Raw genomic sequence first — 57,671 nt, forward strand, 5'->3', positions numbered from 1 at the left:
AAGAAATATCCTGAATTAATGCCCCATCACGCAGCAGATAAGTGAAGTACTCAGGCCCACCCATAGCAATTTCACCCCAGGATACTAGTCTGTCATCCTCGACTATTCTGTTTTGACTGACCATGTCCGGATTGAAATCAGAGACTAAACGCCGGGTCGTATGGTTTAGTGATAACGCTTCCTTTATTTCAGGCAGCGCATAGAGCTTTTGCAGTAATAACGATGTACCCACTGCCGCAATCAGAGAAAGAATTATGCCAACAAAAGAAAAGCAAAAGAGGATGCCACATAATGCTACGATAAATGGTAGCCAGTTTAAGTATCGATAACGTTTCGCCACCATTTTACTCATCCATTTAGACATAATTACTCATCCGTTTATTCTGACGCTATATGTCAACATATGGCTTACTGACGTCTGGACAAACTACCAGACCACCTCAGTACCCTATTTACTCCGAGAATCAATAAAAACACATTAACCTGCGCGATATTATCATTTCCCCTCTTCCTCATCACCAGAGCAATGATATGATAGGCATCGGTCTTATTTGTACCACGGTTTATCTCGGCAGTATGATTAACAATGCAGGTGACTAAACCAACTCACAAGCCGCTCTGACCTCTGATTAGGCTCAGGTATTAGTTGATGATGCCATCATCAAAGCGGTATATGGATAATAAATTGAATTTAAAAGGTTTACCGTGAAAAAAATGACTCTGCCACAGCGTATTCTGTTTCCATTAATAGCGCTATTTATTCTGGCCGGCTGTGCTCGTCCGGATACTACATTGAATATCAACCCAACCATGAACCTTCCTCAGCAAGATCCATCGCTGATGGGAGCTACCATTAGTATCACCAGTGCAGATCAGCGTCAGGATAGTGCTTTAGCTAAAGTGAATCGTGAAGGTCAACTGTTAACCTTAACGCCTTCAAGAGATATGCGTTTTCTGCTGCAGGAAGCATTAGAGAAGCAACTGCGCGCCCGTGGCTATATGGTAGGTCCGGAAGGTAGCGTTAATGTACAGATCATTATCAATAATCTGTACGCCGACGTGCAGGAAGGTGACTTACGCTATAACATCGTCACCAAAGTGGATATCTCAATCGTTAGCCAGGCAAAAAATGGCCAACAACAGACTAAAAACTTCCGCACTACCCACAACACCAAGGGTGCCTTTACCGCCAGCAATAAAAACATCGAGAATGTTATTAATGAGGCGTTAACCGATATGATCAATGAAATGGCGCAGGATACCAGCATCAGCGACTTTATCCGTCAAAATGCGCGCAGTTAATCCAGTACCAACCCCTGCTCAAATCGACAGGGGTTTCTGATTCTATGACTAATTACTATTTTAAAGCGTTTACTCAACGTAATACCGCGGTATTGCTACTGCTTGGTTTTGCATCTGGCCTGCCGTTGGCCTTAACCTCAGGCACCCTGCAAGCCTGGATGACGGTGGCAGGTCTGGATTTAACCACCATTGGTTTCTTCTCTTTAGTTGGGCAGGCCTACGTTTTTAAGTTCCTATGGTCACCGTTAATGGACCGCTACAGCTTGCCATTTCTTGGCCGTCGTCGTGGCTGGATGCTGCTAACTCAGGTGGCGCTGGTTATTCTGATTTTTGCCATTGGCTGTCTGGACCCTCAGCACGATTTATGGTTAATGGCAGCGCTGGCGGTAATGATTGCCTTTTTCTCCGCCTCTCAGGACATTGTGTTTGATGCCTACAAAACCGACGTACTGCCGGCAGATCAGCGGGGAAACGGTGCGGCTATTTCGGTATTAGGCTATCGTTTAGCCATGTTAGTTTCTGGTGGGCTGGCGCTGTGGATTGCCCATTATTATCTGGGCTGGCGCGCAACCTATTGGCTAATGGCGTTGCTAATGGTTATTGGTATTATTGCCACCCTGTGGGCAAAAGAGCCTGAGACCATAGCCTCAACCCCTAAAACCATTGAGCAGGCAGTGGTTGAGCCACTAAAAGATTTCTTTGGACGTAATAATGCCTGGCTGATTCTGCTGCTAATCGTGCTGTATAAGATGGGTGACGCTTTTGCCGGTAGTTTAAGTACCACGTTCCTGATTCGCGGCGTAGGCTTTAACGCCGGTGAAGTCGGTCTGGTCAATAAAACACTGGGCCTGTTTGCCACTATCATTGGTGTGCTGATTGGCGGCATTCTGATGCAGAGATTAACGCTGTTTCGCTCGCTGATGCTGTTCGGTATTTTGCAGGCGGTATCCAATTTTGGTTACTGGATTCTGGCGGTAACTGATAAGAATATTATCACCATGGGCAGCGCGATTTTCTTTGAGAATCTGTGTGGAGGAATGGGTACCGCAGCCTTTGTTGCTCTGCTAATGACCCTGTGTAATAAATCATTCTCCGCCACTCAGTTTGCCCTGCTCTCGGCGTTGTCCGCTGTTGGTCGGGTTTATGTTGGCCCGGTTGCCGGTTGGTTTGTTGAGCATTACAACTGGCCGCTGTTCTATCTGTTTACCATTGTAATGGCAGTTCCCGGATTGCTACTGCTGGCGGTATGCCGTCAAACGCTGGAACATACCCAGCAAACAGATAGCTTTATGCCCAGAATACATTTTTCCCGTCAGTATCAGTTGGCTATCCGATTAGTTATCGCCGGTGCAATTATGCTGTGGGCATGGCTGATATTGCTGTTCCGGTCCGCGACTGAATTCAGTTCTCTCTATTATATAAAAGAAGCGCTGTTAAATATTGGCGGCCTGTTGTGTCTGATGGGGATATTGATAGGTTGTTGGTTGGATTATAAATCCATCAGGAAAGAACCATCAGAAGTGACTAAAAGCATAGAGTAACTTTAGAGCACCTGAATTACAGGTGCTCTAAAACCGATAATAAAAACATTTATTATCATATTGATAAGAAATTTCAGAATGCTCACGGTTACCCCCAATCTTTTCATCATCGTCCTGACAATTTTGAGATTGGTTTGACTATTCTACCACTTGATCCCCAATCGTTTTTTGAGAAATCAATACTTTTTGAGCACAGTAAATAGCCTTTTTATCTGTTACCTCTATTGAATTCTCTTTTATGAAGACCTCAAGAGCACAAACTCCTTTTGAATCGTTAATGTAAGCCATGATACTCCCGCCATTCCCTGATTGAGAACCGATCTTCCATTTTGAAAATAACTCAGAATCTTCAAAATAAGAGATTGAAACAGGCAGTGATAATTGTTCATTTGGCCTAATAACGTTGATTCGTTTTAATTGTTGTAACTCTTCTAATGTTGGTTCCATACTGCCTGTATGCTGCATCGTATAGATATATAAATCATTATTAGTATTATTATGTAAATAAATCGTCGGAGCCAATCGACTGAAATAGAAAATAATCAGCAATGCGATACTCAAGATAACTAAAAATTTTTTATTCAATTTCATAATGACTTCACTATTTTTAATGGGCTTGCAATATGCCAGCACCAGCGTGACAGAAAAACAGAATAGCGACAGCTGATAACATTATCAGTAATAATAGATTTGCCAGTAATATCAATAGAATTATTGAGTTAGATTATTTCAGGATTGGTAATAAGTAACCTAATCGCATCAGAAGACTATATAAAATAAATTCCTTAATAAGATTAAAGATAAACAGATGGGAAGCACCCAAACGATAAGTGGGTGCTTCAGGACATGGTTATTTTTACTGCCCGTAATAAGCATTCTTACCATGCTTACGTAGATAGTGTTTATCCAACAACTCCTGCTGCATTTCACCTAAATCTGGCGTTAGCTGGCGGGTAAACAGATTCATATAGGCGATCTCTTCCAGCACTACCGCGTTATGCACAGCATTGTCCGGATCGGTTCCCCAGGCAAAAGGACCGTGAGAATTAACCAACACAGCCGGAACATCTTTAGCGTTGATCCCCAGAACTTTAAACGTTTCGATAATCACATTACCGGTTTCCAGCTCATACTCCCCTGCTATTTCTGCCGGCGTCATTCTTCTGGTACAAGGAATTGGACCATAGAAATAATCTGCGTGGGTGGTTCCCCATGCAGGTAAATCACGTCCAGCCTGCGCCCAAATCGTGGCATGACGAGAGTGAGTATGTACAATTCCACCAATTTCAGGAAATGCCCGATACAACGCCAAGTGGGTTTCGGTATCCGATGAAGGCTTTTTGCTGCCTTCTACAACTTTCCCGGTTTCCAGACTCACTACCACCATATCGTCAGCGGTCATATGTTCATACTCAACACCTGACGGCTTAATCACGATCACACCGCGTTCACGATCGACTCCACTGACGTTTCCCCAGGTAAAGGTCACTAAATGATGACGGGGTAAAGCCAGATTAGCCTCTAAAACCTGTTTCTTCAGTTGCTGATACATATTCGTTTGCCTTTTAATCTTTTCTTTCTAAATTAGCAGTTAAATTCAGCTCACTATTGAAAGAGAATTGCCCCCGGACAGTGATGCCTGAGGGCCAGCTTGATTACTCTTTCAATTCAAACATCAATCGTTATCAATATGATGTTTGGTTTATTACCCGATATCACTTAGCGACACAGCTTGTAATAAACCTCATTCCAGCGGATCTCATTCTTAAATGCCGGAATTTCTGTGTCCTGACCGATCACCAGCATCTCAATGCCGCACATTTCAGCATAGATACGCAGATGCTCAACATCCAGCGCCTGAGTGAATACCGTATGGTGCGCACCGCCAGCCAGAATCCAGGCTTCAACCGCGACATCCAGCGATGGATGGGTTTTCCATACTGCGTGAGCAACCGGAAGCTTAGGCAGGTCATGTGGTGGCTTAACGGTATCAACCGTATTCACCAGCAGGCGGAAACGATCACCCATATCAATCAGACTGGCGTTCAGCGCCGGGCCTGCCGGAGCAGAGAAGATCAAACGAGCCGGATCGTCTTTACCACCAATCCCCAGATGCTGAACATCCAGCAGTGGTTTCTCTTCGCTGGCGATAGACGGGCAAACTTCCAGCATGTGAGAACCTAATACCAGGTCATTACCCGCCGCAAAGTTATAGGTGTAGTCTTCCATAAAGGAAGTCCCGCCCTTCATTCCACTTGCCATAACCTTCATAATGCGCAGCAGCGCAGCGGTTTTCCAGTCGCCTTCGGCACCAAAGCCATAGCCCTGTTGCATTAAGCGCTGTACTGATAATCCCGGCAGCTGTTTTAATCCGTACAGGTTTTCAAATGTAGTGGTGAAAGCACCAAACTTACCCTGCTCCAGGAATTTTTTCAGACCCAGTTCAATACGGGCGGCATCCAGCAGATTACTGCGTTTAGCACCATTGACTTTAACCACATCAGTCAGACGATAAGTGGCTTCATACTCTTCCACCAATGCATCGATCTCACCTTTAGAAACGGCATCCACTACCGATACCAGATCCCCTAAGCCATAACCGTTTACCGCATAACCAAATTTGATCTGTGCAGAAACCTTGTTACCTTCCGTTACCGCAACTTCACGCATATTGTCGCCAAAGCGTGCAACCTTCAGGTTTTTGCTTTCATAAATACCGGCAGCAACACGCATCCAGCGATCCAGCTTGTGGTGTACTTCTTTATCTTTCCACGAGCCCACTACCGCGGTGTACTCATTACGCATACGTGCACCAATGAAACCGAACTCACGACCGCCGTGGGCGGTTTGGTTCAGGTTCATAAAGTCCATATCAATGGTGCCCCATGGAATTTCATTACTGTATTGGGTGTGGAGCTGTAATAACGGCTTTTCCAGCAGGCTTAAACCGGCAATCCACATTCTGGCCGGAGAGAATGTGTGCAACCAGGTGACGATACCTACACAACTTTGGGCGTAGTTCGCTTCCCGGCACAGGTTTACAATCTCATCCGGCGTGGTCGCCAGCGGTTTGATCACTAACTTGATCGGTAATCTAGCTTGTTTATTTAAACCATCAACCACTTCCTGAGCCTGTTGACTCACTTGTTGCAGCGTTTTTGGCCCATACAGATGTTGACTACCGATAACAAACCAAACTTCTAACTGATTAAAGACGTTCATATAAACTCCTATAAAGAGCCTGCTTTTTCAGCAGGCTAAATCAAAATTCAGTACAGCATTATTCTGCTTTGGCCGCATAACAAGGCTCTGCAACTTTGCCCCACTGCTGATAACGCTGATAAAGTTTTTCATACTGCGCTGCACGCTGTGGATCCGGTGTCAACGTGCGTTCAATTGGGCTCGCCATATGCTGTTGAGCATCCTGTATCGACGCGTGAACACCGGCAGCTACCGCTGCAAAAATGGCGGCACCGAGAGCGCAACACTGATCGGATTCAACAATTTGCAATGGGCGATTCATTACATCAGTACAAACCTGCATGATCACCGGAGATTTACGGGCAATACCACCTAATGCCAGTACGTTCTCCACGGGAATATCCTGCTCGACAAAACACTCCATGATGGCGCGGGCACCAAAGGCTGTAGAAGCAATAAACCCGCCAAACAGAGTTGGTGCGTCGGTACCTAAGTTTAGATCTGTAATAACACCTTTCAGACGCTGGTTAGCAAACGGCGTTCTGCGACCATTAAACCAGTCGAGCACTACAGGCAGTTTTTCCAGTGAGGTCTGTTGAGCCCAGGCTTCCGTTAAGGCTGGTAATAAATTAGATTCGATTTGCTTCAGCGCAGGGGCTAATTCAGGGTTTTGAGTTGCCGCATGATTAAGTGGCCATGACAGCAAACGGCTAAACCAGGCATACATATCACCAAATGCGGACTGCCCGGCTTCCATACCAATAAGACCCGGAATCACGCTACCATCGACCTGACCACAAATACCTGCAACGGCACGGTCACCCACCAACTGATAATCCGCCAACAGAATGTCGCAGGTAGAGGTACCAATCACTTTCACCAGCGTATAGGGTTGAGCACCCGCACCCACGGCGCCCATATGACAGTCAAACTCACCCCCGGAGATCATGACATTTTCTGGCAAGCCTAAACGTGTAGCCCACTCTTTAGTGATCTGCCCTACTGGTTTCTCAGCGGTGTGAGTTTCAGTAAACATTGGATAAGTCAGGTCATTAACCAAAATAGGATCTAATGCCTGTAAAAAATCACGCGGCGGCAAACCATTCCAGTCCATATGCCACAATGCTTTATGACCCGCAGCACAGCGGCTACGTTTCAGATTAGTTGGCGCCTGCGTGCCGCTTAATAATGCAGGAACCCAGTCACACAGTTCAACCCATGACGTTGCTGCATTACGTACCGCAGCATCCGCGCGGGAAACGTGCAGAATTTTGGCCCAAAACCATTCCGATGAATAAACGCCACCAATATAGCGGGTGTAATCATCGAACTTTCCGCTATGGCATAAGCGGTTAATCTCTTCCGCTTCTTCAATCGAGGTGTGGTCTTTCCATAACACAAACATCGCATTCGGGTTATCAGCAAACTCAGGACGCAGGGCAAGCACTCGCCCTTCATTATCGATAGGCGCCGGCGTTGAACCGGTGGTATCGACACCAATACCCACAATACTTTTACGCTGCTCCGGCGTTAGCATGGCAACCACGGCTTTAATTGCCTGCTCCATGGACTCGATATAGTCCTGAGGATGGTGGCGAAACTGATTATCAGAGGGTTTACAAAATAGTCCCTGCTTCCAGCGAGGATAATAGACGACTTCAGTTGCAATCTCGGAGCCTTCTATGCAGTCAACAGCCAAAGCGCGAACAGAGTCACTACCGAAGTCAAGCCCAAGAGCAATAGCGCCTTTTGACATAAAAACCTCATATACGAATTAATGGTGATTTTTGTTTGGGGATACCATAAAAAAATCCCATCAAATCGGCGAGGATGCATTAGCTAGAAATATGCACAATCTTGCTTTCTTAAGGTGGAGTGTGATCTACCTCAAAATCAAAATGCATCACTTTTCCACTGAATATATGAACAATCTTGCTGTAATTCCCAATTGTGATGGCGCTCTAAAAAATCATATCGAATAAACGTTAAAACTTACGCCACTTTGTTATGGATTACATACAAACACGTTTAAAACAGGCGTGTTAAATAGAAATCCGTTGTTATAACAATAGTAAATCTCGCTGAGTCAATATCATAAATACAGCCAATTAGGCTATATAGACCAAGTACAGGAGAGATAGAACATATGCATAAATTTACTAAGGCCCTTGCTGTTGTAGGATTGTCGGCGATTATGTCACATTCAGCTATCGCTGAAACGATGAAGCTCGGCTTTCTGGTTAAACAACCTGAAGAACCTTGGTTCCAAACTGAGTGGGCATTTGCGGATAAAGCAGGTAAAGATCTCGGTTTTGACGTAATCAAAATCGCCGTTCCGGACGGTGAAAAAACCCTGAATGCTATCGATAGCCTGGCGGCTAACGGAGCGAAAGGATTTGTTATTTGTACCCCAGACCCAAAATTAGGGCCGGCAATTATTGCTAAAGCCAAAAGCTACAACCTGAAAGTTATTACCGTTGATGACCAGTTCGTTAACGCTAAGGGTAAACCGATGGACACGGTTCCTCTGGTCATGATGGCCGCCACAAAAATTGGTGAGCGTCAGGGCGAAGAGTTATGGAAAGAGATGACCAAACGTAAGTGGAACATTGCTGAAACAGGCGTAATGGCGATTACCTCTAACGAACTGGATACCGCTCGCCGTCGCACCTCTGGTTCTATGGATGCGTTGAAGGCCGCTGGCTTCCCTGAGAAACAAATTTATCAGGTACCCAGCAAATCAAACGACATCCCAGGTTCCTTTGATGCAGCTAACTCCATGTTAGTACAACATCCGGAAGTGAAAAACTGGCTGATCGTTGGCTTTAACGACAACACCATTCTGGGTGGCGTACGTGCAACAGAAGGTCAGAATTTCAAACCTGAAAACGTTATCGGTATTGGTATCAACGGTGTGGATGCGGTAAACGAGCTGTCAAAAGCTAACGCTACCGGCTTCTACGGTTCACTGTTACCAAGCCCGGACGTACACGGCTATAAGAGTATTGAAATGCTCTACAACTGGGAAACCAAAGGTGTTGAGCCAGCGAAATTCACTGAAGTTACCGACGTAGTACTGCTTACTCGCGAAAACTTCAAAGTTGAGCTGCAAAAGAAAGGGCTGTAATTGTCCATGGGGCAGATGGTTAACCATCTGCCCACTTTATACGACACCGTATTATCGAAAAATATACTTATTCCGTCAGTCGCTTCTTTTGGGCCGTTTACAATTAAAAGCCCCCTGCGGATAAGTGGTACGAGCATTAAGGAACTTATTATGCCTACGCTGCAATCACCTTATCTCGAGTTTTGTCAAATCAGTAAAACGTTTCCAGGCGTAAAAGCGCTGCAAAACATTAGCTTTGACTGTCATCCAGGTCAGGTTCATGCGCTGATGGGAGAGAATGGAGCAGGAAAATCAACGCTGCTTAAAATACTCAGCGGCAACTATATCCCTACCACGGGTGAAATTAAGGTTAAGGGGCAACCGGTAAAATTTAATAACACCATGGATGCCCTGAATTCCGGTATTGCCATTATTTATCAGGAACTGCATTTGATTCCTGAAATGACCGTCGCTGAAAACATCTATTTAGGGCAATTGCCAACCAAAGGCGGCGTGGTTAATAAAAAAATCCTCAACTATGAGGCAAGTATTCAACTTGAGCATCTGGGGCTGGATATTGACCCCAATACGCCACTTAAGTATCTCTCCATCGGCCAATGGCAAATGGTAGAAATAGCCAAGGCACTGGCACGTAACGCCAAGATCATTGCCTTTGATGAGCCAACCAGCTCACTGTCTGCCAGAGAGATCGAACAACTATTCCGCGTTATTCGTGAACTCCGTGCAGAAGGTCGCGTCATTCTGTATGTGTCCCACCGTATGGAAGAGATCTTTGCCCTTAGCGATGCCATTACCGTATTTAAAGATGGCTGCTATATGAAAACCTTCACCGATATTCCTAACCTGACCCATGACGAACTGGTTCAAACCATGGTTGGTCGTGATATTGGTGACATCTATGGCTACAGCCCTCGTCCTTTAGGGGATGTGCGCTTTGAACTGAAAAGCGTTAAAGCACCGGGCGTTAAGCACCCCATTAGTTTTCAGGTACGTCAGGGCGAAATCGTCGGTTTATTCGGTCTGGTCGGTGCTGGCCGCAGTGAATTATTAAAATCACTCTTTGGCGCGACCCGTATCACCGGTGGTAGCGTCGAGCTGGATGGCAAAACGCTGAGTATCAGCTCCCCTATCGAAGGTATCAGTCAGGGCATCATGTTATGTCCGGAAGACCGTAAAGCCGAGGGCATCATTCCGGTTCACTCAGTAAAAGACAATATCAATATCAGCGCACGTCGCAAAACCCTTAGTGCAGGCTGCCTGATCAATAACAGTTGGGAAAACAGCAACGCCGACAGGCGTATTCGTGAGCTCAACATCAAAACCCCATCGGCAGAACAGCTGATTATGAATCTTTCTGGTGGTAATCAGCAAAAAGCCATTCTTGGCCGCTGGTTATCAGAAGAGATGAAAGTGATTTTGTTAGATGAACCAACGCGCGGTATTGACGTTGGTGCTAAACACGAAATCTATAACGTTATTTATGAACTCGCAAAACAGGGTATTGCCGTTGTCTTTGCCTCCAGTGACTTACCGGAAGTTCTCGGCCTTGCCGATCGCATTCTGGTGATGCGCGAAGGTGCGCTGTCAGGGGAATTAACCCATGACGATGCTACCGAAGGAAAAGCCCTGAGTTTAGCCATGTTAAATACCACCGCTGATGCGGTTGCCTAAGAGAAGGAAAATCTTCATGTCGATAACAACTACAACCCCATCCCCGGCAAAAACATCGGCTAGCGATAAAGGCAATAGCCTGAGCCGTATCTGGGATAGCTACGGTATGCTGGTAGTGTTCGCCGTACTGTTTATTGCCTGTATGGTCTTTGTACCTAACTTTGCCTCCTGGATTAATATGCGTGGTCTGGGTCTGGCTATCTCCATGTCCGGTATGGTGGCCTGTGGCATGCTGTTTTGTCTGGCATCCGGTGACTTTGACCTGTCAGTTGCTTCTGTCATTGCCTGTGCCGGTGTAACGACGGCAGTCGTCATCAACCATACAGAAAGTCTGGCTATCGGCATCGGTGCTGGTTTATTACTGGGTCTGGCATTTGGCTTACTCAACGGCTTCGTCATCGCGCGTTTGAAAATTAACGCCCTGATTACTACCCTTGCCACGATGCAAATTGCCCGTGGTTTAGCCTATATCATCTCTGATGGTAAAGCGGTAGGTATCGAAGATGAGCGTTTCTTTGAGTTAGGTAACACCAGTTGGTTTAGCATTCCGGTTCCAATCTGGATCACCCTGTTCTGCTTTATTCTGTTTGGCTTTCTGTTAAATAAAACCACCTTTGGTCGTAATACTCTGGCCGTTGGTGGTAATGAAGAAGCTGCGCGTCTGGCTGGTGTACCGGTAATTCGTACTAAGATCATCATTTTCGCTCTGACAGGTTTAATTTCTGCGGCGGCAGGTATCATCTTAGCCTCGCGGATGACCAGCGGACAGCCAATGACCTCTATGGGTTATGAGTTAATCGTTATCTCTGCTTGTGTGTTGGGTGGGGTTTCACTGAAGGGCGGTATTGGTAAAATATCTTATGTTATTGCTGGTGTTCTGATTCTGGGCACGGTAGAAAACGCGATGAACCTGTTAAATATTTCGCCATTCTATCAATATGTAGTACGCGGCCTGATCCTGCTGGCAGCGGTTATCTTTGACCGTTATAAGCAACTGGCAAAACAGAAAGTATAATTACTCCATCACCATATCGGGTTAAGCCCGGTATGGTATGTTACACCATCTAATGTCAGCCTTAGGAGGAAAGATTGTACCAGCGCATTGTCTCTGATTCACAACCTAACCCACTGTTACCCGGATACTCCTTTAACGCCTATCTGGTGGCCGGGCTGACCCCCATCGTCATTGATGGCCCTCTCGACTTCTTTATTGACCGCCCTAACGGCATGAAGGGCTATATCCTGAATCTTACGATTAAAGGTCAGGGACAGATTTTTGACGGTGAAAATGCATTTTACTGCAATCCCGGCGATATGCTGTTATTTCAACCAAAAGAGGCTCACTACTATGGCCGTTCGCCTAACAGTGATTGCTGGTATCACCGTTGGATCTACTTTCGTCCACGCGCTTACTGGGCCGACTGGCTGGAGTGGTATAGCCAGACTAATCGCGTTGGCCGTCTGACGTTACCAACAGAAGCCCTACAGGAAGAGTTTGAGCAACTGTTTACCTCTATCGAACAAACCCATCAGTCCGGCAGACGCCTGTCTGAAGAGCTATCAATGAATCTGCTGGAAAGATTGCTGCTGCGCTGTATTGAAGAAGACCCTCAATCACCGCAGAAAATTATGGATCCGCGAATTATTGAAGCCTGCCAGTATATGACCAGCAACTTATCGGATGATGTACGTATTGAAGATATTGCTAATCATGTTTGCCTTTCCCCTTCGCGTCTTGCACATCTGTTCCGGGAGCAGGTAGGTATTAATATGCTGCGCTGGCGCGAAGACCAACGAGTCATTCGCGCTAAACTACTGCTACAAACAACGCAGGAATCTATCGCCAGCGTGGGACGTATTGTGGGCTATGACGATCAGCTCTATTTCTCCCGCGTGTTTCGCAAACGTGTCGGCGTTAGCCCCAGTGATTTTCGCCGTAGAAATATGGAACTGACCACCTACCCTGACGCTGAGAATCAATCTCTGACAGAAGTAACGCTTTAGATACAGTTTAGCCGGAGTCAGATGTTTCGATGACTCCGGTTAAATTGTGTACTCCGAATATCTTTTCTCTTGATTCATTATTATATATATTAGTTTCTCGTTTCAGCTTTTATATTAAACTACTCTTTTAATTTTGATATTCAGATCATTTTTTCTAACTGTATAAATAATAATTAGCTGCCAAAACATCTATCAATAAGTAAACGATTAAATAATCTTAATCATTTATAACTTGAATAAACGATATAAAATTTCAGATAGCAGATAAAATAACCAACCTCAATTGTGATCCAAGTCTCAAAATAGAATGGTGGCATTTATATCCATATAAATAGCCAATAAATACATAACGATTTAGGCATTAAAACTCTACAGTCCTGTGGCGGAAAGGAGTATTGACGGGGTTTATAGACAACATTTTAAAATCTTCGATACAATCCATAATTATTTTATAGCCAACTTTTACATAAAAAGGCATCTTAATTACGGCAAATTCACTCCTTTATCGCTGAATATGATGTAACTGTGCGCAAAAAAGAAATGGGTATTTTGTTTATCTCCGCATAAACAAAATCATTAACGTGAATTATTTTTACCACCAGCCCGAGGTATGAAATGAGTAAAATGAATTTGGCTAAACTATTATCCGCCAGTTTATTGGGGTTAATGGTTTGTTCTACCGCCGCAATGGCAAAAGAAGTTGAAGTCGTTAATATTTCCAAAATTGGGGGCATGCCATGGTTTAACCGGATGGGTGAAGGGGTAACCAATGCCGGAAAAGATTTGGGAATTAAAGCCTATCAGGTTGGCCCATCCAGTACTGACGCCCCTCAACAAGTTAAAATTATTGAAGATTTAATCGCCAAGAAAGTCTCCGCTATCACTATCGTGCCAAATGACGCCGATGTGTTGGAACCCGTCTTCAAAAAAGCCCGTAGTGAAGGCATCGTAGTATTAACCAACGAATCACCAGGGCAGCCAAGCGCTAACTGGGACGTTGAAATCATCGACAATGAAAAATTTGCTGCCGATAACGTAGAAGAAATGGCAAAAGCCATGGGCGGCAAAGGCGGTTACGTCATCTATGTTGGTAGTCTGACCGTTCCTCAGCACAACCTGTGGGCCGATCTGTTTGTTAAATACCAAAAAGAGCACTATCCGGAAATGTTTGAAGTTACCAGCCGTATGCCTGTGGCAGAAAACATTGATGATGCTCGCCGCACTACGCTGGATCTGATGAAAGCTTATCCGGCTATGAAAGGGGTTGTCGCCTTTGGTTCACAAGGCCCTATTGGTGCTGGCCGTGCCGTTAAAGAAAAACGTGCTCGCGGTAAAGTTTTCGTTTACGGCATGATGATCCCATCTCAGGCAGCATCACTGATTAAAAGCGGTGATATCGCCATGGGCGTAACCTATGACCCGGCTTCCGCAGGTTATGCGCTGACCGCCGTTGCGAACAAGATCCTTAAAGGCGAAGAGATTACCAAAGATCTGGATATTCCAAATCTGGGTAAAGCTGATGTAGATATGGATAAACGCATTATCAAATTCCATAGAGTTCTGCGCGTCACCAAAGAAAACATCGATAGCCTGTATTAATCGCTCTACCTCCCCTGCCGGTAACCCACGGCAGGGGAAGCAAAAACACAGCAGTTTGCTACAAATGGGTGACAAGTTAACAAGAGGTAAAAATGGAACCCTTTATTTCACTGGGTAATATCAGCAAAACCTTCTATGGTGTTAAGGCGCTGGATAACATTGCCCTGACGCTGTTACCGGGAGAAGTTCACTGTCTGGCCGGGCAAAATGGTTGTGGAAAATCAACGCTGATTAAAATTATTTCTGGCGTTTACCAGCCGGACGCGGGGGCTGAAATTACCATCAATGGTAAATCATACTCTCACCTTTCCCCGATTGATTCAGTGAAAGCCGGTATTCAGGTTATCTATCAGGATCTATCGCTGTTTCCCAATTTAACCGTTGCTGAAAACATCGGCATTAATCAATATCACCATAACTTATTGGTTAATAAGCGTGAAATTCGCCGAATCGCCGAACTTACTATTAAAAGCATTGACGCCCAGCTGGATCTTGATGTTACCGTCGAATCCCTGCCTATTGCCCAGCGCCAAATTGTCGCTATTTGCCGTGCGCTGTCGCAAGAAGCCAAACTGATTATTATGGATGAACCTACCGCCTCTCTGACTATGCAGGAAGTAAAAGGCTTACTGCGGGTGGTTCATGACCTGAAAAAAAGAAATATTTGCGTAGTCTTCGTTAGCCACCGGCTGGACGAAGTGATGGAAATCTCCGATCGCATTACCGTATTAAAAGATGGCAAGCTGGTAGGCACTTACCCGGCTACAGAAATCGATAATAAAAAACTGGCCTTCCTGATGACTGGTAAAGAGTTCTCCTACGCGGTTCTGCCACCCATTCAGGAAAAAGATGCTGTCGCGCTGGAAGTAAAAAATCTCTGCCGCGGCCAGGAATATAACCAGATATCCTTCAGCCTGCATAAAGGCGAAATTGTCGCCATTACCGGCCTGCTTGGTGCGGGCCGAACTGAGCTTTGTCTTAGCCTGTTTGGCCTCACTAAACCTGATTCGGGTGAAATCCTGCTGGAAGGAAAATCGATTAACTTCGCCAGCAATCGGGAAGCCATTAAAGCCGGTATTGGTTACGTCTCCGAAGACCGGATGAGTACAGGGCTCGTGATGGAACAATCCATCAATGACAACATTATCTCCACGGTACTGAATCGTCTGAAAACCCCGCTTCAGTTGCTAAATAGACCAAAGGCCGACAGCGTCGTAGTGGATTTAGTTGAACAGTTAACAATAAAAATCGGCAGCGTAAACCTACCGGTTAATACCCTTTCCGGTGGCAATGCCCAGCGGGTTGCCATTGCCAAATGGCTGGCAATCAACCCTAAAGTTCTGATCCTTGACTCCCCTACGGTTGGGGTAGATATCGCCAATAAGGCCGGTATTTATCAGATTATCTCTGCGCTATCACAAAAAGGTATTGCAGTACTGATGATCACCGATGAAATCGATGAAGCCTTCTTTAACAGCCATCGGATTTTAGTGATGCGTAAAGGTGAAATCACTGCAGAATATTTACCGGGTGAAACAACGGAAGCGGCCCTGGCAGAGGTGGTCAATGGTTAATAAATTAGGCATCAAGCCACATGAACTGTTTTTGAGCTTAACCATTCTGGTGATTGGTGGTTATCTCTCTTTTGCCAGCCCGGACTTTATGACCTTTGGCAATATTTACGATCTGGTCAATAACTACGCTATGCTGACCATACTGGCCTGCGGTCTGTTTATTGTTCTGATCTCCGGTGGTATTGATATCTCTTTCCCGGCAATGACCATTATTTCCCAATATGTGATGGTTACTTTGATTCAGGGGACTACCGGTAACTTTGCCATTGCTTTCGCCCTGTCCGGCGGTATTGGTTTGCTACTGGGTATGGTTAACGCGGTGTTGGTTAACCGGCTTAAAGTTCCTTCTATTATCATCACTATCTCAACCCTGAATATCTTCTACGGATTGCTACTCTACCTCACCAAAGGAGTATGGCTATACAGTTACCCTGAGTGGTTTGAACAAGGGGTTATGCTGTTCAAATTCACCGCAGCAGATGGTTATGATTATGGTTTAAGCCTGCAAATTATCACCCTGATTGTGGTGATTGCCCTGACCGGCATCATCATGAATAAGACCAGCATCGGCCGAATGATCTACGCCATGGGTGGCAACAAAGAAGCTGCTTCTCGCATGGGTTTTGGCATCTTTAAGCTTCAACTGTTTGTGTATGGCTATATGGGATTAATGTCCGGCGTAGCGGGTGTGGTTCAATCTGCAACGGTTTTAACCGTGGCTCCGGATTCACTGTTGGGCTATGAGCTAACGGTACTGGCGGCTGTTGTATTAGGTGGTACCAGCATTGTGGGTGGACGAGGTACGCTGTTAGGAACTTTGTTAGGGGTTATTTTGCTGGCTGTACTGCAAAATGGCCTGAACTTACTGGGGATTTCCTCCTACTGGCATACTGTGGTTACCGGTTTGGTGATCGTTATCAGCGTCAGTATGACGGCCTGGAGCCAGCGTAAAGGTCAGGGGGTATAACCATGAGCGCAAGAAAAGTAAAAGATAATGTAGAGATTTACCTGAGTCTGCTGATTGGGCTGGTGGTTATTACCTTCAGTTTTCTGATCCCTGATATTTTCTGGTCATCCGCTAACTTTCAGTCTATTGCCTCACAAATGCCGGTACTTGGGGTATTGGCACTGGCAATGGCCATTACCATGCTCACAGGGGGAATTAACCTGTCGATTATTGCCACCATGAACGCCTGTGGGTTGGTGATGGCTTGGGTAGCCACCCATTATCCACCGAGCGTTGGCAGTATGGCATTGGTACTGCTTGCGGGTTTAGCAATGGCTATAGTTATCGGCAGTGTGAATGGTTTTCTGATTGCGGTAGTCAGAGTATCCCCTATTCTGGCAACGCTCGGCATTATGACATTGCTGAACGGGATTAATATTTTAATATCCCGCGGCTCGGCTATTTCTAATTTCCCTGACTATATTCTGGCGATTAACAGCACTAATCTGTTGGGCATTCCGGTACCACTGTTAGTCTTTTTAGCCGTGGTTGCTGTGATATGGGTGATTCTGGAGAAATCAGCGTTTGGTCGCACCATCTATCTGATCGGCTCTAATGAACAGGCAACCCATTACTCCGGTATTAACACCCGTAAAACTATCGTCTGGGTATACATTCTATCGTCCATACTCTGTGTGGTTGCTGCGCTGTTGATGATGTCTAAACTCAACTCCGCCAAAGCATCCTATGGGGAATCCTATCTACTGGTGTCGATTCTGGCAGCCGTACTAGGTGGAATAAATCCGGACGGTGGATTTGGCAAAGTATTTGGCATGGTAATGGCGCTGATCTTATTACAGATGCTGGAAAGCGGGCTGAATATTCTGGGGGTAAGCAGTTACATTACAATGGCGCTGTGGGGCGGGTTATTACTGGCCTTCATCTTCCTGAAAGGGATTAATCTCTCCAGACTGTTTGGGCGCTAAACTAAATTGCTTTGGTAAGACTATGGCTCGGAATCAATATTCCGGGCCATATAAAAATTGCAGTTCAATACCGATTACCTTTTGACTCTTCTCTTCTTACTCTTTTTATTTTTTTTGACGTTCTTATTGTCAACAACCTCAAGCTTGGTAAACACCGGAGAAGCATAACTCTCTACCGAAACGCCATTTAGCGAATAGCCGCTCAGGTTACATCCATCCCCTTTCGCCACAGCGTCAGGTTGCTGTATCACCTTAGTTTTCATGCCGTTTAACACAAAAATTTGCTGGTCTGAAACGCTGATGGTGTACTTATCCCGAACGTGCAGTTTCCGGCTATAGTCGTACAGGGAAAAGTTATTTTCACCAGATTTAAAGCTGTAGGTATCAACGTGTAAAGTGAACTGGTCGATAATTTCTCCATCCCGTTCATGCTTTACCGCTACTTCTTTTAATTCATCATAAGTAAAACCGGAGAAGGAAAAATCTATACCGCCCAATGTTTCAACCTGTGCACAATACTCGGCAAACTCAAGCTGCTGCTGTTCGTATCTGTTATTACATCCACTCAGCAGGATTCCAGCGCCGATAAACAGCGGTAATAGCCGGGAATAGTTTTTCAGCACACCAGCCTTACTCATACAAACTCCATTTCAATTAAGCCAGACAGCTTTACGGCACTGTCTGGCATTGGGTTCATTCCCTTAGTCGCGAAAGTTATTAAACTGGAATGGCTGCCCTAACTCAGCACCTCTCACCAGCGCCATTGCGCCCTGTAAGTCATCGCGAGATTTGCCAGTAACGCGTACCTGATCGCCCTGAATTTGAGCCTGCACTTTAAGTTTATTATCTTTGATCAGCTTAATAATTTTCTTAGCCACATCGGTTTCAATACCCTGCTTCAGCTTAACTTCTACACTGTATGTCTTGCCGCTGTGTACCATCTCATCAGGGATTTCTAACGCCCCGGCATCAATACCGCGTTTAGCAAACTTATCGCGTAGAATATCCAGCAGCTGCTGAACCTGAAACTCAGATTCACTGGCAACCTTGACGCTTTCATTCTTCTCATTCAGCTCAAAACTGGCGGGAATGTTACGGAAATCCCAACGGTTAGTCAGCTCACGGCTGGCATTCTCCACCGCATTACGGACTTCAGGCATATCAATTTCAGATACAATATCGAAAGATGGCATAACTTCTTCCTTTTTTATGATGGCTCTTTTAATAACAAATAATGTTATGCATGATAACGGTTATATTCACGCCTGCACAACCTATCAGGCAGACAATCTTATTGATTAAGGAGTACTAAATGGCACCTAGAGCACTGGTTTGCCTGGCTCACGGCACTGAGGAAACCGAAGCGGTTACCACCATTGACCTGCTGGTTCGCGGTGGAATCGAGGTTATCACTGCCAGCGTCGAAGGGGATGGTTGTCTGAATATTGTCTGTTCCCGGGGCGTAAAATTAGTTGCCGACCATGCATTGGTTGATATCGCTGATGAACATTTTGATGTGGTCGTCCTTCCTGGTGGTGTAAAGGGTGCCGAATGCTTTCGGGATAGCCCACTGTTAGTAGAAAGAGTTCGCCAGACTCACCTTAGCGGTAACATTGTCGCCGCAATTTGTGCGGCTCCTGCTCTGGTACTGGAACACCACAAGCTGTTCCCTGTAGGAAATATGGCGGTTAATCCGGGCTTTAAGCATATGATCCCGGAGAATAAATGGGTAGATCGCCGGGTCAACTATGATGAGCGTGTCAATCTGGTCACCAGTCAGGGCCCGGGAACTTCAATCGATTTTGGTCTGAAATTAATTGAGCTATTGGTCAACCGCGATAAAGCCGCAGAAGTTGCCGAGCAACTTATCGTCGCACCGGGAATATACGCCTATCTTTAAGGCGTTTTGCGGAGCGCTTCTGCTCCGCGCCCTACTCTTTTTTAATTAAACATTGAGGTGTCTTTAGTCAGCGATAATTTCTGATGATTAAATCTCGTTAATCAGCATAAAAAATATATTTTCTGCACTTTACTTGTGCATTTTTGCACTATAATAAATCAAAACAAATAAGAAATAATAAAGCAGCTCAAAAAAATAAATAGTTCAATTAAAGAATAATTTGTTGTCTGAAAATAAACATGAATGATTAAAAAGGTTATTATTATTTTTCAAACAACAAAATCAGTTCAATTTTCAACCTGATTAAATGTTATACCAGTAATATTACCCATCCTCAGACTGCACTGATAATGTGCAGCCTGGTTGATAAATAACATATAATTCATGTGGTTTATAAGTTTCCTTAATGTCAATTAACTGAAAATTAAATTTATTCAAGATATCTTTTGCGAAGCAAATATCTGTGTTGCATTTCTGATATTTAAATAAACTTATTTAGATTAATCATAATAATGCTTCCGCATAACCTCATGCCTGATGTCTTATTAAAGACGTACAGAAACATTTATATTTATTCTTTATCCTTTATTTACATTTTATTAATAACCAGAAATTTATTTAATTACTAAGCTCAAACTGCAAGTAACGGGATTTAATCTCACGCCTTGTTTTTATCATTATCACCACAGGCCATAATATATGAAAAAAGTAATAGCAGTGCTCATCTCAACCATCGTTGCTGCCGGTGCAGCACATGGGGCCGAAATCTATAACAAGGATGGAAATAAACTAAACCTGTATGGAAAAATAGATGGTTTACATTACTTCTCATCGGACAACAGTCAGGATGGCGATGCAACCTACACCCGTTTTGGTATTAAAGGTGAAACTCAGGTCAACGAAGATGTGGTTGGCTTTGGACTGTGGGAATACAACGTTCTTGCCAGTAACACAGAAGATAGCAGCAATCAAAGCTTCACCCGACTGGCTTATGCCGGAATAAAACATCGTATCGCGGGCTCTCTGGATTATGGCCGTATACGGTATTTTATACGATGTAGAGGGCTGGACCGACGTGCTGCCAGAATTTGGTGGTGACAGTTACACCGGAGCAGATAACTATATGGTTAGCCGCGCTAATGGCGTCGCAACTTACCGTAATACCGACCTGTTTGGTCTGGTTGAAGGTTTGAATTTTGCCGTTCAATATCAGGGTAAAAATGACGGACAGAATTGTGAAGAATCCGGTGGTACTTCCGTATGTGAAAACCTGAGCCGTAACCCCCACGATGTTCAACATCAAAATGGCGACGGTTGGGGTATCTCTTCCACCTATGATATTGGTGAAGGTATCAGCTTAGGTGCGGCCTACAGTTTATCTAATCGTACTGGTGAGCAAAAAGCGGCGGGAGGAAATATTGCCGGTGGCGATAATGCTCAAGCCTGGACCGCAGGTCTGCGTTATAACGCCAATAATGTCTATCTGGCGGCCATGTACTCAGAAACCAATAACATGACGCCATATGGCGGCGATGGCATTGCTAATAAAACGCAAAACTACGAAGTGGTCGCGCAGTACCAGTTTGAGTTTGGCTTAGCCCCTTCACTTGCCTATCTGCAATCCAAGGGGAAAGACCTGAACACCGATAATGGTCAGTACAACGACAATCAGGATCTGGTGAAATATGCTGACGTTGGCGTAACCCAATACTTCAACAAAAACTTCTCAGCCTATGTGGACTACAAAATCAACCTGTTAGACGACAACAGTTTCTACAAGGATAACGGTATCTCCACCGATAATATTGTAGCGACCGGTTTGGTGTATCAGTTCTGATATTATTTTTACTATATGAAAACTACTGATAGTTCAGTGTTGTATCTTTAACAACCAATCGTTGGGAGGGACGGGTGTTGGGGTCGACTTGGCGTAAGCCAACGAAGCGCCCCTAACCCGGCCAGGCCCAACGCGCTCCATAACTGAGTACAGACGGTTTACCGACCGTTATCGGTGCAAATATAAGCACAGTGTTTTTACGGTCGGAATACTCGCGGGAGCTGATTTGTGAGGTTTGTCAGCAGTTTGAAAGACCCGATTTAAGGCCTTTCAAACTATTTAGAACAAGATTAGGTTAGCTTTACAGATTGTTCCGGTCGTAAAAACATCATGCAATTTAAAGAAAAGTGTCCGACCGGCATGCGAGCTTAAGCACTCTTGCGATAAACCTTCACATTACTATACCCCTGCTCCTGCAAATATAGCGCCTGCAAACGGCTCATCACACCACGATCGCAATACAACAGATAGGTTTTCGACTTATCCAGTTCGCTAAATGCCGTACTCAACTTGTAGAATGGAATATGTTTGATACTAACTTCATTCAACTTCAGCGGGCTGGTTTCATGCTCATCTGATGAACGAATATCAATAATCACATCATTACTGCCAAACGCGGCAACCGTTTCTACTTCAGTGATTTGCTGCTGAGTCTGTTCCGCTATCTGGCGAATATCAATATTCACCGCCTGCTCAACAACTTTATCCAGAATACCGAAATCAAAGTTTGCCTCTTCAGCTTCAATCTTAGCCTTCACGGCCTTCACTGTTGGGCTTTTTGAGATCACACCGCAAAACTCAGGCATGGTTTTGGCAAAATCTTCAGTACCAATCTGGCGAGCCATATTGATAATGTGCTCTTTATCATGGGAAATCAGCGGACGCAGAATCAACGTATCAGAGGCATTATCAATTAAACGCAGGTTGGTTAAGGTTTGGCTGGAAACCTGACCCAAGGCTTCACCGGTGACAATAGCCTGAACGCCATAACGCTCAGCAATCGCGGAAGAAGCTCTGACCATCATACGTTTAAGCACTACACCCATTTGACCGTCATCCACTTTTTCCAGAATTTCGCTCACCACTGGAGCAAAATCGACGGAAATAAAGCGAACCTTATGGGAGCTACCGAACCGACTCCAGATATAATGGGCTACCTGCTTAACGCCAATTTCATGGGTTGCACCACCCAAATTGAAGAAGCAGTAATGAACCCGGCAACCACGACGCATCAGCATATAGCTGGAAACACCAGAATCGAAACCACCGGAAATCAGTGACAACACATCTTCCTGAGTACCGATCGGGAAACCACCCAGACCTTCATAGCGAGCCTGAACCATAATCAGGCGATCGTCTTCGATCTCTAAACGCACGGTCACGTCAGGATTGGTCAAATTCACTTTTGCCGACTCAATATGCTGGTTTAAACCACCGCCGACATAACGCTCCACATCCTGAGAGTTAAAATCCTGTTTGCCACGGCGTTTCACCCGCACACAAAACGTTTTACCTTCTAACTGTTCACGATAGTTCGCCAGTGTCTGTTCGAAGATATTGTGCATATCGGTATAAGGGGTTTCATCCACTTCAAGAATGTGATGAATACCGGGAATTCGCGTCAGTGCATCCCGAATAATCGGGCCATTAGCCGGATCTTTGGTTCTGACTTCCAGAAAGTCCCAATGGCGAACCACCGCACACTCTTCAATACGCTGCCTTAAAACGTTACGCACGTTTCCGGTCAGAATTTTGATAAAGCGCATACGCACAGACTGGCTTTTGATAGTAATTTCAGGGAACAGCTTAATGATAAACTTCATGATAGTTGCGAGTACTTACGTCGTTAAATCGAATGAAAAGGATGATAGATTTCTGGGCGTGGAGTATACACCCGGAAAGGCAATCGGCGCACTAAACAATCTGCGCCGGAGGAATATTTCATGGATTTCTATCTGAAATTAGCTGGAGCAGGAGATTTCCAGTCGTTTTCCCCAGTCTGGCGGTAACGCGGCTAAATCGCTAAATTCCGGGGAGTCAGCATAAGGATTCATTAATCCCTGATGAATATGAGCCAGTACACTGATATCTTCTTTTTCAGCCGCTTCTATTGCTTTTTGGGCCAGATAATTACGTAATATTCGCTGTGGATTAGCATTTTTCATGACCTGTTGGCGCTGAGTATCATCCACTTGTTCCTGCTGTAGACGCTTACGCCATGCCTGATACCAACTATCAAAATTCTGACGATCAATAAACTCATCACGTAAGGCTATTTTTGCACTTCCTTGCTCAACATCGCTTAACAAACGGAAGGTATGGGTATAATCGCGCTTCTCTTTTGCCATCATATCTAACAGCTGATTCAACAGATCATTATCCTGTGGATCCTGAGTGAAAAAGCCCAATTTGGCTCTCATCAGTCGACCATAGGCTGTCATTAAAGCAGGTTCATATGCGGCTAAACCAGCCTGTAGCTGCTCCATCGTCATTAAACCCGATAGCGCATTGGCTAATCGATGCAAATTCCAATAAGCCACTGCGGGTTGATTACTGAAGGCATAGCGCCCCTGATAATCGCTATGATTACAAATGTATTCCGGAGAATAATCATCCAGAAAGCCATAGGGGCCAAAATCAATAGTGATACCCAAAATCGACATATTGTCGGTATTCATTACGCCATGAGCAAAACCTACTGATTGCCAGAGTGCGATCATTTCAGCCGTTCGCTCAGCAATATCTTTAAACCAAAGAAAATAGCGCTCTGGCTGTTCCTGCCATTGAGGCCAATGGTGCCTGATAGCGTAATCCGCCAATTGCTGCACCTGCTCCTGCTGATTACGTCGATAAAAATGTTCGAAATGACCAAAGCGAATATGACTTTCAGAAATTCGCATTAGCATAGCTCCCGGCTCGGGTTGTTCGCGAAACACCGGTTGTTCACTGGTCACAATGGATAATGCGCGGGTAGTTGGAATACCTAAATGATGAAGTGCTTCAGAAGCTAAAAACTCTCTGACTACCGAGCGCAATACCGCCCTGCCATCTCCCATACGCGAGTAGGGCGTCAGACCTGCACCTTTCAGATGCCAGTCCACCTTTTTTCCGCTGTCGGTCAGTTGCTCGCCCAATAAAATCCCACGTCCATCACCAAGTTGCCCTGCCCAAACGCCAAACTGATGGCCGCTGTATACTTGAGCCAACGGTTTCATTCCTGCCAGTAACGTCTCCCCTGACCAGATTTTCTGGTTATCTCCGGAAAACAGCGAATCATCCAGCCCCAGCGCCTTTGCCAATGGCTGGCTGTGATATAACAACCGCGCGTGAGTCAACGGTGTTGGTTCCAGCTCAGTATAAAAACCCGGAAGTTCATCGTAATAGGAATGAATGAATTTTGGCATCGTTGAAATCATGGGTGCTGGCATCGCTATTAATTGAGATAAAACCAGTGTAGTGCTCAGATGAAGGAATTAACACCGACCAAGTGTAGGGGATTATCGCTTTTTGTTGAATTTCTATTAGCAGCGCCGCCAATTCGGGCCTCACTCCTTATGAGTAAAATATTGATAATATGTACCACTGCACAATTTCATGGTTAATTATCATTTTTATGGGTCATTTAATGGTAAACTCCACGCTATAACTTAGGTATTATTTAACCATCGCCGACAAAATAATCAGCATCGTTGGTATGAGCGGTGTATTATCTGCGTAATGCCCATCATCCTTGATGATTTTACGCTGGTTGATGCTTTCAACATCCGCTAATGCGGTTATTTATTAAAGATAACATTTAATCGAAGCCACTATTAGATATGCCAAAAATGCCGAAAAAAACACCTCAGCCAGCCAGTTTTGAAACTGCATTAGGTGAGCTGGAACACATTGTGAATCGTCTTGAAAGTGGCGACCTTCCACTGGAAGAAGCATTAAACGAGTTTGAGCGCGGTATTCAACTGGCGCGTCAGGGTCAGCAACAATTACAACAGGCTGAACAACGGGTTCAGATACTGTTAAATACTGAACCTGAAGCCCCGTTGTCCCCTTTTAATCAGGATGAAGCCTGATGTCATCGTTTACTCAGCTTCAATCAGAACATCGCCAGCGTGTCGATCGGGCACTGGAACATTACCTATCGGCCTTACCGTTCAATCAGGCCCCTCTCGTGGAAGCCATGCGTTATGGTGCCCTATTAGGGGGAAAGCGTCTGCGGCCATTTTTGGTCTATGCCACCGGTGAAATGCTCGGTTTAAGTGCTGAAAATATGGATGCTCCGGCAGCAGCTATTGAGTGTATTCATGCCTATTCATTGATTCATGACGATCTACCGGCAATGGATGATGATGATTTACGTCGCGGTCAGCCAACCTGTCATATTAAATTTGGTGAAGCTCATGCGATTCTGGCGGGTGATGCACTACAAACTCTGGCATTTTCTATCCTGAGCGACGCACCAATGCCGGATGTGCAAACCACATCCCGTTTAGCCATGATTAGCGAACTGGCCTACGCCAGCGGTGCCGCCGGTATGTGTGCCGGGCAAGCACTGGATCTGGAAGCAGAAAAGAAAAAAACTAACTTAGAAGAGCTGGAACGCATTCACCGCCATAAAACCGGTGCATTAATTCGTTCTGCAATTCGTCTTGCAGCACTGGCTGCCGGTGAACGCGGTAAAGCTATCCTGCCCGTTCTGGATCGTTATGCTAATGCCATTGGCTTAGCCTTTCAGGTGCAGGATGATATTCTCGATGTCGTTGGAGCAACAGAGAAGACCGGTAAGCGTCAGGGTTCGGATTTACAACACGAAAAGAGTACCTACCCTGCCCTGCTTGGTATTGATGGCGCACAGGCTAAAGCGTTGGATCTGTATCGGGAAGCAATGGATGCACTATCGGAATTAGCATCACAGTCTTATAATACGGCTTCGCTGGAAGCACTGGCCGGTTTTGTTATCGAACGTGATAACTAAACTGCACATTTAAGCAAATAATTTTAGACGAGTTTTGGATGAGTCTTGATATAAATCGATATCCATTGTTGGCGTTAATTAATAGCCCCGACGACCTGCGCCTGATATCAAAAGATAACCTACCGAAGCTCTGTGATGAGCTGCGTGAATATCTGCTGAACAGCGTCAGTCGCTCCAGCGGTCATCTGGCTTCTGGCCTGGGTACCGTGGAACTGACCGTGGCGTTACACTACGTCTATAATACGCCATTCGACCATATCGTCTGGGATGTGGGACATCAGGCTTATCCCCATAAGATCCTTACTGGTCGCCGCGATCAAATGCCCACTATTCGTCAAAAAGATGGGCTGCACCCTTTCCCATGGCGCGAAGAGAGTGAATATGATGTGCTGTCAGTAGGCCACTCTTCCACATCAATCAGTGCCAGCCTGGGGTTAGCCATTGCCGCCCAGCGTGAAGCTAAAGGCCGTCACGTTGCCTGTGTTATTGGCGATGGTGCCATTACCGCCGGTATGGCATTTGAAGCCATGAACCACGCCGGTGATGTTAAACCCGATATGCTGGTTATCCTGAACGACAATGAAATGTCGATTTCAGAAAACGTGGGTGCACTGAATAATCATTTAGCTCAAATTCTCTCCGGTAAGCTTTATTCCACCCTGCGCGAAAGCGGGAAGATGGTGCTATCTGGCTTACCGCCAATCAAAGAACTGGTTAAACGCACCGAAGAGCACCTGAAAGGTATGGTGGTACCGGGTACGCTGTTTGAAGAGTTCGGTTTTAACTATATTGGCCCGGTTGACGGGCATGACGTACAGGCGCTGGTTCAAACCCTGAAAAATATGCGTAGCCTGAAAGGGCCTCAATTACTGCATATTATGACCAAAAAGGGTAAAGGCTATGCGCCAGCAGAGAAAGACCCTATTGGCTGGCATGGTGTACCGAAGTTCGATCCGGCAACCGGCACTCAGCAAAAAGGCGGTAGCGCTCATCCAAGCTATTCCAGCGTGTTTGGTGACTGGCTATGCGAGACCGCGGCTAATGACAAAAAGCTGATGGCGGTTACTCCTGCGATGCGCGAAGGTTCAGGCATGGTGCGTTTCTCCCGCGAATATCCGGATCAGTATTTTGACGTTGCTATCGCTGAGCAGCATGCAGTTACCTTTGCTGCCGGGCTGGCAATCGGTGGATATAATCCCGTTGTGGCGATTTACTCTACTTTCCTCCAGCGGGCATACGATCAGGTTATCCACGATGTGGCCATCCAGAAACTCCCGGTGATGTTTGCCATCGATCGTGGTGGCATCGTTGGAGCCGATGGCCCAACCCATCAGGGTGCTTTTGACCTCAGCTATTTACGCTGTATCCCTGAAATGGTGGTGATGACTCCAAGCGATGAAAATGAATGTCGCCAAATGCTGTATACCGGCTATCACTATCAGGACGGCCCGGTTGCGGTACGTTATCCACGAGGTAACGGTATTGGCATTGAGCTGGAACCGCTTGCCATGTTACCGATGGGGAAAGCTAAAGTTCGTCGTAACGGTGAAAAAGTAGCGATTCTTAACTTTGGTACCTTGCTGCCAGATGCCCTACAGGCTGCCGAGCAGTTAAATGCTACCGTTGTGGATATGCGTTTTGTTAAGCCTTTAGATGAATCACTGATTCTGGAGCTTGCTGAGTCCCACGATGAACTCATCACTCTGGAGGAGAACGCCATTATGGGCGGTGCCGGTAGTGGAGTGAATGAGCTACTGATGGCGCATCGTAAAACTGTTCCGGTATTGAATCTTGGATTGCCTGATGAGTTTATTGCTCAGGGTGGACAGGACGAGGTTCGGGCGGGGTTAGGGCTTGATGCCGAGGGGATTGTTGCGCAGTATCGGGAATGGGGTAATAAGTAGTACTTTGGCTGATTGTTTTGCAAATCGGCTTCTGAGGGTATTCCGGCCGTAATAGCTATGTGGTTATATGATCGCTGTGCCCGGCCGGAAGACCATCAGTACTTAGCTGTAGAGCGCGTCGGGCCTAGATTCCCTAGGGGCAGTTACAAAACACCTTCGGTGTTTTGCCCTTCGGGCCAGCGCAAGCCTGTAAATCTCTCCCTCCGATTGAATTCGGCTAAAAGACAAAAAACTCAAAACCAAAACCAAAACCAAAACCAAAACCAAAACCAAAACCAAAACCAAAACCAAAACCAAAACCAAAACCAAAACCAAAACCAAATACATATTCAGGGGCAACGCCCCTGAATGCTAACTAATCTTTTGATCTTCAGGAGCACTGGAATTCAGCTGACGAGTGAGAGAGGGTAGCACGCCAAACATGGATGTTTGGCGAGGCATGGCTTCGTCTGGAACGAATCCATGCCGGTGCGTGAGCCCGAACGAAGGAGGAAGGCAGTCGCGTAGCGACCTGAATTCGTGTGCGAAGGCGCGGAGGTGCAGGAGGCGTTCGCCTTAACGCCTCCTGCTCGGCCGCCACACAGTCATCAAGCAAGAAACGACATTATTTGCGGACGAAATTTACTCAAAACTGAATCATGAAAGGTGGTCGCGTAGCGACCTGAATTCGTGTGCGAAGGCGCGGAGGTGCAGGAGGCGTTCGCCTTAACGCCTCTTGCTCGGCCGCCACACAGTCATCGAGCAAGAAACGACATTATTTGCGGACGAAATTTACTCAAAACTGAATCATGAAAGGCAGTCGCGTAGCGACCTGAATTCGTGTGTGAAGGCGCGGAGGTGCAGGAGGCGTTCGCCTTAACGCCTCTTGCTCGGCCGCAGCACAGTCGTCAAGCAAGAAACGACATTATTTGCGGACGAAATTTACTCAAAACTGAATCATGAAAGGCAGTCGCGTAGCGACCTGGATTCGTGTGCGAAGGCGCGGAGGTGCAGGAGGCGTTCGCCTTAACGCCTCTTGCTCGGCCGCAGCACGGTAGTCTGGCTTGGCACTGCATTATTTGCGGACGAAACCTACTCAGAGTCTAATAATTCTTTACTCACAGTTCCAAGCCAGCACCAAAACTAAACTTCCTTTTTTGTTTCCTAAAAGATATTACTCATCGAAGTGATCATACCCACTCCCCTCAAACTCCACCGCCTGATTCCCATCCAACAACTGCAATCCACCATTGGCAGTAATCTGTCCAATACAGTTATAAGGAATACCTAAACCAGAAAGTGCGGTATCCAGAGCCCCTCGGTTATCTTCTGGTACAGTGAAGCATAGTTCGTAGTCTTCACCACCGGTCAGTGCCCAGCGAATTGCCTGTTCTCGGCTGCAGTTGTCCGTCAGCGCTGATGAAAAGACTAATCGATCGAGATGGACTCTGGCACCACAACCGCTGGCTTTCAGAATATGACCTAAATCCGGTAACAGGCCGTCAGAAATATCAATAGCCGCCGTTGCTAACTGACGCATGCCCTGCCCCATTAAAATGCGTGGCTGGGGACGGAGATGGCGTTTTACCAGATAGTTTCGCTGTTCCTGATTTTCTACTTCCAGCTTACCCTGCAAAATAGCCAGGCCAGCTGCACTATCACCGGGCCAACCGGTCACGTAGATCCAGTGTCCTACCTTAGCGCCGCTACGGGTTAGTTGTTTATCAACAGGTACCCAACCGTTAATGGTCAACGTCAGGCTGAGTGGGCCTTTAGTGGTATCACCACCAACCAGTTGCATTCCGTAGTAGTCCAGCAATCCAAACAGGCTTTCACTAAAGCTGGCCAGCCAGGGCTCATCGACTTCAGGCAGGGTTAGTGCCAGAGAAACCCAGGCGGGATCGGCGCCCATCGCCGCCAGATCGCTTAAGTTAACCGCCAGACATTTGTAACCTAAATCAGCAGGATCGATATCAGGAAGAAAATGGATGCCGGACACCAGAGTGTCGGTACTAATAGCCAGATACTGTTTTTGTGAAGGGATAAGTAAGGCACAATCATCACCAATCCCCAACAACACGTCTTTACGGATGGTACTTTGCCGATTGAAATAGCGGGCAATAACGTCAAATTCACTGCACGACATAATAGCGGTACTCCAGTCGAACTTAACAATAAGGCCGGCATTGCCGGCCTTATCAGAACTCTTAATGGTGAATCAGGATAAGACTCATTGCTTGGCGTTACGTACGCGCAAACGAGGAACGACTTTATCCAGCACGCCATTAACAAATTTATGGCTGTCATCAGCACCAAAGATTTTGGCTAACTCAATAGCCTCATTGATAACGACTTTATAAGGGATATCTTCACGTTTGCTCAGTTCGTAAACAGCAACGCGTAAAATAGCTCTCTCAATTTGGCCCAGCTCATCCAGAGTACGGGACAGATAAGGTGCCATCAATTTATCCAGTTCACCCGCATGGGTGGCCGCGCCGGAAAACAGCTCACGGAAGTAAGTTAAATCGACATCTTTAACATCCTGTTCCGTCAGAAATTGTAATTCAACATCGGCAATATCATTTTTGGATAATTGCCAGGAGTATAACGCCTGAACGGCGCACTCGCGGGCGCGGCGACGAGCTGCAGGTTTCACAGGGTTTCCCTCAAATCTTAGTCAGACAATCAATGTTTACAGCTGGGTGTAACCCATGCTTACGCTTTGATTGCCTTAATTACATTAATCATTTCCAGTGCGGTCATGGCCGCTTCGGCACCTTTGTTACCGGCTTTGGTTCCGGCACGTTCGATAGCCTGTTCAATATTTTCTGTTGTCAGTACACCGAAAGAAACCGGAATTTGGCTTTCCATGGCAACGCTGGATAAACCAGAGCTACATTCACCAGCAACATACTCAAAGTGTGCAGTACCACCGCGAATAACAGTACCTAATGCAATAACCGCATCATAACGACCGGTATCAGCCAGAGTGCGAACAGCTAAAGGCAATTCATAAGCACCCGGTACCCAAACTACAGTGATATTTGAATCAGAAACCTGACCAATACGTTTTAATGCATCAATAGCCCCTTCCAGCAGACTATCGTTAATAAAATTGTTAAAACGAGCAATAGCAATGGCAACACGGGCTTGTGGTGCTGCAACAATACCTTCGATAACGTTCATAAAAGTATATCCTTGGTTTCTTGATTCAATAACCCGACAAGGGGGCGGATTCTATCATATTCTTTCAGTTGTGGCGCTGCGGATTTGCTATCTGCGCACAATTACTGCAACTAACTGCGAGGCACAAGGCGTAAACGTAAGTCCTCACCGACCTGCTGTACATGCTGTAATTTAAACTCAGGAGCCTGGGCCAGTTGGCTGAGACCGGGAAGTTTACATAATCCACGGGCATCATCTCCCAGCAGTTTAGGTGCCAGATACAATACCAGCTCATCCACTATACCCGCCTGTAATAAAGCGCCGGCAATGGTTGGCCCTGCTTCAGTCCAGACTGTATTTATCTGGCGACGTCCCAGTTGCATCATCAGCACAACCAGATCGATTCCTCCCTGATAAGCCGGAACAATAAGCTGCTCAACGTTATCAGGCCAGACTTCATCACCTTTGTGGGTACGCACTAACCAGATATCACCGGGTAGTGAAAATAGTTTAAGATCCGGCGTTAAACGATTCTGGCTGTCCAGAATCACTCTGACAGGCTGGCGTAATGAGTTTTTAGGATAAATATCGTGCGTTTGGCTGTCCAGTTCTTCCCAACGCACGTTTAATGATGGGTTATCTGCCAGCACTGTAGCACTGGTGCTTAAAATAGCTGAACTCTGTGCTCTGAACTGTTGAACATCGCGACGGGAATCTACCGAGGTGATCCACTGACTTTCACCTGAAGCCATGGCCGTTTTGCCATCCAGCGACGCCGCCAGCTTAAGCTGAAGATAAGGAAAACCGGTGCGCATGCGTTTAAAGAAACCTCGATTAACCGCTTCGGCTTCCGCCATCATCACGCCATGTTCAACTTCAATTCCTGCCTGCTGTAGGCGATACAGACCACGACCAGCCACTTCAGGATTAGGATCTTGCATCGCAGCAACCACACGCTTAACCCCGGCATTAATTAGCGCATCAGCACAAGGCGGGGTGCGTCCGTGATGGCTGCAAGGCTCCAGCGTAACATAGGCCGTCGCTCCCCGCGCTTTTTCTCCTGCCATGCTTAACGCATGAACTTCAGCATGCGGTTCGCCTGCTCTGTGATGGTATCCCTCACCAACGATTTCTCCATCGCGCACTAGCACACAGCCAACATTAGGATTAGGCGTGGTGGTAAAACGCCCTTGCCAGGCCAGCTCAAGCGCTCGTGACATATACTTTGCGTCATTCTGCATAGGGCAATCAGTCCTGTAGCTTGGCGATTTCTTCACCAAATTCTCGAATATCTTCAAAACTACGGTAAACCGAAGCAAAACGAATATAGGCAACCTTATCTAATTTTTTCAAAGCATCCATTACCAGGTTGCCCACCAGGGATGCCAGAACTTCGCGTTCACCGGTAGCTCGTAATTGAGATTTAATATGGCTGATGGCCATCTCAATATCATCGGAATTAACCGGTCGTTTCTCCAACGCCTTTAACATACCCCGACGTAATTTCTCTTCATCAAAGGGCTCGCGAATTTCATTGCTTTTAATCACTCGTGGCATTACCAGTTCTGCCACTTCAAACGTAGTAAAGCGCTCATGGCAAACTAAACATTGGCGGCGGCGGCGTACCTGAGAGCCATCACCGACCAGACGTGAATCAATGACTTTGGTATCAACGGCGGCACAAAAAGGGCAATGCATAACATCTCCTGAAAATATTTCCGGGGAAAAGCATACTCATATATTGATCTACCATTTTAAACGCCCCAGCTAAATAGTGATATAGCTAAGGCCCAGAAAGCAGATAATTAATGATAATCAATACCGGTTGAATATATCAGTAATCTTAATTTAAAGAAGTGGATTGCCAAATATTCAGGCTTTCACCATTTTATCTTCAATAACGACCCAGCGCTTATGGATCCATAATGACAGCAACATAATGGCCCCTCCCGCCAGGGTTTTTCCCCATTCAGGCTCTTCCTGCCAGATAAGAAAATTCACCATTAAACCAACCGGTATCATGGCATTATTCATAATTGCCAGCGTGCCGGCATCCACTTTTCCGGCACCATAATTCCACATAAAGTATCCCATGCCAGAAGCACCTAATCCCAGCCAGACCAATATTCCCCACTGTACAGAAGTGGTTGGCAATTGTTCTACATTACCCAACAATAGCCATGCCACTATGGCTACACATAACGCCCCCAAATAAAACAATGCGCTACTCTGCCGTGAAGGCATTGGATAAAGCTCCATCGCACGCTTATAGCCAACCTGCCCTAATGCAAAGAAAAAGTTAGCAGTCTGGATGATTAACATACCAAACCAGAAATTCTCTCTTGGATGACTGAAATTAATTACGCCTGCGCCCAACACGGCTAATAAAGCGCTAAACAGGTAACCCCAACGCAGCGATTGTCCCTTCAGTAAATCGTAAATCAGTGTGACGTAAATTGGCATGGTAATGCCAAACAACAACACTTCCGGCACAGTTAAATAGAGAAATGACTGATAGTAGAACAGATACATAATTCCCAGTTGACACGCACCTGCTGCCATAAAAGCAATACAGGCTTTAAAACTTATGCCACTAAAACGCATAAACGGTACAAACAATAGCGTCGCTAAACCAACCCGCATCAGAATAGAGAACCAGGGATCAACCTGCCCCGCCAGATAAACGCCAATCAGACTAAATGAGAACGACCAGATAACAGTAGTAATAATTAAAAATGGCATGACCACTCCGGAGTGAATAGCAAATTAACCAAAAAGAATGTCAGGCCGGGATACCGCGTGACGGATAGCCTCGATGAGCAACGATAGCTGTTCAGGTTGAATAATATAGGGCGGCATTAAGTAGATTAGTTTGCCAAACGGCCGAATCCATACCCCCTGAGCCACAAAGAATTTTTGCAGACTGGCCATATCGACAGGTTTAGTCACTTCAACGACACCAATCGCCCCCAGTACTCTCACCTGCTGTACATAAGGTGAATCTTCCAGCGGACGTAATCCTTGTTCCAGTACATCAGCAATTTGAGACACCTGAGATTGCCAGTGATTTTCAGCCAGCAGATCTAAACTGGCACAGGCAACCGCACAGGCCAGAGGGTTAGCCATAAATGTAGGGCCATGCATAAAGCATCCAGCCTCTCCCTGACTGATTACTTCAGCCACATTACGCGTCGTCATCACCGCAGAGAGCGTCATATAGCCTCCGGTTAGCGCCTTTCCTACACATTGAATATCCGGTGAAATACCTGCATGCTGACAGGCAAACAGTTTGCCGGTACGACCAAAGCCCGTCGCAATTTCATCAGTAATCATCAGAATCTGGTATTTATCACAGAGCTGGCGTATACGTTTGAGATACTCAGGATGATAAAAACGCATTCCTCCGGCACCCTGTACAATAGGTTCCAGAATAACGGCGGCAATATCTTGTTGATGCTGTTCCATCAAACGGGAAAAAGAGTCCATCGCCCCTTCCTGCCATTCGCCAGAAAAAGGAATATCCACCCCGTCGGCAAACAGATTTTGCGGTAAAAAACCCTGGTACAGGCTATGCATCGAATTGTGTGGATCGCACACCGACATAGCCCCAAATGTGTCTCCATGATAACCGTGACGCAAAGCCAGAAACTGATGTCGCTGTTCTCCCTTACTCTGCCAGTATTGCAGTGCCATTTTCATCGCAACTTCAACGGCAACTGAGCCGGAGTCTGCCAGAAAAACCGTTTCCAACTCTGGTTCAGTTATTTCAATCAAACGGCGGCACAATTCGATAGCTGGCTGATGAGTAATACCACCAAACATCACATGTGCCATTTTGACTAACTGTTGGCTGACTGCCTGATTCAATATGGGGTGGTTATAACCATGAATTGCGGCCCACCAGGATGACATACCATCAACTAACTCAGAACCATCCTGCAAAAAGAGTGAAGCACCCTGAGCAGAACTCACCGGATAACAGGGCAATGGCTGAATCATCGAAGTATAGGGATGCCAGATATGGCGCTGGTCAAATTGGATATCTGAAAACATAAAAAACAACCGTAAACTAAATTGACATAAAATTAGTTTACAATTAAAGTTTTTCAAAACCAACAGATTATTGATCGGACTACCTATGAATCAGACTGAACGCTGGAGCGCAGCACAAACCCAAGCCCTTTTTGATACGCCACTGCTTGAGTTACTTTTCACCGCACAACAGGTACACCGTAAACACTTCGATCCCCGACAAATTCAGGTCAGCACCTTGTTATCCATTAAAACCGGTAACTGCCCTGAAGACTGTAAATACTGTCCGCAAAGCGCACGTTATAAAACAGGCCTGACTTCAGAAGCATTAATGGCGGTAGAACAGGTGCTGGAATCTGCACGTCAGGCAAAGGCCGCCGGTTCAGGACGCTTTTGTATGGGAGCCGCATGGAAAAACCCTCATGAACGCGACCTGCCCTATCTGGAACAGATGATCCGTGGTGTAAAAGAGCTGGGAATGGAAAGTTGTATGACGTTAGGTTCACTTACGCCTTCTCAGGCAGAGAGGCTAAAGCAAGCCGGACTGGATTATTACAACCACAATCTGGACACCTCACCAGAATTCTATGACCAGATTATTACCACTCGTAGCTATCAGGAACGGCTAAATACGCTGGATTATGTGCGTCAGGCGGGTATTAAAGTCTGCTCTGGTGGCATTCTCGGGCTGGGGGAATCGGTCACCGATCGCGCTGGCTTATTACGTCAGTTAGCCAATATGCCTGAACCGCCGGAGAGTGTGCCGATTAACATGCTGGTTAAAGTCGCGGGCACGCCGTTAGATAACCTCCCTGATATCGATCCTTTCGAGTTTATTCGCACTATCGCTATAGCGCGTATTATGATGCCACGCTCTTACGTCCGTCTGTCCGCCGGCCGCGAACAGATGAATGAGCAAACTCAGGCGATGTGCTTTATGGCAGGCGCTAACGCCATTTTCTATGGCTGTAAATTACTCACTACCCCGAATCCTGAACAGAACAGCGACCTGAAGCTCTTTCGCAAGCTGGGACTCAATCCTGAAAATCAGCAAATAGAACAAACCCACACCGAGCAATTGGTAAAAATCGCTAAACAGCTAAATGAACCAGACACCGAGTATTATTACAATGCAGCCTTATAATGTCGGAGAGAATGTTATGCACCATACCTGGTTTATCACCGGCACCGATACTGATGCAGGAAAAACGGTCGCCAGCAGAGCGCTGTTACAGTCATTTTCAGCCCGTCATTATCAGGTTGCAGGTTACAAGCCTGTAGCCTCTGGTAGCCAGCTAACCGAAGATGGATTACGCAATCAAGATGCCCTGATTTTACAACAATATTCATCCGGAAAATTAGACTACCATCAGGTCAATCCGGTGACTTTCCTTCATCCAACGTCACCCCATATCGCCAGCCGCTTAGCATCACAGCCGATACAGCCATCACTAATGTCATCCGGATTAGCCAGCTTACAGCAAAAAAGTGAGGTGGTGATTGTTGAAGGAGCCGGGGGATGGTTTACACCTGTTGATGAACAATATTCGCTGTCTGATTGGGTTATCGCCGAACAGTTACCGGTAGTGATGGTGGTGGGGATCAAGCTGGGCTGTATCAATCATGCTTTATTGACTCAACAGGCACTGCTGAATGCCGGGGTACATTTTAGTGGTTGGATAGCTAATAGCGTGCAGCCAGACTATCTTCACTATGATGATTATATGAGTACCCTGAAAAAACGGATCATCACCCCATTGTTGGGTGAAATCCCTTATTTGCCGAACCTTTCATCACTCTCGTCATTAGGGCAATACGTCGACAGCTCGCTGCTGCTGCCTGAATAAAAATTCAAAGCAATAAAAAACCCTCATATCACTATGAGGGTTTTTTCTGTTCAATAATCGTTACCGATTAAGGCAGCATTGAAGGCTGGTCGGCGCCCTCTTTTTCCACTTTAGTTGGTAGCATGTGTTCACGCTTCACGCCCATCTTCAGCGCCATATAGGCCGCTACCCAGATGGATGATGCTGTACCCAGCAAAATACCAATAGCCAGTGATTCAGAGAAGCCTTTCAACATCTCGCCACCAAAGAACAACAGACACAGAACCGCCAGTAAGGTCGTACCCGATGTCATCAACGTCCGGCTCAACGTCTGAGTCAGGGAAACGTTCATAATCTCATAAGGTGTACCACGACGAATCTTACGGAAGTTCTCACGCATCCGGTCAAATACTACGATGGTATCGTTCAGTGAGTAACCGATAATCGACAGCATCGCTGCAACGATAGTCAGGTCTACTTCGCGCTGGAATAACGAGATAATCCCTAAGGTAATCACCACGTCATGCGCCAGTGCAAATACCGCACCTGCTGCCAGACGCCATTCAAAACGAAATCCAACATAGATAAGGATACAGAGCAAACAAACGATAATCGCCATCAGGCCAGACTGTGCCAACTCGGCACCAACGCTTGGCCCAACGAATTCGATACGTTTAACTTCTGCACCTTCATCGGCGTTGCTGTGAACGATATCCAGAATCTTGCCGCTCAGAACTTCACTGTTCATGCCTTCGATAGGCGCCATACGGATCATAACATCACGGCTACTACCAAAATTTTGAACGATAGGATCTTTAAAGCCCTGCGCATTCAGGTCAGCACGCACTTTTTCCAGGTCTATCGGATGGGTTAATTTAACTTCAATCACGGTACCACCGGTGAAGTCTAAACCCCAGTTAAACCCTTTCATGCCCATGATGACAAATGATGCAACCACAAGAATCATAGAAATAGCAAAAGCGGCATTACCCACGCGCAAGAAGTCATAGACCCTGCGACCGTGGTTAAGCTGCTCTACTTTATATTCCTCTGCCACAACAGACTCCTTAAATAGACAGCTTGGTAATACGCTTGCCGCCGTACGCCAGGTTAACAATGGCGCGCGTACCTACAATCGCAGTGAACATGGAAGTCAATACGCCGATAGACAGCGTAATGGCAAAGCCTTTAATCGAACCGGTACCTACAGCGTACAGAATTGCGGCAGTAATCAGCGTAGTCAGGTTCGCATCTAAAATACTGCTGAATGCGCCCTTATACCCTTCATGAATCGCCTGTTGGACACTACGCCCATTTTTCAGCTCTTCTTTTATCCGCTCGTTAATCAGTACGTTAGCATCAACCGCCATACCTACCGTCAGCACAATACCGGCAATGCCCGGCATGCTTAGCGTTGCCCCCGGCAACAGCGACATGGTACCAACAATAAGAATAACGTTAACTACCAGTGCCGCACTGGCCATCAGGCCAAATACGCGATACACCAGCAGCATAAAGATCACCGATACCATCAGGCCCCAGAAACAAGCTTCCAGACCCTGAGTAATATTCTGCTGCCCCATTGATGGACCAATAGTACGCTCTTCAACAATCTGAATTGGCGCGATCAGTGCACCCGCACGCAGTAACAGTGAAAGCTGACGAGCTTCAGCGGCATTATCAATACCGGTAATGCGGAAGCTGTTGCCCAGACGAGACTGAATGGTTGCAACGTTGATCACTTCTTCTTGTTTTTCAAGAATCGATCTACCGTTTTCATCTTTTTTACCGCTGTCTTTATACTCTACAAACACCGTGGCCATATTTTTGCCAATGCTGTCTTTAGTAAAGTTAGACATGATATTACCACCGGCGCTATCCAGAGATATGTTCACCTGTGGGCGGCCATACTCATCGCTGCTGGAAGTAGAATCGGTAATATGATCGCCAGTCAGCACCACTTTCTTGTATAACACCACTGGGGAGTTATCACGGCGGTACTTCACTTCAGATTTACTACGGTCACGGCCGCGTAATACCGAAGCAGCATCAATGCTGGTATTCACCAAACGGAACTCAAGCGTCGCTGTCGCACCTAAAATCTCTTTAGCGCGGGCAGTATCCTGAATACCCGGTAATTCAACCACGATACGATCGGCACCCTGACGCTGAACCACTGGCTCTGCAACACCTAGCTGGTTTACCCGATTACGCAGAATATTAACGTTTTGCTGCACCGCATATTCGCGTGCTTCACTTAAACGTTCTGCGGTCATTTGGGTAGTAAAGCTATTATTGGCACCCGGAGTGATAATCAGATCGCGATGACGAGGCGTCAGAAAATCAATGGCTTTGGTCAACGTATCCGCATCAGGGAAACGCGCCTCAACGCCAAAGTTGCTGCCTTTCACCACTTCAGAATAAGCAATACCTTCAGTATGCAGTTCGCTTTCAATAGAATCTTGCGTTTGCTCTTGCAGCTTGGACATCGCGGTATCCATGTCCACTTCCATCAGGAAGTGCACACCACCGCGCAGGTCGAGGCCCAGTTTCATTGGCTCTGCACCAATTTTCTGCAGCCAGGTTGGCGTAGCCGGAGCAAGGTTTAATGCAATAACAAACTGATTTCCCAGAGCTTCGGCCAGAATTTCCCGAGCCCGTAACTGGACATCAGTATTATCAAACCGCACCAGCAAAGAACCATTTTCTTCCAGCGCTGCCGATTTGATAACAATATTCTGTTGCTTCAGTGCATCTTCTACCTGACCCAACGTAGCAGTACTGGCGGTGCCACCGCGCACCCCAGTAATCTGAATCGCCGGATCCTCACCATAAATGTTAGGAAGTGCATAAAGCAAACCGATGCCGATCACAAAGACCAGCATCAGATACTTCCATAAAGGATAACGGTTTAACACAATAGTAGTTTCCCTTCGGGAAAATCAAAAAGTATAGCGCTCAAATTAGAGCGCTTTCATTGTGCCTTTAGGCAATACAGCCGCAACGAAGTCACGTTTGATGGTTACTTCAGTTGTATCATTCAGAGCAATAACGATGTAGCCAGTATCAGAAACTTTAGATACACGACCCACTAACCCACCGGTGGTTAATACTTCATCACCTTTAGTAATGGAACTCATCAGGTTCTTATGATCTTTAGCACGCTTCTGCTGTGGGCGCAGGATCATAAAATAGAAGATCAAACCGAAAACTACCAGCATGATAACTAAAGAATATGGGCTGCCTTGAGCTGGTGCACCGGCTGCGGCCACTGCGTCAGAAATAAAAAGACTCATTAATGAGATTCCTCTGTTGTTATGTTGATGAATATACGAATTATTTAACTAATGGCGGGACAGGCTTACCTATCCGACCATAAAAATCAGTAACAAAGCGCTCTAATGTACCTTGCTCAATGGCCTCACGCAAACCTGCCATTAAACGCTGGTAGTATCTCAGGTTATGAATGGTATTTAACCGCGCACCTAATATTTCATTACAGCGATCAAGATGATGCAGATATGCCCGACTGTAATGGCGACAGGTGTAACAGTCACAGTGTTCATCAAGCGTAGCGGTATCATCTTTATGTTTTGCATTACGGATTTTAACCACTCCATCCGTAACAAACAAATGTCCATTGCGCGCATTGCGCGTTGGCATCACACAATCAAACATATCGATGCCCCGGCGAACTCCTTCCACCAGATCTTCCGGTTTCCCAACCCCCATCAAATAGCGAGGTTTATCTTCCGGAATTTGAGGACAAACATGCTCTAAAATGCGATGCATATCCTCTTTTGGCTCACCAACGGCCAAACCGCCGACAGCGTAACCGTCAAACCCAATCTCTACCAGCCCTTTTACAGAAACGTCACGTAAATCTTCGTAAACGCTGCCCTGAATAATGCCAAACAGCGCATTTTTATTATTCAGTTCATCAAAGCGTTGACGGCTACGTTTCGCCCAGCGCAGGGACATCTCCATAGAGCGTTTCGCATAATCCCAGTCTGCCGGATATGGCGTACACTCATCAAAGATCATCACGATATCAGAACCGAGATCGTATTGAATTTCCATCGATTTTTCCGGGCTAAGGAATATCGAGTCACCATTAATAGGGTTACGGAAATTCACCCCTTCTTCGGTGATTTTGCGGATATCTCCCAGGCTAAATACCTGAAAACCACCGGAGTCGGTCAGAATAGGGCCGTGCCATTGCATAAAATCGTGCAGATCGCCATGCTTACGCATGATCTCCTGCCCCGGGCGTAACCATAAATGAAAGGTGTTGCCCAGAATGATTTGAGCACCGGTGTCTTTCACCTCTTCTGGCGTCATGCCTTTCACCGTACCGTAGGTACCGACTGGCATAAACGCCGGTGTCTCTACCGTGCCGCGTTCAAAAACTAAACGACCGCGTCTGGCGCGACCATCTTTTGTCTGTAATTCAAACTTCACGTAAAACCTCCGCCACCAGATAAACAGTCTGGTTAAATGCAAATACATTACACTTAAAAACTAAGAACAAACCCATGATACACGCCAGCTTACGTCACTATCATTTGTATTTATCTGTCTTGGTTTGTGTCAATTTGCCGATACTGTGTCACATTCTTGGCACAGATGAGGCACAGGATTTTACACGTTTTACCGGTGATCGGCGAGACCTCTTAAATTTACACCACAAATAATTTGATCGCTGAAACCGATCATCCTCAATTAATTGATCTGTCAAACCTATTTGCCAAAGCATTGCTTTGCGTTAATGCTCAATATGTGTATTTTTCCGATCAAAATCAAAGAGGTAGATATGAAGTTGTTATCAATAGCTTTTAATTATTTGACTGGATTATGTGCGCAGGGATATAGTGATTATGCATCAGCAAAATCTGGTGTCGGGATTGACCTCTCGGATATCTACAAAGGCGCATATACCGCGCAGGCGGTTTTTTTATGCGTATCGCACAAGCATATCCAAATCTATGGTGGGCTGGCGAGGGCTTCCTCGGAAGCGCCGGGTTCCTTTGTAGCCGGTAAGGTCAACCTCGTCAGTTCACCACCCTTGATTGACCTTAATGGTGGTGATAATTCCACTACAGAGGAAAATCATCATGTCTAAGAATTTACCCGTAACACCATTCAAATTCGAAAACCATAAAGTCAGGACGACAATAATTAATAATGCCCCATGGTTTATCGCTGAAGATGTATGTGCCGCGCTTAATCTTAAAAATCCAACCATGTCATTGAAAGCGCTGGACGATGATGAACGGTCTAAGTTCAACTTAGGGCGTCAAGGAGAGGTAAACATCATTAATGAGTCTGGATTGTTTACTTTGGTCTTGCGCTGCCGTGATGCTGTTAAATACGGAACGCTACCGCACAGATTTAGAAAATGGGTGACTGGGGAGGTTCTTCCTTCCATTAGACAAACAGGTTCTTATTCCCCCACTGCTGTTAATCTACCTACTCACACCCCAACCCACCGCTATTACGTCGAAGTGAAAATACACGACAATTTAATGAACTCCAGTATCACGATCCCCGCAAAAACAGATTCATTTAATGCTTTGATAACTGGTCTGGCAACGGATTTGGGGTTTTCCATTACAGGAATGATCGCAGCGCCAGGCGGAATAGAAAGGTTGATTTCTCGATCTCAAGATGTAGCGCGGATTTGCTGATGTGAAAAGTATAAAGGCGCGCAATGCGCCTTTTAGATATTATCTAATTATGTGAGACTCTTTCGTTTCTAATGAATGTAATTAATTTTCTTCCAACCATTACACTTGGCTTTTCGATAAGTAAATATGTGATAATTGACACACAAATGGTTAGTAAGATAAGTATAAAAAACATGCTAAACCCACTAATTGAAATATCAAACTTCTTAAAGTATATATAACTAATCCCATATATAACCATATGGTTAATATATAGAGAATATGATATCTCACCAATGAAGATCAAAAACCTTCCATTATATATTTCAATAACTCTTGACATTAAAGCAATTGAACAGACCAGCATAAATGAATAAAGGCCCCACTTTTCAGCACCGGGCCCTGAATTGTATCCTGATATTATTATAGCTATAGATACAAGCATAACTGATGAAATAAAAGAAACAGAAAAGACGTTTTTAACAAAACCATCCTTTGCCTTTGTGAAAATTTCAGCGATTATCATTCCATATATAAAATCATAAACTATAGGATTTGATATAAAAACAAAATTACTTAATACTGAATAACTAAAAGCATCTTTTATAATTGGTTCTATTTGAATGAATCCGCGAAAATAAAACTGAGAAAGTGAACAAATGCCTACCAACAATAACGATGAGATAATAGTTCTATACTTATGACTTATACACAATGATATGCAAAAAATCATATAGAACCAAATTTCATAAGTCAGCGTCCATGCTGGAATTATTATATTGTACCCATACCATGGGCCTGTGAAATTATAATCATTAGGAATTAGCAAGTAACTCTTTATGATTTGAGATGTAGTGTAAATATTACTGAAATCAAAATAAATCATTACAGATAATACAATAAAAAACACTGGATAAAGTCTAAAAAATCTTTTTATAGCGAATTCAATTGGGGAACTTTTTTCTTTGTCCATCGTTGAATATGTTATGATAAATCCACTTATAACAAAAAATATATCAACACCTATTTCCCCCATACTAAATAGTATGTCACCCAAGTCCTTTTGGGTGTATACTCCATTCAGATATACCCTGAAATGGAACGCAATAACTAATAGCACCGCAACACCTCTAAGTGCCTGGATAGATTCTAATTTTATATTTTTTGTCGGATTCACTAATGCGTACTCATTCTTATGTTTTGTGCGATTATATCCAACAGGGTAATGATTACAACCATTAAGTTGTTAATATTAAACAGAGAAATAAGCAAGTTAATTAGGATTAACTTGCTTATTTTTTCTAAAAATTACCTTCAGATAACCAATTTACAACTCCTGGTCCACCACCAACGGTGCATGTCCATGCTTTTGGTTGTCCTGTTGCTGGCGCTGAGTTGATTACTCGCTCCCCTTTATCCCAAAATCCTGTTGATGGCAATGATGGAGATCTAAACTGAGTTGGCGGTGAAGATACTCGATTAAATGCGGTTCCTACTGATACTGCGCATGGTGAGTTTATTAAAACGATACCCGACCCAACCTTGTTAACATTGAGCCCAATCGTTGTTTTTGATGTGGGAATGAAAGTACATACACTTATAAACTCCCATTTGTTTTTTGCAGTTCCCGTAACTGAGCCGTCAGATCCAAACTGCCCATCAATGCCAAGTCTTATTTTTGATGAGTTTCCTTGATCATTAACCCAAGCTCCAAACCAAACCCACTTCCCCTTCAATTCTTGATGTACTGATAAATCAATTGATGAAAACCACGTTCTATCCCCATCCCCCACTATAAATGAATATTCTCCATTAAATAGATTTGTTGACTTAGTTAGCGATCCAGTTGAACCCGCTGATGCTACCCATGAAAGCATATTCCTATCAGCGTGGTTAACATTCATCTTATTATCGATGTCATATATGAAATGAGCACCATTAGGGTTTTGATTCGCAGCATCATAGCTACCAATAAAATTAACATCATTAATAGTATTGCTTGAAATAGTTAAAAGTGTATCTATTTTTGAAGATAGATTATTTCTATATATTGATATTAGCGCGTTAATTTTTGATGCATCAAGAATTTGGTTATTTTCAACTTTGAGATTGTGCGCAAAATTAGTAAAGATGAATCCATCTTGGTTCGGCATTGAAGATGCAAACCCTATTGCTGTTTGCTGATTCCCCCTTACACTAACACATTTATTGGCAAGTGATAAACTTCCAATTAGCGTATACTCACTAGCAATTAGATGGATATCTGCTTTAATATTTATAGCCTCTGGAATTCCATATGGGTATCCAGACTCTCCATTTCTCTCAAAGTAGTTAAAGTCAATATTTAACCCCTTACAATTAAATGCATATATACCTGATAGTTTATTTTGCTCAATATCATTCTGCATTATGTTGACACTTAACCCCGCTAGAGGGTCGGTTGGATTGACAAGAATCCCTGAAGCCTCATTCCCATAAATTCTATTTCTAAGAATATTTATATTATTTAACACTCCACCTAGAGAGAGCCCATTTCCTTTATTGGAAAAAATACGACATCCGATTACATCGTTAGAGTATCCATTAAGAAGAATTGCATTATTAGTAGTGTTTGATACATCCACGTTATAGATTTTTATGTGATTTGCGCTACTAAGATTTATTCCTGGGCAATTACCATTGCCATCAATACCAAAATCTCTCAACTCACAAAATGTAATATCTCCAACCTGTTGCGTAATAACCGCAGTTCCGCCTGATGATGGGAATAATCTTGATTGATACGGACCACTCCCAACAATCATAGCCACATTAGTTTTGATTGTAATGCCCGGCTCAACTAAAAAAGAACCCTCTGGAATAACAATTTTAATTGGCAGTGTTGCGCTATCAATTGCTGCTTGAAATGCAGCTTTATTCTGAGCCCCAGTGTTGCCAGCTTTAAACCCATAATCTGTTAATGTTCTGACATCTAATGTTAGTTTTTCAGACACAGAATTAGATACGCCGTTAGGAAAGCTTGGTGTGTATTCAACAAGTGAAGATCCTCGAGCAACATCCGCGCTAGCTAAATCAGATCGCAATGCGGCATCACCTATACTCATCCAACTACCAATACCTACACCACCTGACGATTGTGGCGTTGATCCTGCTGGCACGACTTTAGGCAATGCGCCATCCCAACGATAATATTCGCCTGTAGTAGTATCTCGTAAAACTTGGTTAGGAAGAGTTAATTCCGCACCATCCTGAAATGAATCCATTGTGATATAACCAAAGGCTGCAATTGCTTGCTGAGCCAGATAGCGCAGGCCCTCAATTGTGTAATGTTTATTTCCGAATCGGTCTATATATGACCATCCCATTGATGTCACGAACTCATCAATTTTCCCTGAATTAAATTTCAAATCTTGCGGTAATTCACTTGGTACTGCTACTTGCGTTGGTGTAGTTGCCATGATTACTCTGTAACCTCATAGTTATAAATTTCATCGCTATATTCAGATAACGTGAGTGATGTTGTTCCGTCGCTATTTGGTTTCTTCTCTGTGATGACCCACAAAGTAGAATCCAGTTCTTCGTTAGTTGCGATTATGTAGCGTGATGATGATTGTTTATTGATACCATCCCATATATTGAGAGGTATGTTTGGAACTGCTGCGGTAAAACCAAATGCTGTATCACTGCGTGGATATGCCGGTATTCGTGCTGTCGGGTTGCCTATGCTGTCAGTAACCACAACAAACATTGACCCACTAAAATTAATCCTTTCACCGGTGTCAAAATCGTTCCCCGTTCGTGCGTTTATATATCCGGCTTGCTGATTTGAGTCATATGTATCGGCAACCTGTACCATTTGACCAACATTAACCCATTCACCATCAGCTAATGTTTTGATTGACATAGAAAGGCGAGAGTAAATTAATCGTCTAACTTCTTTTAATGCCCTGTTTCTGGCCTGATACGCATTCCGTACATAGAGCAACTCAAACTTAGCGGCTTTATTCGGTATACCCTCAATGATGGAATTACCTTGAATCTTGTATCTGATGAATGATTGTTTATTCGTGGAGGGATTTCTGTATTTAACTTCCACACCATCAAAACCACCAGGCAAAGTTGCGTCACAGCTTAATGCATAGTCTGCACCAACCATATTTGACCGATTGAATACTGTTACTGGGTTTGTTTGGCGCTCATCAAGTGTGAACGACATGACACCATCATCCCAGAACGCTGTGACACCAGCAGCATCACAAATCGTTTCTATTCGATTACCAAGGGAGACATCCTCGTCATCAAATGTATAATCAAAGTATCCAAGTCGCTGATCTTTGGTATCCAGTTTTTCCTGAATTTGGTATAGCCCATATGCGTCAATGCTTGATACAGGCTGTCCACCTATTGCTATCCATGTATGCAGTACAGCATCAGCGAACTTTCTTGAAGGTCTTAACGCATAATCAACGGTTTGGGTCGAAAGGTTGTAACTAATCGTATGACGAGTAATTAACGCGTTATATTTCCTCTCCCTAGCCCCAGTGGCCTGCTCTGTTGCTCTCACCTCGACTTTTACTAACGTGTCATTTGGGTATGATACGTTCGACCTAACCCTGACAGCCTGAATCTCCTCCAACTTTAACTTGCTTTGATCATGGCTATTTTCCAAACGATAGAACTGTATTGCATAGCGCCCCCTTCCCGCTGATGGTGTTATTTTCACAGTTTGATAATAAGTATCTGTGCCTTTTTTTGGAGGAAAACCTGCATTAATACTTTGCTCAGTGCCGGGGATCTCAACGTTATTTTCATCAATTTTCCAAAACCGAATATTAGTATTGGCATAATCTTTATTACCTAACGCTGCCTGAAGCTGAACCCATAACTGATCACTAACTACTGGAGAAAAGAAAGGCCCAATGACCAATGCTTGATTATCGGTAAGAATAAATTTAGTCGTATTGATCGTTATTGATGTGGTAAAAAAATCTATGTCATTACTGGATAAATTGCGGAAATAAAATGTGTAATACTCAATTACCGGAGTACCACCATTATCAGTAATGGTCGCATTAAATAAATCAGCACTTACTGTAATATCTTCTGTTATTGAACCGCTAGCTGTTGAATATGTCACATTAATGATGAATGTAACTGAATGTGGATAAGCTAAGTTATAGAAATAATCAAACTCATCCTGTTTAACTATTTGCACACTCATCTGTCCGCCATCGAATGTAATGTTCACAACCGTATTCGCGGTAGCGCTTTCTATTGGTTCATCACTTTCCTCATTGGGGCCAGGTATTTCCTGTCCATCCACATCATCAAACTCAAACCCCTCATACATAACAGGGATAATTTCACCTGGTTGATAAACGTGATAACTTGCCCCTGACATAGTTGAAAGGCTTGTTTCTGAATATCTGACACTTTCTATCTTGTATTTCCCCAACCCAAAATTCATGAACTCAGTTATATATTTGAGGTTATTTCTATATTCATATAACGACTCTTGAATCTGGTCTGGATATGCTCTTATTTGCCCATAATTATCAGGCCTAGCTTCACCATTTCTGGCTATATTAGTCTGAGCTTTGATACTGTTATTCGGTGATGTTTTAGAATTGTTGGATGCTGCGTTAGCATTTACACTTGGCATCAGGCTGGATAATACTTTTTGTGTGAACTTGATCGGGTTTAGATGTTCAAACGGGTTGAGTATTGTCCCAATCAGTCCTCCGCTTTTTGGCTGGTCAAATAGATAGAACACCAGAGCGTAGTTTTGAAGACATGATGATAATTGCACTTAGGGATGCAGAACATCAGGCTGCTTTCTACGATAAACAGATTTATGCCAGGTATTTTTTAAGTGTGTTTAAAGGTAGAAAAATATCTTCAATAAGTGGCGAAGAGGTCATTAACTCTTTACCTGATTACAATATCGAAAGGAAACAGCGTCTATCAAACGGAACAAAAAACCGTTACAGAGCTTTCATTATGAGGGCTTTCTCTATGGCTATGAAAATGGGTTGGATAAAAAACGTGCCCCATGTATCAAGGCTTAGGGAGCCAAAAGTGAGAGTAAGATGGCTTGAAAAGGGATTGGCGAGAGTGTTGATAGATAGCCTTAAAATTGACTGGATGAAAGATATCGCCGCCTTTGCGCTCTTAACGGGGATGCGTAAAGGCGAGATCCTTTCTCTTACATGGGATAATGTTGACTTAAACCGAAAAGTCGCAATTGTCACAGCAGATAAGGCAAAGTCAGGAAAGGCCAGAGCCATACCGCTGAACGATGAAGCTGTTGATATTTTAAGTCAGCAGCCAAGAAATTGTGAATCAGTTTTTTCTTGTAACGGGGAAAGAATAAAGCAAATTAACAGGGCTGATTTTAAAAACGCATTAAAGCGTTCTGGGATTGTTGATTTCAGGTTTCACGACTTAAGGCACACATGGGCTAGCTGGCATGTTCAAAACGGAACGCCATTAATGCTACTCAAAGAAATGGGAGGATGGGAGACGTTAGAGATGGTTAATAAGTACGCTCACCTTAGCGGTGAACATTTAACCAAATACAGCGGCATTGTCACGTTTTTGGCACACAAAGACACATCTTCAACGTATCAATCAAACAACAAGCTCGCAAGCTTATGATTATCAAGAAGTATTAAATAGCTATTTCGGTATTTGCTTTTTAATAAAACAGATAAACAGTCTGGAGCTTGTTTCTGTTAATTACGATTTCCCACCTGGGATTTCATTAATCGCTTCCGGATTACGGGTGATGAACATCGCATCCCCATAACTAAAGAAACGGTATTGCTTCTCGACCGCCTGCTGATATGCCCGCATCGTATTGCTGTAACCGGCAAATGCCGATACCAGCATGATTAGCGTTGATTCAGGCAGGTGAAAATTAGTAATCAGAGTATCAATAACCCGGAACTGATAGCCGGGATAAATAAAGATGCTGGTATCGCCAAAAAATGGCTCAATTAAATCTTGTTTCGCTGCCTGAGCCGCGCTTTCCAGCGATCTGACCGAAGTGGTTCCCACCGCAATTACTTTATTGCCCCGGGCTTTACAGGCTAATACGGCATCCACGACTGGTTGTGGAACTTCCGCATACTCAGCGTGCATCACATGCTGTTTGATATCATCAACCCGTACTGGCTGGAAGGTTCCTGCGCCTACATGCAGGGTAACGAATTCCATATTGACCCCTTTGGCACGCAATGCTTCCAATAGTGGCTCATCAAAGTGTAAGCCTGCCGTTGGTGCAGCGACCGCGCCGGGGCGCTGGCTGTAAACCGTTTGATAAAGTTCACGGTCAGCATCTTCATCGGGTCTGTCAATATAGGGTGGTAATGGCATATGCCCGGCGGCATTAAGAATCGTCAGAACATCGCGGCCATCGGTAAAATGAAGCTCAAATAGCGCGTCGTGACGTGCTGCCATAATAGCCGGAATAGATTCATCATCTCCCAGCAATAGCTCAGTTCCCGGTTTTGGTGCTTTAGAAGCACGAACGTGGGCCAGTACTCTTCTATCGTCCAACACTCGTTCAACCAGAACTTCAATTTTCCCACCGCTGGCTTTCTTGCCAAACAGTCGTGCCGGAATCACTCGGGTATTATTAAATACCAGTAAATCACCGGGGTTTAGCTTATTCAGCACATCGGTAAATGTGTCATCAGAGAGTGTGCCGCTAATACCATCGAGAGAAAGCATACGACAAGCGCTGCGTTCCGCCTGAGGGTAGCGGGCAATCAAGGATTCAGGAAGTTCAAATGAAAAATCAGTAACGCGCATGGGTTTTCAAATCTCAAAAAACAAGCGGCTTAGTCTAGAGCCAGTCGGATAAGGCTGCAACATATAAGGCAATAAAAGTATAAGAAAACCAGTAATAATCGACTTACTTCCCATAGTCTGGCAATCAAAGATGATAATAAAGCATATCAGTGATGTCAGATTACACTATAATTACCCCATGAATTTTCTTGCTCACCTCCATTTAGCTTCACTGGCCGACAGTTCCCTATTGGGAAATCTGCTGGCTGATTTTGTACGCGGTAATCCTGAAGGAGAATATGCTCCTGAAGTGGTTAACGGCATTATGCTGCATCGCCGTATCGATAAGCTCACCGATAATCTTGAACCGGTGAGAGAAGCTCGTCGCCTGTTTAGCCAACCTCATTATCGTGTAGCGCCTATTGCATTAGATGTACTCTGGGATCACTTTCTGGCCCGACACTGGGAACAGCTTGAGAACGCTATGCCACTGGCCAATTTTGTCGTTCAGGCGAAAAACAACATCGTTCCTCATTTATCAGAAACACCCCCGGGGTTTCAGCACATCAATCAGTATATCTGGAGAGATCGCTGGCTGGAGCGTTATGCTGAGTTGCCATTTATTGCTGATACCTTACATAATATGGCTATTCGTCGCCCACGGCTGGAGGCGCTAAGCTATTGCATTGAGGATATTCAGCAACATTATTCCCCTTTAGAAGAGACATTTTTGCACTTCTACCCACAAATGATGGCACAAGCCAGAGCTAAACAATTATAGTACTTTCATTTAGTTAGCTAACAAAGCTAAAGTAAATTACCGTATAGCCGCTTTACAGGGTATGATGTTATGGTTATGTTTACCATCTGTAATAAGTGCCCTGATTAACCATAGGCGGAAGCTATCTCAGCAATCGGTCTGATATGCTTTATGATCGATACCTTACTGCCTATACTGGCACACAAACTTTATTCCCTTATTTATCAACCTAATTGACAGGAGAGTTATTATGGTTCTGGTTACTCGCCAAGCCCCTGATTTTACTGCTGCAGCTGTTCTTGGTAACGGCGAAATCGTTGAAAACTTCAATCTGAAGAATCATCTGAATGGCAAAGCAGCTGTGCTGTTCTTCTGGCCAATGGACTTTACTTTCGTATGTCCTTCTGAACTGATCGCTTTCGACCACCGTTATGAAGAATTCAAAAAACGCGGTATCGAAGTTGTTGGTATCTCTTTCGATTCAGAGTTCGTACACAACGCATGGCGTAAAACCCCTGTAGACAACGGCGGCATCGGCGAAGTTAAATACGCAATGGTTGCTGACGTTAAGCGTGAAATCCAACAAGCATACGGTATCGAGCATCCAGATGCTGGCGTTGCTTTACGTGCATCTTTCCTGATCGACAAAAACGGCGTTGTTCGTCACCAGGTAGTTAACGACCTGCCACTGGGCCGTAACATCGACGAAATGATCCGTATGGTTGACGCACTGCAATTCCACGAAGAGCACGGTCAAGTGTGCCCAGCTCAGTGGGAAAAAGGTCAGGAAGGCATGAACGCATCTCCGGATGGCGTTGCTAAGTTCCTGTCTCAGAACGCTGGCAAGCTGTAATTAGCTGCTTGTTCTGATTCTGATATTGAAAAGAGCCGCAATGCGGCTCTTTTTTTTGGGTGTTAGTTGGCCCTTGACCTTCAGCTTTGACCTTGGGTCTTGGTGTAAGTTTCGTCCGTAATAGTGTTGAGTTTACCTCAACGCCAGTGTAACGGCCGAGCAGAAGGGGTTAGCGAACCCCCTCTGCACTCCCACGCTTTCGCACAGGAATTCAGGTCGCTTAGGCGACTTCCTTTCTCCTTCGTTCAGCCTTAACGCACCGGCACAGAGCCGCTCCCGGCGTCACTGTGCCTCGATCAGCATCCATGCTGCTCGTGCTGGCTTCTCTCAGTCGTCAGCTGAATTCAAGTGCTCATAGTGAAGATCCAGGTCAAGGTCAAGTTCAAGATACCCAACAAAAAATGGCCCCGGTTATCGGGGCCATTTTCAACTAAATCCAACTAACAGCAGCAATTAACCTGCTTTCTTCGATCCCATACCTTTCAAATAATAAACGCCTACCAGCAACGCTATCCAGGCAAAGCCTACATACAACGAGATACGGGTAGTTGGGAAGTAACCAATCAGGCCGATGATGCCAAACAGGAAGATCAGAGCGATAACGGAAGTGGTAGTTCCACCGCGTAGTGGGAAATCCAACTTGCTGATTTGATCTTGCGTTAACTTACGACGGAAGCCTATCTGTGACAGCAGGATCATAATCCATACCCATACGGTGGCAAAGGTTGCCAACGAAGCAATAATCACAAAAACGTCTTCAGGAATAATGTAGTTCAGGTAAGCCGCAACCAACAGACCCGCCATCATGAACAGTACGGTAATCCACGGTACACCGCGTTTAGACAGCGTAGTGAACATTTTTGGTGCCTGCCCCTGCTCTGCCAGACCGTACAACATACGGCCTACGCCAAATACGTCACTGTTAATTGCGGAAAGCGAAGCGGTAATGACCACAAAGTTAAGAATACCTGCTGCTGCGGTAATCCCCAGATTTTCAAAGGTCAGAACAAACGGACTGCCGTGAGTACCTACCTGATTCCACGGATAGATAGACATAATAACGAACAGCGTACCCACATAGAAAATCAGAATTCGGAAAGGCACAGAGTTAATGGCTTTAGGAATAGTCTTCTTCGGATCTTCAGCTTCACCCGCGGTGATACCGATAATCTCAATACCGCCATAAGCAAACATCACCATTTGCAGGGACAGAATCATACCAATAAAGCCATTGGCGAAGAACCCGCCATTAGTCCATAAGTTATGAATACCGGTTGGCTCACCCTGATTACCAAAGCCCCAAATGATGATCCCAATACCCGCCAGAATCATAATAATAATGGTGGCAACTTTGATGAACGACAGCCAGAACTCAAACTCACCGAATACTTTGACGTGTACCAGATTAATCGCACCGATAATTAGTACTACGCTCAATGCCCATACCCAAAGTTCGACATTTGGGAACCAGAAACTCATATACAAACCAAAAGCCGTCACGTCGGCAATGGCCACAATCAGAATTTCAAAGCAGTAAGTCCAACCGGTGATATAACCCGCTAATGGCCCCAGATAATCCTGTGCATAGCGGGAAAACGCGCCAGCCTGTGGGTTATGAACGGACATCTCCCCCAGCGCTCGCATAATGATAAAGGCGAAGACTCCACCAATGAGATAGGCCAACAGAACGCTGGGCCCCGCCATTTTTATTGCACTAGCAGAACCGTAGAACAATCCGGTTCCTATCGCCGACCCCAACGCCATAAAACGGATATGACGAGCGGTTAAGCCTCGTTTAAGTTTGTTGGTTTGATTTTCCATGCCGAAGTTACTCGTCTTTTCTCGTTATAACGCCGCAGATTGAGACCGCGGCGTTTATTATCAATAAATAATACCCTGTCTTAAATTACGTTCTGGTTGCTTCCTGATGCAAAGGCATTAGGCGATCGACAATCATTGCAATCACTAATGTTACAACCGCAGGAGGCAGCCATGCCAGCCCCTGCTGTGCGCCAGGAAGATTATCAATCCAGCTCGGTAAAATGTGCGCTATTGCTGATGCTTTGATGCCATCCAAAATACCGACCGCTGATGTTACCAGCATTACCGGGATCATAATACGACTTTCAGAACGCCACATGCGACTGGTAAAGCTTAATACAACCAATGCGATACAAGGAGGATAAATTGCAGTTAATACCGGAACCGAGAACTGAATCAGGTGACTTAGCCCTAAATTAGAGATCACCATGGCAAAAATAGCCAGAATAAAGACCAGCGTACGATAGGATAACGGCAGTAATTTGGAGAAAAACTCTGCGCAGGCGCAGGTTAAACCAATCGCAGTAACCATACAGGCAATAAAAATCATTGCTGCCAGGAAAAAGCTGCCAAAGCCACCAAAGGTGTGTTGAATATAGGCATGAAGGATCACTGCACCATTAGTTGCATCCGGTACCAGAGAGCCACTGCCCGAACCTAAATTAAACAGGCTCAAATAGACCAGTGTTAACCCAATACCGGCAATCAAACCGGCCACAACCGTATAACGCGTTAATAATGTAGGACTGGAAACACCACGAGAACGCGCCGCATTAACAATAATGATGCCAAACACCAGCGCGCCTAAGGTATCCATGGTCAAATAGCCTTCAACAAATCCTTTGGAGAACGGGATGTTTTGATAAACCTGTATCGCGGGTAAATGTTCTCCGGCAGGCCATAACAGTGCCGCAAGGCCTAAAACAGCCAGTGAAATAATTTTCAACGGCGCCAAAAAACGGCCAACGGTATCCAGCAATTTACCTGGATAGAGAGAAACCAGAATCACCAACGAAAAATAGACCAGACTATAGATGAATAACGGTAAGCTACTCTCTTTATCCGATAATAATGGGGCAATACCCAACTCAAACGATACGGTTGTAGTACGCGGAGTGGCAAACAATGGCCCTACTGCTAAATAGCAAATAGTTGCCAGTAGTAATCCAGCCTTATGGCCAATGGGAGAACTGAGTGCTTCAATACCTCCGCCCACTCTGGCCAGTGCAATCACGGTAACTACCGGTAAACCCACAGCAGTTAACAGAAAACCTAATGACGCAATCCAAACATTTTCACCAGACTGTAACCCTACCATTGGAGGGAAAATAATATTACCGGCGCCAACAAACAGGGCAAACGTCATAAAGCCTAAGGCGATAATATCTTTAGAACTCAGTTGTTTCATATTAAACCATTACATATTTATTAAATCATCCGCCAGAAATGTTGTTTTTTTCACATCGCAAATGCGTTGCATCAACCCCGTTTAACAGCACAGAGGCCTGCCTTAAAGGCATTTTAACAACATTAAATTGGATAATTTATATACTAAAAAAGATGATTTTGTGGTGATTCCACCAATAACGGCGCTAAGTAAACACAATAATAGCCATAGAAAACAAGTCTTATTGGCGATCACAGAACAATTATCTAAACAAAGGTTAAATAGCAGTCTGAATGACACGCATTTTAGCATAATAATCTATTAATTCATTCACGATTAGCTCATTTTTTAATCTTAAATAAAAACCGTTGCTTAGGGTTATTTTACTTTCGAATGTATCCGTTGAAATTTTCAGCACAGAAAATATCTAACGGTGTAATTGAGAGGATTGAGGATTTTACTGCGGTCACAATAATCCCACTGGCCATCCACCAATTTTTATTTCATCTGTGGATTCTGCTATCAGGTCAAAGGCAGATAAGATAGTTTATTCAGGCAACGGTATTGAAGGTAAACGATGACAGTCACAACACAAGGTGCCGCAATGAAATTTAAGCCATTACGCTGGAGCGATGACTTCATGTATCAGGCGATTCTAAATCATGAGCAAAAATATGACGGCAAATTTCTTACCTGTGTAAAATCAACGGGAATCTATTGCCTGCCCTCTTGTCCCGCTCGCAAACCTTTACTAAAGAATATTCGCTTTCTGGCAACAGAGCAGGAAGCCATTGCTGAAGGTTTTAGAATCTGTAAACGTTGTCGTCCTGACCTGTTTTATCGCGGAGAAAGCGTCGATGAGAATCTGTTTATTGAAATGTTGGCACGTATTCGTTCTTGCCCGTCATCCTTTAGCAATGTCAGCTCACTGGCAAAAAGCTGTGGTATCAGTACCACTAAACTTAATGAGTTAATTCGCCTGCATGCCCATCGTTCACCAGCAGACTTACTAAATCGTGAACGTATCGACGCCGCCTGTTTTGCGCTGATTCATTCATCGCAGCGTATTCTGGATGTTGGTCTGGCCGTTGGTTTTGAAAGCGAAGCCAGTTTTCACCGGCAATTTGCTGCCCACATGGCCATGACGCCCAGCGCCTGGCGCTTATTGAATAACGGCAATGAATTTACGCTAAAATTACCCGATGACTTCACCCCTGATTACGCCTGGCGTTACCATTTGCGTGATAAAGAGAGTTCGTCTGAATATCTTGATGAGACTGGTTTTACTAAAGCACTGTGGGTTCATGGATATCCGGTGGTTATTCATCTGCATATTGATGGGCCTACTGCCCGTTGCCGCTGGATGCTACCTGAGGAGTTTACCGCCAATAGTGAGCAGCCAGTGGGAGTAGAAATTCATCGTCAGGTAATGCTGTTGCTAGGACTGAATACCGATGTACAGGGATTTCGCAGCAGTGCCCGACAAAACAAACATATGGCTCGATTAATTGAATCCTCTTCTGCCATCTATGTCCCTATGACTGCCAATCCTTTTGAATCGCTGGTATGGGCAATTATTGGTCAGCAAATCAACCTGACCTTTGCCGCCACGCTACGGCAAGCGTTGATTAAACTGGCTGGCCCGGTAATTCGGCAAGATGGATTTCGTATTCACCCTTCAGCCAAAGAGATTGCTGCGCTGGAACCGCATCAGCTCACCGATATCCGTTTTTCTCGCTCAAAAGCTCAGTATCTTATCGGCGTCGCTAAAGCGATTGTCAGCGGAGAGCTTGATTTGGATGAATTAACTCGGGGTTCTGCCAT

General features: G+C 45.0%; 48 protein-coding genes and 1 pseudogene (2 of these 49 cut by a window edge). 23 read left to right on the forward strand and 26 right to left on the reverse strand.

Annotated elements, in window-relative coordinates:
• Positions 1 to 364 carry the 5' portion of a hypothetical protein gene (locus tag I2494_RS16960; RefSeq protein ID WP_218468010.1) on the reverse strand. 794 nt of this gene lie to the left of the window's left edge, so 364 of the gene's 1,158 nt are visible here — the first part of the coding sequence; the start codon lies at positions 362 to 364; its stop codon lies beyond the left edge, outside the window.
• A 356-nt stretch (positions 365 to 720) separates the two neighbouring features.
• Here I2494_RS16960 and I2494_RS16965 point away from each other — a divergent pair, with 356 nt between their 5' ends.
• Entirely contained in the window at positions 721 to 1,302 is a 582-nt protein-coding gene (locus I2494_RS16965; protein ID WP_218468091.1) for a lipoprotein, read from the forward strand.
• Between the two features lie 44 nt (positions 1,303 to 1,346).
• Positions 1,347 to 2,843: a muropeptide MFS transporter AmpG gene (ampG, locus tag I2494_RS16970; protein ID WP_218468009.1), complete on the forward strand. Its 1,497-nt coding sequence runs from the start codon at positions 1,347 to 1,349 to the stop codon at positions 2,841 to 2,843.
• Positions 2,844 to 2,981: 138 nt separating this feature from the next.
• Here the strand turns inward: ampG and I2494_RS16975 are convergent, their stop codons facing one another.
• The 4 genes from I2494_RS16975 to I2494_RS16990 all read right to left on the reverse strand — a co-directional run bounded on the left by I2494_RS16975 (position 2,982) and on the right by I2494_RS16990 (position 7,800).
• Positions 2,982 to 3,434 (reverse strand): hypothetical protein, encoded by a 453-nt coding sequence (locus I2494_RS16975; RefSeq protein WP_218468008.1) that lies wholly within the window; start codon positions 3,432 to 3,434, stop codon positions 2,982 to 2,984.
• A gap of 265 nt (positions 3,435 to 3,699) precedes the next feature.
• Positions 3,700 to 4,395 carry an L-ribulose-5-phosphate 4-epimerase gene (gene araD / locus I2494_RS16980; RefSeq protein ID WP_218468007.1) on the reverse strand — a complete coding sequence of 232 codons (696 nt, stop codon included), beginning with the start codon at positions 4,393 to 4,395 and terminating at the stop codon, positions 3,700 to 3,702.
• A gap of 167 nt (positions 4,396 to 4,562) precedes the next feature.
• Positions 4,563 to 6,065, reverse strand: coding sequence for an L-arabinose isomerase (gene araA, locus I2494_RS16985; RefSeq protein WP_218468006.1), 1,503 nt, complete (start codon positions 6,063 to 6,065; stop codon positions 4,563 to 4,565).
• 58 nt (positions 6,066 to 6,123) lie between these two features.
• On the reverse strand, positions 6,124 to 7,800 hold the full coding sequence (locus tag I2494_RS16990) for a ribulokinase (protein WP_218468005.1): 1,677 nt from the start codon (positions 7,798 to 7,800) through the stop codon (positions 6,124 to 6,126).
• Between the two features lie 390 nt (positions 7,801 to 8,190).
• On the opposite strand from I2494_RS16990, the gene I2494_RS16995 reads away from it, so the two are divergent.
• The 8 genes from I2494_RS16995 (at position 8,191) to I2494_RS17030 (ending at position 17,951) form a co-directional block, all read left to right on the forward strand.
• On the forward strand, positions 8,191 to 9,171 hold the full coding sequence (locus tag I2494_RS16995; RefSeq protein WP_130590726.1) for an arabinose ABC transporter substrate-binding protein: 981 nt from the start codon (positions 8,191 to 8,193) through the stop codon (positions 9,169 to 9,171).
• Between the two features lie 150 nt (positions 9,172 to 9,321).
• The gene (araG, locus tag I2494_RS17000; RefSeq protein ID WP_218468004.1) at positions 9,322 to 10,842 is read left to right on the forward strand and encodes an L-arabinose ABC transporter ATP-binding protein AraG; all 1,521 of its coding nucleotides are present in this window, start codon (positions 9,322 to 9,324) and stop codon (positions 10,840 to 10,842) included.
• A 16-nt stretch (positions 10,843 to 10,858) separates the two neighbouring features.
• The gene (gene araH / locus I2494_RS17005; RefSeq protein ID WP_130590724.1) at positions 10,859 to 11,857 is read left to right on the forward strand and encodes an L-arabinose ABC transporter permease AraH; all 999 of its coding nucleotides are present in this window, start codon (positions 10,859 to 10,861) and stop codon (positions 11,855 to 11,857) included.
• A gap of 74 nt (positions 11,858 to 11,931) precedes the next feature.
• Positions 11,932 to 12,846 (forward strand): arabinose operon transcriptional regulator AraC, encoded by a 915-nt coding sequence (gene araC / locus I2494_RS17010; RefSeq protein ID WP_218468003.1) that lies wholly within the window; start codon positions 11,932 to 11,934, stop codon positions 12,844 to 12,846.
• Between the two features lie 615 nt (positions 12,847 to 13,461).
• Positions 13,462 to 14,445, forward strand: coding sequence for an autoinducer 2 ABC transporter substrate-binding protein (locus I2494_RS17015; RefSeq protein ID WP_218468002.1), 984 nt, complete (start codon positions 13,462 to 13,464; stop codon positions 14,443 to 14,445).
• Between the two features lie 92 nt (positions 14,446 to 14,537).
• Positions 14,538 to 16,019, forward strand: coding sequence for a sugar ABC transporter ATP-binding protein (locus I2494_RS17020; RefSeq protein WP_218468001.1), 1,482 nt, complete (start codon positions 14,538 to 14,540; stop codon positions 16,017 to 16,019).
• Positions 16,012 to 16,986, forward strand: coding sequence for an ABC transporter permease (locus I2494_RS17025; protein ID WP_130590720.1), 975 nt, complete (start codon positions 16,012 to 16,014; stop codon positions 16,984 to 16,986). The genes I2494_RS17020 and I2494_RS17025 overlap by 8 nt, the downstream gene beginning before the upstream one ends.
• A 2-nt stretch (positions 16,987 to 16,988) precedes the next feature.
• Positions 16,989 to 17,951, forward strand: a complete 963-nt coding sequence (locus I2494_RS17030) for an ABC transporter permease (protein WP_218468000.1) — start codon at positions 16,989 to 16,991, stop codon at positions 17,949 to 17,951.
• 74 nt (positions 17,952 to 18,025) lie between these two features.
• Here the strand turns inward: I2494_RS17030 and I2494_RS17035 are convergent, their stop codons facing one another.
• Both I2494_RS17035 and I2494_RS17040 read right to left on the reverse strand, forming a co-directional pair.
• Entirely contained in the window at positions 18,026 to 18,589 is a 564-nt protein-coding gene (locus I2494_RS17035; protein ID WP_218467999.1) for a hypothetical protein, read from the reverse strand.
• A gap of 63 nt (positions 18,590 to 18,652) precedes the next feature.
• Entirely contained in the window at positions 18,653 to 19,144 is a 492-nt protein-coding gene (locus I2494_RS17040) for a YajQ family cyclic di-GMP-binding protein (protein WP_218467998.1), read from the reverse strand.
• 119 nt (positions 19,145 to 19,263) lie between these two features.
• Between I2494_RS17040 and yajL the strand changes: the two genes are divergently transcribed.
• Both yajL and ompC read left to right on the forward strand, forming a co-directional pair.
• Positions 19,264 to 19,851: a protein deglycase YajL gene (yajL, locus tag I2494_RS17045; RefSeq protein ID WP_218467997.1), complete on the forward strand. Its 588-nt coding sequence runs from the start codon at positions 19,264 to 19,266 to the stop codon at positions 19,849 to 19,851.
• Positions 19,852 to 20,550: 699 nt separating this feature from the next.
• Positions 20,551 to 21,688, forward strand: a pseudogene (gene ompC / locus I2494_RS17050) (porin OmpC).
• A gap of 368 nt (positions 21,689 to 22,056) precedes the next feature.
• Here ompC and thiI read toward each other — a convergent pair.
• Positions 22,057 to 23,511, reverse strand: coding sequence for a tRNA uracil 4-sulfurtransferase ThiI (gene thiI / locus I2494_RS17055; protein ID WP_218467996.1), 1,455 nt, complete (start codon positions 23,509 to 23,511; stop codon positions 22,057 to 22,059).
• 138 nt (positions 23,512 to 23,649) lie between these two features.
• The gene (locus tag I2494_RS17060) at positions 23,650 to 25,092 is read right to left on the reverse strand and encodes a protein adenylyltransferase SelO (RefSeq protein WP_218467995.1); all 1,443 of its coding nucleotides are present in this window, start codon (positions 25,090 to 25,092) and stop codon (positions 23,650 to 23,652) included.
• A gap of 423 nt (positions 25,093 to 25,515) precedes the next feature.
• On the opposite strand from I2494_RS17060, the gene xseB reads away from it, so the two are divergent.
• Genes xseB through dxs form a run of 3 tightly spaced genes read left to right on the forward strand, consistent with a single transcriptional unit; the run spans position 25,516 to position 28,564 of the window.
• Complete coding sequence (gene xseB / locus I2494_RS17065) at positions 25,516 to 25,758, forward strand: exodeoxyribonuclease VII small subunit (RefSeq protein ID WP_218467994.1); 243 nt, start codon at positions 25,516 to 25,518, stop codon at positions 25,756 to 25,758.
• Positions 25,758 to 26,660 (forward strand): (2E,6E)-farnesyl diphosphate synthase, encoded by a 903-nt coding sequence (gene ispA / locus I2494_RS17070; protein WP_218467993.1) that lies wholly within the window; start codon positions 25,758 to 25,760, stop codon positions 26,658 to 26,660. The genes xseB and ispA overlap by 1 nt, the downstream gene beginning before the upstream one ends.
• Before the next feature lie 38 nt (positions 26,661 to 26,698).
• Complete coding sequence (gene dxs, locus I2494_RS17075) at positions 26,699 to 28,564, forward strand: 1-deoxy-D-xylulose-5-phosphate synthase (RefSeq protein WP_218467992.1); 1,866 nt, start codon at positions 26,699 to 26,701, stop codon at positions 28,562 to 28,564.
• A 1,153-nt stretch (positions 28,565 to 29,717) separates the two neighbouring features.
• Here dxs and thiL read toward each other — a convergent pair.
• The 7 genes from thiL to bioA form a co-directional block, all read right to left on the reverse strand.
• Positions 29,718 to 30,689, reverse strand: coding sequence for a thiamine-phosphate kinase (gene thiL, locus I2494_RS17080; protein WP_218467991.1), 972 nt, complete (start codon positions 30,687 to 30,689; stop codon positions 29,718 to 29,720).
• Positions 30,690 to 30,773: 84 nt separating this feature from the next.
• A complete protein-coding gene (gene nusB / locus I2494_RS17085; protein WP_130590709.1) occupies positions 30,774 to 31,199 on the reverse strand; it encodes a transcription antitermination factor NusB in 426 nt (141 codons plus the stop codon).
• A 59-nt stretch (positions 31,200 to 31,258) separates the two neighbouring features.
• Positions 31,259 to 31,729 carry a 6,7-dimethyl-8-ribityllumazine synthase gene (ribH, locus tag I2494_RS17090; RefSeq protein WP_130590708.1) on the reverse strand — a complete coding sequence of 157 codons (471 nt, stop codon included), beginning with the start codon at positions 31,727 to 31,729 and terminating at the stop codon, positions 31,259 to 31,261.
• A gap of 110 nt (positions 31,730 to 31,839) precedes the next feature.
• Positions 31,840 to 32,949 (reverse strand): bifunctional diaminohydroxyphosphoribosylaminopyrimidine deaminase/5-amino-6-(5-phosphoribosylamino)uracil reductase RibD, encoded by a 1,110-nt coding sequence (gene ribD / locus I2494_RS17095; protein ID WP_218467990.1) that lies wholly within the window; start codon positions 32,947 to 32,949, stop codon positions 31,840 to 31,842.
• Between the two features lie 7 nt (positions 32,950 to 32,956).
• Positions 32,957 to 33,406, reverse strand: coding sequence for a transcriptional regulator NrdR (gene nrdR, locus I2494_RS17100; protein ID WP_130590706.1), 450 nt, complete (start codon positions 33,404 to 33,406; stop codon positions 32,957 to 32,959).
• A gap of 174 nt (positions 33,407 to 33,580) precedes the next feature.
• On the reverse strand, positions 33,581 to 34,450 hold the full coding sequence (locus I2494_RS17105) for a DMT family transporter (RefSeq protein ID WP_218467989.1): 870 nt from the start codon (positions 34,448 to 34,450) through the stop codon (positions 33,581 to 33,583).
• A 24-nt stretch (positions 34,451 to 34,474) separates the two neighbouring features.
• Positions 34,475 to 35,761: an adenosylmethionine--8-amino-7-oxononanoate transaminase gene (gene bioA, locus I2494_RS17110; protein WP_218467988.1), complete on the reverse strand. Its 1,287-nt coding sequence runs from the start codon at positions 35,759 to 35,761 to the stop codon at positions 34,475 to 34,477.
• Positions 35,762 to 35,846: 85 nt separating this feature from the next.
• Between bioA and bioB the strand changes: the two genes are divergently transcribed.
• Entirely contained in the window at positions 35,847 to 36,884 is a 1,038-nt protein-coding gene (gene bioB, locus I2494_RS17115; RefSeq protein ID WP_218467987.1) for a biotin synthase BioB, read from the forward strand.
• Between the two features lie 16 nt (positions 36,885 to 36,900).
• Positions 36,901 to 37,587 (forward strand): dethiobiotin synthase, encoded by a 687-nt coding sequence (bioD, locus tag I2494_RS17120; RefSeq protein WP_218467986.1) that lies wholly within the window; start codon positions 36,901 to 36,903, stop codon positions 37,585 to 37,587.
• A gap of 67 nt (positions 37,588 to 37,654) precedes the next feature.
• Here bioD and secF read toward each other — a convergent pair whose 3' ends face one another.
• Genes secF through tgt form a run of 4 tightly spaced genes read right to left on the reverse strand, consistent with a single transcriptional unit; the run spans position 37,655 to position 42,027 of the window.
• Positions 37,655 to 38,623, reverse strand: a complete 969-nt coding sequence (gene secF, locus I2494_RS17125; protein ID WP_130590701.1) for a protein translocase subunit SecF — start codon at positions 38,621 to 38,623, stop codon at positions 37,655 to 37,657.
• Positions 38,624 to 38,633: 10 nt separating this feature from the next.
• Complete coding sequence (gene secD / locus I2494_RS17130) at positions 38,634 to 40,484, reverse strand: protein translocase subunit SecD (protein ID WP_218467985.1); 1,851 nt, start codon at positions 40,482 to 40,484, stop codon at positions 38,634 to 38,636.
• A 45-nt stretch (positions 40,485 to 40,529) separates the two neighbouring features.
• Positions 40,530 to 40,862 carry a preprotein translocase subunit YajC gene (yajC, locus tag I2494_RS17135; protein ID WP_130590699.1) on the reverse strand — a complete coding sequence of 111 codons (333 nt, stop codon included), beginning with the start codon at positions 40,860 to 40,862 and terminating at the stop codon, positions 40,530 to 40,532.
• 40 nt (positions 40,863 to 40,902) lie between these two features.
• A complete protein-coding gene (gene tgt, locus I2494_RS17140) occupies positions 40,903 to 42,027 on the reverse strand; it encodes a tRNA guanosine(34) transglycosylase Tgt (RefSeq protein ID WP_218467984.1) in 1,125 nt (374 codons plus the stop codon).
• Positions 42,028 to 42,379: 352 nt separating this feature from the next.
• Between tgt and I2494_RS17145 the strand changes: the two genes are divergently transcribed.
• Both I2494_RS17145 and I2494_RS20635 read left to right on the forward strand, forming a co-directional pair.
• On the forward strand, positions 42,380 to 42,688 hold the full coding sequence (locus I2494_RS17145) for an ash family protein (RefSeq protein WP_218467983.1): 309 nt from the start codon (positions 42,380 to 42,382) through the stop codon (positions 42,686 to 42,688).
• Complete coding sequence (locus I2494_RS20635; RefSeq protein ID WP_218467982.1) at positions 42,681 to 43,253, forward strand: BRO-N domain-containing protein; 573 nt, start codon at positions 42,681 to 42,683, stop codon at positions 43,251 to 43,253. Before I2494_RS17145 ends, I2494_RS20635 begins: the two co-directional genes overlap by 8 nt.
• Positions 43,254 to 43,296: 43 nt before the next feature.
• Here the strand turns inward: I2494_RS20635 and I2494_RS17155 are convergent, their stop codons facing one another.
• The 3 genes from I2494_RS17155 to I2494_RS17165 form a co-directional block, all read right to left on the reverse strand.
• Positions 43,297 to 44,409, reverse strand: coding sequence for an acyltransferase family protein (locus I2494_RS17155; protein ID WP_218467981.1), 1,113 nt, complete (start codon positions 44,407 to 44,409; stop codon positions 43,297 to 43,299).
• Between the two features lie 124 nt (positions 44,410 to 44,533).
• Complete coding sequence (locus I2494_RS17160) at positions 44,534 to 46,690, reverse strand: tail fiber/spike domain-containing protein (protein WP_218467980.1); 2,157 nt, start codon at positions 46,688 to 46,690, stop codon at positions 44,534 to 44,536.
• Positions 46,691 to 46,692: 2 nt separating this feature from the next.
• Entirely contained in the window at positions 46,693 to 49,041 is a 2,349-nt protein-coding gene (locus I2494_RS17165; protein ID WP_218467979.1) for a host specificity factor TipJ family phage tail protein, read from the reverse strand.
• Between I2494_RS17165 and I2494_RS17170 the strand changes: the two genes are divergently transcribed.
• Positions 49,026 to 49,889, forward strand: a complete 864-nt coding sequence (locus I2494_RS17170) for a tyrosine-type recombinase/integrase (protein WP_218467978.1) — start codon at positions 49,026 to 49,028, stop codon at positions 49,887 to 49,889. The genes I2494_RS17165 and I2494_RS17170 overlap by 16 nt on opposite strands.
• Positions 49,890 to 49,970: 81 nt before the next feature.
• Here the strand turns inward: I2494_RS17170 and queA are convergent, their stop codons facing one another.
• Positions 49,971 to 51,047: a tRNA preQ1(34) S-adenosylmethionine ribosyltransferase-isomerase QueA gene (queA, locus tag I2494_RS17175; RefSeq protein ID WP_218467977.1), complete on the reverse strand. Its 1,077-nt coding sequence runs from the start codon at positions 51,045 to 51,047 to the stop codon at positions 49,971 to 49,973.
• Between the two features lie 178 nt (positions 51,048 to 51,225).
• On the opposite strand from queA, the gene I2494_RS17180 reads away from it, so the two are divergent.
• Positions 51,226 to 51,807, forward strand: a complete 582-nt coding sequence (locus tag I2494_RS17180) for an acyl carrier protein phosphodiesterase (protein WP_218468090.1) — start codon at positions 51,226 to 51,228, stop codon at positions 51,805 to 51,807.
• A gap of 229 nt (positions 51,808 to 52,036) precedes the next feature.
• Positions 52,037 to 52,639 (forward strand): peroxiredoxin C, encoded by a 603-nt coding sequence (locus I2494_RS17185; RefSeq protein WP_130590696.1) that lies wholly within the window; start codon positions 52,037 to 52,039, stop codon positions 52,637 to 52,639.
• 453 nt (positions 52,640 to 53,092) lie between these two features.
• Here the strand turns inward: I2494_RS17185 and proY are convergent, their stop codons facing one another.
• A complete protein-coding gene (gene proY / locus I2494_RS17190; protein ID WP_218467976.1) occupies positions 53,093 to 54,460 on the reverse strand; it encodes a proline-specific permease ProY in 1,368 nt (455 codons plus the stop codon).
• Positions 54,461 to 54,545: 85 nt separating this feature from the next.
• The gene (gene brnQ, locus I2494_RS17195; protein ID WP_218467975.1) at positions 54,546 to 55,868 is read right to left on the reverse strand and encodes a branched-chain amino acid transport system II carrier protein; all 1,323 of its coding nucleotides are present in this window, start codon (positions 55,866 to 55,868) and stop codon (positions 54,546 to 54,548) included.
• Positions 55,869 to 56,451: 583 nt separating this feature from the next.
• On the opposite strand from brnQ, the gene I2494_RS17200 reads away from it, so the two are divergent.
• Positions 56,452 to 57,671 carry the 5' portion of a DNA-3-methyladenine glycosylase 2 family protein gene (locus I2494_RS17200; RefSeq protein ID WP_218467974.1) on the forward strand. It continues 253 nt past the right edge of the window, so 1,220 of the gene's 1,473 nt are visible here — the first part of the coding sequence; it begins with the start codon at positions 56,452 to 56,454; its stop codon lies beyond the right edge, outside the window.

The organism is Limnobaculum allomyrinae (genome assembly GCF_016649425.1).
GTDB classification, from domain to species: domain Bacteria; phylum Pseudomonadota; class Gammaproteobacteria; order Enterobacterales; family Enterobacteriaceae; genus Limnobaculum; species Limnobaculum allomyrinae.

Excerpts from the sequence above, each read along its gene's own strand:
- bioD (WP_218467986.1), top strand. The coding sequence starts at position 36,901 with ATGCACCATACCTGGTTTATCACCGGCACCGATACTGATGCAGGAAAA.
- I2494_RS17105 (WP_218467989.1), bottom strand. The coding sequence starts at position 34,450 with ATGCCATTTTTAATTATTACTACTGTTATCTGGTCGTTCTCATTTAGT.
- I2494_RS17020 (WP_218468001.1), top strand. The coding sequence starts at position 14,538 with ATGGAACCCTTTATTTCACTGGGTAATATCAGCAAAACCTTCTATGGT.
- araG (WP_218468004.1), top strand. The coding sequence starts at position 9,322 with ATGCCTACGCTGCAATCACCTTATCTCGAGTTTTGTCAAATCAGTAAA.
- I2494_RS17145 (WP_218467983.1), top strand. The coding sequence starts at position 42,380 with ATGAAGTTGTTATCAATAGCTTTTAATTATTTGACTGGATTATGTGCG.
- I2494_RS17040 (WP_218467998.1), bottom strand. The coding sequence starts at position 19,144 with ATGCCATCTTTCGATATTGTATCTGAAATTGATATGCCTGAAGTCCGT.
- ispA (WP_218467993.1), top strand. The coding sequence starts at position 25,758 with ATGTCATCGTTTACTCAGCTTCAATCAGAACATCGCCAGCGTGTCGAT.
- brnQ (WP_218467975.1), bottom strand. The coding sequence starts at position 55,868 with ATGAAACAACTGAGTTCTAAAGATATTATCGCCTTAGGCTTTATGACG.
- araH (WP_130590724.1), top strand. The coding sequence starts at position 10,859 with ATGTCGATAACAACTACAACCCCATCCCCGGCAAAAACATCGGCTAGC.
- I2494_RS17030 (WP_218468000.1), top strand. The coding sequence starts at position 16,989 with ATGAGCGCAAGAAAAGTAAAAGATAATGTAGAGATTTACCTGAGTCTG.
- ribH (WP_130590708.1), bottom strand. The coding sequence starts at position 31,729 with ATGAACGTTATCGAAGGTATTGTTGCAGCACCACAAGCCCGTGTTGCC.
- I2494_RS16990 (WP_218468005.1), bottom strand. The coding sequence starts at position 7,800 with ATGTCAAAAGGCGCTATTGCTCTTGGGCTTGACTTCGGTAGTGACTCT.
- I2494_RS20635 (WP_218467982.1), top strand. The coding sequence starts at position 42,681 with ATGTCTAAGAATTTACCCGTAACACCATTCAAATTCGAAAACCATAAA.
- I2494_RS17015 (WP_218468002.1), top strand. The coding sequence starts at position 13,462 with ATGAGTAAAATGAATTTGGCTAAACTATTATCCGCCAGTTTATTGGGG.
- I2494_RS17060 (WP_218467995.1), bottom strand. The coding sequence starts at position 25,092 with ATGCCAAAATTCATTCATTCCTATTACGATGAACTTCCGGGTTTTTAT.
- araA (WP_218468006.1), bottom strand. The coding sequence starts at position 6,065 with ATGAACGTCTTTAATCAGTTAGAAGTTTGGTTTGTTATCGGTAGTCAA.
- queA (WP_218467977.1), bottom strand. The coding sequence starts at position 51,047 with ATGCGCGTTACTGATTTTTCATTTGAACTTCCTGAATCCTTGATTGCC.
- yajL (WP_218467997.1), top strand. The coding sequence starts at position 19,264 with ATGGCACCTAGAGCACTGGTTTGCCTGGCTCACGGCACTGAGGAAACC.
- I2494_RS17170 (WP_218467978.1), top strand. The coding sequence starts at position 49,026 with ATGATGATAATTGCACTTAGGGATGCAGAACATCAGGCTGCTTTCTAC.
- nrdR (WP_130590706.1), bottom strand. The coding sequence starts at position 33,406 with ATGCATTGCCCTTTTTGTGCCGCCGTTGATACCAAAGTCATTGATTCA.
- bioA (WP_218467988.1), bottom strand. The coding sequence starts at position 35,761 with ATGTTTTCAGATATCCAATTTGACCAGCGCCATATCTGGCATCCCTAT.
- I2494_RS17035 (WP_218467999.1), bottom strand. The coding sequence starts at position 18,589 with ATGAGTAAGGCTGGTGTGCTGAAAAACTATTCCCGGCTATTACCGCTG.
- thiL (WP_218467991.1), bottom strand. The coding sequence starts at position 30,689 with ATGTCGTGCAGTGAATTTGACGTTATTGCCCGCTATTTCAATCGGCAA.
- ribD (WP_218467990.1), bottom strand. The coding sequence starts at position 32,949 with ATGCAGAATGACGCAAAGTATATGTCACGAGCGCTTGAGCTGGCCTGG.
- I2494_RS17025 (WP_130590720.1), top strand. The coding sequence starts at position 16,012 with ATGGTTAATAAATTAGGCATCAAGCCACATGAACTGTTTTTGAGCTTA.
- I2494_RS16995 (WP_130590726.1), top strand. The coding sequence starts at position 8,191 with ATGCATAAATTTACTAAGGCCCTTGCTGTTGTAGGATTGTCGGCGATT.
- proY (WP_218467976.1), bottom strand. The coding sequence starts at position 54,460 with ATGGAAAATCAAACCAACAAACTTAAACGAGGCTTAACCGCTCGTCAT.
- I2494_RS17185 (WP_130590696.1), top strand. The coding sequence starts at position 52,037 with ATGGTTCTGGTTACTCGCCAAGCCCCTGATTTTACTGCTGCAGCTGTT.
- thiI (WP_218467996.1), bottom strand. The coding sequence starts at position 23,511 with ATGAAGTTTATCATTAAGCTGTTCCCTGAAATTACTATCAAAAGCCAG.
- araD (WP_218468007.1), bottom strand. The coding sequence starts at position 4,395 with ATGTATCAGCAACTGAAGAAACAGGTTTTAGAGGCTAATCTGGCTTTA.
- yajC (WP_130590699.1), bottom strand. The coding sequence starts at position 40,862 with ATGAGTCTTTTTATTTCTGACGCAGTGGCCGCAGCCGGTGCACCAGCT.
- I2494_RS16975 (WP_218468008.1), bottom strand. The coding sequence starts at position 3,434 with ATGAAATTGAATAAAAAATTTTTAGTTATCTTGAGTATCGCATTGCTG.
- I2494_RS17160 (WP_218467980.1), bottom strand. The coding sequence starts at position 46,690 with ATGGCAACTACACCAACGCAAGTAGCAGTACCAAGTGAATTACCGCAA.
- I2494_RS17180 (WP_218468090.1), top strand. The coding sequence starts at position 51,226 with ATGAATTTTCTTGCTCACCTCCATTTAGCTTCACTGGCCGACAGTTCC.
- xseB (WP_218467994.1), top strand. The coding sequence starts at position 25,516 with ATGCCGAAAAAAACACCTCAGCCAGCCAGTTTTGAAACTGCATTAGGT.
- ampG (WP_218468009.1), top strand. The coding sequence starts at position 1,347 with ATGACTAATTACTATTTTAAAGCGTTTACTCAACGTAATACCGCGGTA.
- dxs (WP_218467992.1), top strand. The coding sequence starts at position 26,699 with ATGAGTCTTGATATAAATCGATATCCATTGTTGGCGTTAATTAATAGC.
- bioB (WP_218467987.1), top strand. The coding sequence starts at position 35,847 with ATGAATCAGACTGAACGCTGGAGCGCAGCACAAACCCAAGCCCTTTTT.